Raw genomic sequence first — 55,725 nt, forward strand, 5'->3', positions numbered from 1 at the left:
TCGACGCCGGCGGGCTCGGCGAGCCGCTGGTCGTGCACTGCGCGCACCGCAACGCCGCCGTCCCGCCGCACTTCACCAGCGAGATGATGGTCAACGACTCGGTGGTGCACGAGGTCGACGTCGCCCGGTTCCTGCTCGACGAGGAGATCGCCGCGGTCACCGTGCTGCGGCCGAAGGCGACCCGCCGCGCCGTCGCCGGCCAGTCCGACCCGCTGCTGGTGCTGTTCGAGACGACCGGCGGCCGGATGGTCGACGTCGAGTGCTTCGTCAGCACCGGGGTCGGCTACGAGGTGCGCACCGAGGTGGTCGGGGAGGACGGCAGCGCCATGATCGGCCTCGACGCCGGCCTGGTGCGCACGTCCGGCGGGTCATCGGGCGCCGCCCGGTCGACCGGCATCGCACCGGACTTCCGGCAGCGGTTCGGCCGCGCCTACGACATCGAGCTGCAGCGGTGGGTCGACGCCGCCCGCCGCGGCCAGATCGACGGGCCCGGCGCGTGGGACGGCTACGCCGCCCAGGCGGTGTGCGCGGCCGGCGTCGAGGCGCTGCGCAGCGGTCAGCGCACCGAGGTCCGGCTCCAGTTGCGCGAGGGCACGCCGTCATGAGGATCGCCCTGGACCCGCAGATGCTGCGGACCACGCCGCTGCTGGAGCTGCCCGACGTGGTGGCCGGCATGGGCTACGAGTGGATCGAGCTCTCACCCCGGGAGGACTTCATCCCGTTCTTCAAGCACCCGCGGGTCGATACCGCCACGGTGCGCGCCTTCCGGTCGAAACTGGCCGACGCCGGCGTGGGCGTCACCTCGCTGCTGCCGGTGATGCGCTGGTCAGGCCCGGGTGAGGTGGAGCGGCAGGCCGCCGTCCGCTACTGGAAGCGGGCCATCGAGATGTGCGTCGAGCTCGGCGTGGACACGATGAACTCGGAGTTCAACGGCCGCCCCGAGGCGCCGGAGCTCGCCGAGGCGATGTTCTGGCGGTCGATGGAGGAGCTGCTGCCGGTCTTCGAGCGGGAGGGCGTCAAGCTGGCCCTCGAGCCGCACCCGGACGACTTCATCGAGCTCGGCCTCCCGGCGCTCGACATGATCCGCGGCATAGACAGCCCGTGCGTGTCCTTCCTGTACTGCCTGCCGCACACGTTCCACCAGGGCGACGACGCGCCGGGGATCATCGCGAACGCCGGTGAGCTGCTCACCCACGTGCACGTGGCCGACTCGATGGACCACCGGGCCTCCGACGGGCTGCGCTACATCACCAACCCGCCGGGCAACACCACCCGCGTCCACCAGCACATGGAGATCGGCCGCGGCGACGTCGACTTCGACGAGGCCTTCGCCGCCCTGGCGGGGATCGGCTTCGACGGCGTCCTCACCACCTGCGTCTTCGGCTGGGACGACCAGGCCCGCGAGTCCGGGATCCGCATGCTCGACGGGATCCGCCGGCTGGTCGGCAAGCACTTCGGCGGCGCGGAGCCGGCCTCCGTCGGCGCCCGACCCGACGCCGGCACCTCCCGGCCGAACTTCCCGCAGACCCCGCTCCCCGACGACACCGCTCCCTGACGTCGGACCGACCCCCGAGAGAGGCACCATGCCCACCCACATCCCGCACTGGATCGACGGCGCCCGCCGCGAGGGCGCCAGCGGCCGCACCGGAGAGGTGACCGACTCGGCGACCGGCGAGGTCACCGGCGAGGTCGCGCTGGCCAGCGTCGAGGAGGTCGACGCCGCGGTCGCCGCCGCCTCGGCGGCCTTCCCGGGGTGGCGCGACACCTCGCTGGCCAAGCGCACGGCGGTGCTGTTCCGCTTCCGCGAGCTGCTCAACGCCCGCAAGCCCGAGCTGGCCGCGATCATCACCGCCGAGCACGGCAAGGTCCTCGACGACGCCCTGGGCGAGGTCTCCCGCGGCCAGGAGGTCGTGGAGTACGCCTGCGGCGTGCCCTCGCTGGTCCGCGGCGGCTTCACCGAGAACGCCTCGACCAACGTCGACGTGCACTCGGTGCGCCAGCCGCTCGGACCGGTGGCGATCATCAGCCCGTTCAACTTCCCGGCGATGGTGCCGATGTGGTTCTTCCCCGTCGCGATCGCCACCGGCAACACCGTCGTCCTCAAGCCCAGCGAGCAGGACCCGTCGGCGGCGCTGTGGATGGCCGAGCTGTGGAAGGAGGCCGGGCTGCCCGACGGCGTGTTCAACGTCGTGCAGGGCGACAAGGTCGCCGTCGACCGGCTGCTGGAGCACCCCGAGATCCAGTCGGTGTCCTTCGTCGGGTCCACCGCGATCGCCCAGTACGTCTACGAGACCGGCACGAAGGCCGGCAAGCGGGTGCAGGCCCTGGGCGGGGCGAAGAACCACATGGTCGTGCTGCCCGACGCCGATCTGGACCTCGCGGCCGACGCGGCGGTGAACTCCGGGTTCGGGTCGGCCGGCGAGCGGTGCATGGCGATCAGCGCCGTGGTCGCCGTCGGCGGGGTGGGCGACGACCTGGTCGCCCGCATCGCCGAGCGCACCCACACCCTGCGCACCGGTGACGGCCGCAAGGGCTGTGACATGGGTCCGCTGATCAGCAAGCGGCACCGCGACCGGGTCGAGTCCTACGTCGAGGCCGGCGAGAAGGAGGGCGCCAAGCTCGTCGTCGACGGCCGCCAGGTGACCCCCGACGGTGGTGAGAACGGGTTCTGGCTCGGCCCGACCCTGGTCGACCACGTCGAGCCGGGCATGAGTGTCTACACCGACGAGATCTTCGGCCCGGTGCTGTCGGTGCTGCGGGTGGACACCTACGAGCACGCCGTCGAGCTGATCAACCGCAACGAGTACGGCAACGGCACCGCCATCTTCACCAACGACGGCGGCGCCGCCCGGCGGTTCCAGCACGAGGTGCAGGTCGGGATGATCGGTATCAACGTGCCGATCCCGGTGCCGATGGCCTACTACTCCTTCGGCGGGTGGAAGAACAGCCTCTTCGGCGACACGCACGCCCACGGCGCCGAGGGCGTGCACTTCTTCACCCGCGGCAAGGTCATCACCAGCCGCTGGCTGGACCCCAGCCATGGCGGCCTGAACCTGGGCTTCCCGCAGAACGCCTGAATGAGGACCCCGTCCTCCCCACCCTTCGCAAGCTCAGGGCGGGGCCCGGGACGGGGCCGGGCCGAGGCCCCCACCTGACCGGCCGGCGCCGGCGAGACCAGTCGCTGCCGGCGCCGGCCCCGAACGGTCGGCTCCTCGACGATCACGGACCCGCGGTGGCGACACGCCCGTCCGCGACAGCGTGTCGCCACGCCGGCTCCATGATCGTCAGCCGAACAGTGCTGCTGGGCACGGATCCTCCGAGACACCGTGGCGGACGAGTTCTCCACCCGCGCCCGGCCCCGACTCGTCCCGCGAGCCTCACCGTCCACCGCACGTCGCTGTCCAGAGGGGGATCGTCCGATGCCGGGAGCCTCTCCTCGTCGCGCCTCCACCGCGGTCCACGGGCAGCCGGTGGCCCTCGTCGTCCCTCCCGTCGCAGCGTCAGGGCACGGGCGCCCTCGCGAGCGGTCCGTGACCGGGAACGGGACCCACGGCCGCTGCCAGCTGTCGGCCGATCCCGCCGCTCTCGGGGACCTGGGCGGTCAACCTCCTGAGCTCGTCAGGCACCTGGCGGTCGCACTGTCCCTCCACGTCCGCAACCTGCGGCACACGGGTGCCGCCGTGCCCGCCGAGGTCGAGGAACTGGCGGGCCTCCTGACCCGGTGCGTCAGAACGCGCCCGAAGGCGACACCGGTGGACGGCGGCAGTGGCGCCGCGCACTCTCGCCGCGTGGCGGATCGCCTGCTGGTGACCAAGGGGGAAGCCGCTGAGCGCCTCAGCGTCTCGGTCAGGACCATCGAGCGCCTCGTGGCGGCCGGCCGACTGCCCCTGGTCCACGTCGAACGCGCGGCACGCTTCCGCGTGAGCGACCTGGAGACGTACGTGCACGACCTGTCCGAGGCACAGGTGCCGCAGTCCGGAGCCGGCGACCCGTCATGACCCCGTGGACGACGGGACCGCACCCGGCGTCGCGGTGATGGCGCCGCGGGCTCGCTCGCCGGGCCAGTGCCTATGTCGAAGCGCCCAACGTTGATGGAGAAGGCCATGGACACCCACAAGCCCGGCAGCGTGACGCTGCCACCCCTGACGGCAGGTCCGCACCAACGGCGGCTCGACCTCGTGACGGTCGTCGCGACGTTCGGCGGCCTGCTCTTCGGCTACGACACCGGCGTCATCAACGGCGCCCTGGAGCCGATGAAGGAGGACCTGGGGCTGACCGCGGCCGGTGAGGGCGCGGTCACCAGCACTCTGCTGGTCGGGGCCGCGATCGGAGCGCTCGTCTGCGGCCGCATCAACGACACCCTGGGCCGGAAGAAGACGCTGACGATCCTGGCCGTCATCTTCTTCGTCGGCACCTTGGGCGGTGTATTCGCCCCGAGCCTCGAGATGATGATCCCGTCGCGGGTGATCCTCGGTTTCGCGGTCGGCGGCGCCTCGGTCACCGTGCCGGTGTACCTGGCCGAACTGGCTCCCACCGAGCGCCGGGGCGGGCTCGCCGGTCGCAACGAGCTCGCGATCGTCGTCGGCCAGATGCTGGCCTTCATCATCAACGCCATCATCGGCAACGTCTGGGGCGAGCACGAGGGCGTGTGGCGCTACATGCTCGCGGTCGCCGCCGTTCCCGCCGTCGCGCTGTTCGTCGGGATGATGCGGATGCCGGAGTCACCGCGCTGGCTCATCTCGAAGGGCCGCCACGACGATGCTCTCGCCGTCCTCCTGCAGGTCCGGGACGAGAACCGGGCCCGCGCCGAGATGGCCGAGGTCGAGTTCCTGGCCGAGGAGGAGGAAGAGGCCCACATGGGGGGCTGGCAGGACCTCAAGATCGGGTGGGTCCGCCACCTCTTCATCGTCGGTATCGGGCTCGCCATCGCCCAGCAGGCAACCGGCATCAACTCGATCATGTACTACGGGACCCAGGTGCTGACCGTGGCCGGTTTCTCGGCCAGCGCGGCGCTGATCGCGAACGTCGCCAACGGCGTGCTGGCCGTCGTCGGCTCGGCCATCTGCCTGTTCTTCCTGATGGACCGGGTGCCGCGCCGCACGCTGATCATCGGCGGCTTCGTCGCGACCACGACGTGCCACGCGCTCATCGTGGCCTCCTCGTACCTGCTGCCCGAGGGCCTCACCAAGGCGTTCGTGATCCTCACCTTCATGGTGCTCTTCGTCTTCTGCATGCAGCTCGCCCTCAACGTCCCGGTGTGGGTCGTCCTGTCCGAGCTGTTCCCGCTGCGGCTGCGCGGCCTGGGGATGGGCGTGTGCGTGCTGATGCTCTGGGTGGCCAACGCGGTCATCGCGTTCGTCTTCCCGATCCTCGTCGACGCCATCAAGATCCAGGGAGCCTTCCTGGTCTTCGTCGTCCTCGGACTGATCGCGATCGTCTTCCTCAAGACGATGCTCCCCGAGACCGGCAAGCGCTCCCTGGAGGAGCTGGAGGAGTCGTTCTCGGCGGGCAACTTCCGCTAGTCGCTCCTCGCCCGTCCCTGAGCGGAGCAGGAGGGCCGGGACGGCCGGCGCGCCCACGGGGTGTGCCGGCCGTCCGTGTCCTGGTCCGCACGGACATCGACCCGACGTCGGGATCCACGACGCTGCGGCGACATCGGCATCCGCATGGCCGGCCCCGACCGCGACGTCCACGTGGTGATTGGGGACGACTCCTGCCTGATGCCGGCCGAGCCGACCAGGGGCTCGCGGCCCGGTCCCGGGATGGAGGATGACGAGGTGACCCGTCACAGCGCGGGTACCGGGTTGCGCCTTCCGCGTCCCGCGGCCGAGTTCCTGCTCCGCGTGCGCACGCGGGGCCGGTCCGCAGCCTTCCGCGCGGGCCGGATGACCGGCGCCACGGTGGCCGCCTTCCTCATCGCCCAGCTCGTGGGGCTGCACGACCCGCCGCCGATCATCGCCGCCCTCACCGCACTCCTGGTCGTGCAGGCCACGCTCACCAGCACCCTGCTCAACGGGGTCCAGCGCGTGGCGAGCGTCGTGGCCGGCGTCGCCCTGGCGGTGCTCGTCGTCGCCGCGGTGGGGTTGACCTGGTGGAGCCTCGCAGGTCTCGTCGCGGCGTCCATCGTCGTGGGCCAGCTGTTGAGACTCGGTCCGCACCTGGTGGAGGTGCCGATCAGCGCGATGCTGGTGCTCGGTGTCGGCACTGCGGGGGTGGAGTCCGTCGGGGGCGGGCGGGTCGTCGAGACGCTGATCGGCGCCGCGGTCGGCATGCTCGTCAACCTGGCCTTCCCGCCCGCGGTGCAGACGCGGTACGCCGGACGGGCCGTGTACGGGTTCGCCGGGGAGATCGCCGGCCTCCTGGACGACGCGGCGGCCGCCCTGTCCGCCGGGCCGGTGAGCGCGGAGCAGTCGGCGCGCTGGCTGGAGGACGCCCGGCGCCTCAACCGGCACGCACCCCGGGTGGACCGGGCGCTGGCCCATGCCGAGGAGAGTCGTCGTCTCAACGTGCGTGCGCTGCGGACCCCGCCGATCGGGCCGGGGATGCGGCAGGGACTGGACGCGCTGGAGCACACCTCGGTGTCGCTGCGGACCCTGTTCCGCGCCATCGACGACGCCACCCGGGGACGGACGGGGAACGACGGGCACCCGGCCTACGCCGACGCGGTGCGGCGGATCACCTCCAGCCTGCTGGCACGCATGGGCACCACGGTGCGGGAGTTCGGGAGCCTGCTCCTCACCGAGGTGGGGACCGGTGCGGGATGGGAGCGGCAGCGTCTCGCCGGGGCGCTCGACGCGCTGCGCAGCGGCCGCTCGCTTGCGCAGGACCTGCTGATCGACGACCCGCGCAATGGCGCCGGCCTCCGGGAGCTCACCTCCACCCTGCTGACGACGGTCGACCGGATGTCCGCCGAGCTCGACCCGGCCCACCGGGAGCGGCCGCCGGAGGCCCGTGCCGATGCCGTCCGCGCCCGGCGGGCCGCCGTGCAGGCGGCCGAGCGGTTGGGCATCCCCCGCCGGTCACCGACCCGGCGGGCCCCGGTGCCACCGCCCGCGGTGGACGGCGACCCGCGCTGAGGACGCCGGCGTCAGCGCGCCGGCTCGAACGAGGTGCGGAAGCGGTCGAGGGCCTGCTCCGGGTCCCCGGAGGCCCAGCCCTCGAGCGCGACGACGCCGGTGTAACCGAGCCGGTCGAGCGCGGCGGCGATCGCCGGGTGGTGGATCTCCCCCGTGCCCGGCTCGCACCGGCCGGGCACGTCGGCCACCTGGATCTCGCCCACCAGCGGCAGCGCCCGCTCCACCAGCGCGACGAGGTTCCCCTCGCCGATCTGGGCGTGGTAGAGGTCCAGGTTGAGCCGCAGGTGCGGGCTACCCACGGCCTCGACCAGCGCGATCGTGTCCGCGGCGCGGGCGAACGGCGTGCCCGGGTGGTCCACGGCGGTGTTGAGGTTCTCCAGGGTGAAGACCCGCCCGGCCCGCTCCCCCAGCGCGGCCAGCCGCTCGAGCGTGCGCGCGGCGGTCAGCCACATCGCCGGGGACACGACCTCGGTGGGGACGACCGGCAGCCCGCGGCCGTCCAGCCCGGTCCCGTGCACGTTCAGCCGCGGGCAGTCCAGCCGCTCGGCGACGGCGAGGGACCGCTCGGCGGTGCGCAGCAGCTCCTCCGCACCGTCGGCGTCGGCCAGGGTGCCCCTGACGTAGCCGGTCATCGAGGAGAAGGTCGCGCCGGTCCCGACGAGCTCGTCGACGTCCTTCGCCGTCCAGTCCCAGATCTCGACCTCGAACCCGAGGCCGTCGATGCGCCGCACCCGCTCGGCGAACGGCAGGTCGAGGAAGAGCATCTCGGCCGAGGCGGCCAGGCGAAGGCCCCCGTCCTCCCCACCCGTCGCAGGCTCGGGGCGGTGCCCGGGACGGGGCCGCGTCACTTCTCGACCTCGTCGATCCGCACCGCGCGGCCGGCGCGCACGGACTCCGCCGCGGCCAGCGCGATCGCCAGGGCCGCGCGGGCGTCCTCGCCGGTCACCGGCGCGGCGGTCCCCTCGTGGACGGCCGCCACGAACGCGGCGAGCTCGGCGGTGTAGGCGTCGGGGAAGAGCTCCTGGTCGCCGCGGACGGTCTCGACGAGTCGCCCGGCCGGCCCGGAGAACGCCATCCCGTTGCGGCGGCCGTCGCCCATCGTCACCATGCCGCCGGAGCCGAGCACCTCACCGCGGACGTCGTAGCCGTAGGCGGCCTCGAAGCAGGCCTCGGCCACGGCGACGGCCCCGTTGTCGAACCGGACGGTGACCACGGCGGTGTCCAGCAGCCCACGGTCCCGCCACGCGGACTCGACGAGGGCGTCGGCGACGGCGTGCACCTCGACGGCCTCGGCGCCGGGGTTGAGGTAGCGCAGCGTGTCGAAGTCGTGGATGAGCGTCTCGAGGAAGATCGTGTCCGGGAGGACGCGGGCGGGGTCGAAACCGCCCGGGTCACGCGTGAGGGAGCGCAGCAGCCGGGGGGTGCCAAGCGTCCCGGCGTCCAGCAACGCCCGGGCGGCCCGCCAGTCCGCGGCGAACCGGCGGTTGAAGCCGACCTGGAGGACGACGCCCGCGGCGCGGGCCGCGTCGATCGCCCGGTCGGCGTCCGCCAGCGTGACCGCCATCGGCTTCTCGCAGAACACGTGCTTCCCGGCGGCCGCGGCGGCCACGACCAGGTTCGCGTGCGACCGGGCCGGCGCCGCGATCACGACGGCCTCGACGGCTGGGTCGTCGAGGGCCTGCGCGACGTCGGTGTACGCCCGATCGACCCCGAGCGGCCCGGCCAGCCGCTCGGCCGCACCGGGCGCGGGGTCGACGACGGCGGCCAGCCGCGCGTGGGGCAGGCGCAGGGCCAGCGTCTCCGCGTGGAAGGCCCCCATCCGCCCCGACCCGATCAGGGCCACGCCCACCGTCTCGCTCGCCATCCCGACTCCTCCACTAGAACGTTCTAGACCGACGTCAGCGTGGCCCGCGCTCCCCTCCTCCGTCAAGGGGATCGGGCTAGAACGTTCTAGTTCTGCGGGCTACGCTCCCCTGGTGACCTCGACGAGTCCCGACCGGCGGCCGACACTGGCCGACGTCGCGGCCCGGGCCGGAGTCTCCACGGCGCTCGTCTCGATCGTCATGCGCGACGTCCCCGGCGCCAGCGCCGCGACCCGCGAGCGGGTGCGGCGCGCCGCCGAGGAGATCGGCTACCGCCCCGACACCCGCGCCCGCCTGCTGCGCAGCTCCCGCAGCCGGCTGATCGGCGTGGTGTTCGGGGTCCAGCACGCCTTCCACGGCGACCTGCTGGCCGGGCTCTACGCCGCCGCCGAGAAGGCCGGGTACGAGCTGGCACTGAGCGCGGTCACGCCGGGGCGCGGCGAGCAGCGGGCGGTGGACAGCCTGCTGCGGGACCGCTGCGAGGCGCTGGTGCTGCTCGGCCCCTCGTCCCCCGCCGCGCACCTCACCGACCTCGCGACCCGCCTGCCGGTCGTGGTCGTCGCCCGGTCCGTGCGGTCCACCGCGGTCGACGTCGTCCGGACCGCTGACGACGAGGGCATGCACCTGGCGCTGGACCACCTGGTCGCGCTCGGCCACCGCGACGTGGTGCACGTCGACGGCGGGCGGGCAGCGGGCGCCGCCGAGCGGCGGCGGGGCTACCGCGAGGCGGTGCGCCGGCACGGCCTCCCCCCACGGGTCCTCCCTGGCGGGCTCACCGAGGACGACGGCGCTGCCGCGGCGCGCACCCTCCTGGCCGGCTCCCTGCCCGGTGCGGTCACGGTCTTCAACGACCGGTGCGCCCTGGGCCTGCTCGACGTCCTCCGCCGGGCGGGGCGCACGGTGCCCGGGGACGTCAGCGTGGTCGGGTACGACGACAGCCGGATCGCCCGGCTGTCCTCCGTCGACCTCACCTCCGTCGCCCAGGACGTCGAGCAGCTGACCGCGCTCGCCGTGCGGCGGGCCCTCGACCGGCTCGACGGGGTCCCCGTCGAGCAGCGCGAGCTCGTGGTCCCGCCCCGGCTCGTCGTCCGGAGCACCACCGCCCCGCCCCGCTGAGGTCCCGCTCTCGGCCGCGTCCCTGGGCCCGCTCGCGCCCCTCGGTGTTGATCATGGAGTTGTTGCCGGCGACACGCGCAGCCACGCCGACCGGGCCGGCCACAACCCCATGATCAGCTGCTGGGAGGGCAGGCACCCCCGTTCAGAGGTCGAGCACGAGTCGGTCCGTGCGGGCGCGGGACACGCAGATCATCATGCAGTCGTTCGCCTCCCTCTCCTCCTCGCTCAGGACCGAGTCCCGGTGGTCCGGCACACCTGCGAGGACGGCGGTCTCGCAGGTGCCGCAGGTGCCCTCCGCGCACGAGGACAGGAGGCCGACCCCGGCCTCCTCGACGACCGACAGGATCGAGCGGTCCGGCGGGACGCTCAGGGTGAGCTCGCTCTGCGCCAGCTCGACCTCGAACGCCTCGGCCCGCGCCGGCTCGGCCTGGGGCCGGGGCGCGAACCGCTCCACGTGCAGCGCTCCGCGCGGCCAGCCGGCACAGCGTTGCTCGACCGCCGCCAGCAGCGGCTCGGGGCCGCAGCAGTAGACGAGGGTGTCCGCGCGGGGCGTGCCCAGCAGTCCGTCGAGGTCCAGCAACCCGGTCTCGTCCTGGGGGCGGACCGAGACCCGGTCGCCGTACTGCGCGAGCTCGTCGAGGAAGGCCATCGAGGCCCGGCGCCGGCCGCCGTAGACCAGCTCCCAGCCGGCGCCGGCGGCCTCCGCGGCCCGGATCATGGCCAGGATCGGGGTGATGCCGATGCCGCCGGCGATGAACAGGTACCGCGGCGAGGCGACCAGCGGGAAGTTGTTGCGCGGGCCGCGGATGCGGACGGTGTCGCCCTCCCGGAGCCGGTCGTGGACGAAGAGGGAGCCGCCGCGGCCGTCCGGGTCGCGCAGGACGCCCAGCCGGTAGGCGGAGTGGTCGGTGGGGTCGCCGCACAGCGAGTACTGCCGGGTGGGCGCCCCGCCGAGGACGAGGTCGACGTGCGCGCCCGGCTGCCAGGCAGGCAGGGGACGGCCCCCGGCCTCGCGCAGGGTCAGGGCGACGACGCCGTCGGCCACCTCCTGCTTGGCGGCCACCGTCGCCTCGGCCTCGAACTCCGCGGTGGCGAGGGTGACGGTCGTCGTCCGGTGCGCGACGGCCTCGACGTGCGGCCGGCGGCTCGACCGGCCGAAGGTGATCGGCAGGTTCCTCCAGACGTACATGTTCGGGGAACTCGGGTAGAAGGTCGGCGGGCCGGCCGGCTCGTAGTCGCCCAGCACGGGGAGGGCCTCCTCCAGAGCGATCCGCGCCTCGAGCCGGGCCAGCGGAGCGCCCAGGCACCCGTGCACGCCCTCGCCGAAGCCGAGGTGCCGGCCCCGCGGGCGGGTGACGTCGAAGCGGTCGGGGTCGGGGAACTGGCGCTCGTCCCGGTTGGCCGCACCGGGGATCAGGACGACGCGGCTGCCGGCCGGCATCGTGACCCCGTGCAGGGTGACCTCGCGCGAGGTCGTGCGAGCGGTGAGCTGCAGCGGCGTGATGAGACGCAGGGCCTCCTCGACGGCGGCCGGGATCAGCGACGGATCGGCCTGCAGCAGCGCCCGCTGGTCGGGGTTCTCGGCCAGCAGCTCGAACAGCGTGCCGGTCAGCCCGGCGGTGGACTCCACCCCCCCGAGGAACAGGATCATCATCAGTCCGCTGACCTCGGAGTCCGGGGTGACCTGCGCGTCGACGAACGGCACCCCGTCGATGTCGGCCTCGACGAACGCCGTGACCAGGTCGTCCCGTGCGGCCCGACGGCGGTCCTCGAGCAGGTCGATGAAGTACTGCTGGACGCCGGCCGTCGCCGCCCGCGCCACCGGCGTCAGGTGCGGCGTGCCGGGCACCCGGTCCTTGAGCTCGTGCGTCCAGTGCTCCAGCTGCTCGCGCCGCGCCCGCGCCAGGGGGTCGTGGTCGTGGCGGCTCGGCAGGCCCATCAGGTGGAAGAACACGTCGAAGGGCATGGGCCAGGCCAGCTCCTGGGCCAGGTCCACCGTTGCCCGGCCCCCCGCGCCGCGGTCCCGCCACGAGGCGACCAGCTCGCGCACCACGGCGCGGATGCCGTCCTCGAGCTGGGCGATCCGGCGCGGCAGGAAGTACGGCTGCACCACCGAGCGGACCTCGTCGTGCCGGGGGTTGTCCATGCTCCCGATCGACCCCGGGGGCACCTGCTCGAGGCGGCTGTCGTCGATGTCCATGCCCTCGAAGCTGCGGAAGGTGTCCGCGTCGAGCGCCGCCGCTCGCACGTCGTCGAAGCGGGTCAGGGCGTACCAGCCCCACCGCTCGCTCCAGTACACCGGCGCCTCGTCGCGCATCCGCCGATAGGTGCCGAACGGATCGGACGTGTAGAAGTCCGGCCGGAACGGGTCGTAGTCGAGGGTGGCGGCGGGGGCGGTGGCGGTCTCGGCCATGTGGGTCTCCGCGGTCGGGAGCGACTCGGTTGAAGCGCTTCAAGACTCGCTGGTGACCCGCGCCACTGTCAACGGTCCGTCAGGTCAGGGTCCCGCAGGCGGCGGGCCGGTCGTCCCCCGGACCACCAGCCGCGGTGGGACGACGACCTCGCGGCGCTCGGTGCGGCCGCCGTCGAGCCGCTCGACCACCGCCGCCACCGCCAGCCGGGTCAGCTGCGGGGAGTTCTGGCTGATGCTGGTCAGGTCGATGTGGGCGAGCCGGGAGAGCGGGCTGTCGTCGTAGCCGACGACGGAGACCTCCCCCGGCACGTCGACCCCGCTGCGCAGCAGGGCGTCGAGCAGGCCCACCGCGGAGGCGTCGTTGTACGTGACCACCGCGGTGGGGCGGACGTCGGATCCGAGCAGGGTGCGCGCCGCACGGGCGCCGGACTCCTCCCCCGCGTCCCCACCCACCACCTGCACGCGCTCCCCCAGTCCCCGGCGGCGCATCGCTCCCTCGTAGCCGCGCCGCCGGGCGGTGGCGATCGGTCCGCGACCACCGTCGACGTGGGCGATGCGCCGGTGCCCCAGGCCGGCCAGGTGCTCCACGGCCTGCGCGACGCCCTCGTCGTCGGCGGCCCGGACGACGTCGACGCCGTCGGCCGACACCGGGCGTCCGACGGCGACCACCGGCAGCTGCCGGGCCAGTGCGCTCAGCCGGGCGGCGGGCGCGTCCGGCCCCAGCAGGACCAGAGCCTCGCAGCGGGAGTCGAGCAGCGTCTCGACCGCCCGTCCCTCGTCCCGGGTGCGGGTCACGGTGCTGAGCACCAGGTCGTACCCGTGCTCCTCGGCCGCCTCGTGGACGTCCTCGACGAGCTGGGCGTGGAAGGTGCTGCGGACGTCCATCAGGACGCCGATCAGCCTGCTGCGGCGGCGGGCCAGCAGGCTCGCGGCGCGGTCCGGGCGGTAGCCCAGCCGGGCGGCGGCGTCGAGCACGCGCTCGCGGGTGCCGCTGCTCGGCCCGGGGGAGCCGCGCAGCACGAGCGACACCGTCGCCGGCGAGACACCCGCCTCGGCCGCGACGTCCTGCAGCCGGGGACGACGCACCGACTCCTCTGCGCTCAGGACCACCACCTCTTCCCTTGACACGACCGCGACACCCTGATGTGATCGGCGCCATCCTTGAAGCGCTTCAAACGTGTCGTCACGTCGAGCGCTGCCACCTCGGAGCGTGCCACGTGGGCAGCGCGGAACCCGCACCGCCAGGCCCGTCCACCCGATGAGAGGGGAACAGCCATGTCGCAGCGACCACTGTCCGTGGCGGTGATCGGGGCCGGGATGGCCGGCCGCAGCCACGCCGCCGGGTACCGCCAGGTGGACACCGTCTTCGGGGAAGGGCTCCCGCCCGTCCGGCTGGCCGCCGTCGCCGACGCCAACGACCAGCTGGCCCGCGACGCGGCCCGCCGCTACGGCTTCGAGAAGGCGGTGTCCAGCTGGGAGGAGGTCGTCGAGGACCCCTCGATCGACGCCATCAGCATCGTCGTCGGAAACTCCCTGCACCGGCCGATCGCCGAGGCGGCCATCGCCGCCGGCAAGCACGTGCTGTGCGAGAAGCCGTTGGCCGGCTCGCTGGAGGACGCGCGGGCCATGGTGGCGGCGGAGGAGCGAGCCGACGTGGTGACCGCCGTCGGCTACACGTACCGCCGCTCCCCCGCCATCGCCGCGATCCGCGACCACGTGCGGAACCGCGAGCTGGGCGAGCTGACCCTGTTCGACGGCCGCTACTGGTGCGACTACGCCTGCGACCCGCGCGGCCCGCTCACCTGGCGGTACAGGGGCGGACCCGGCAGCGGTGCCCTCGGCGACATCGGCGCCCACGTCATCGACGTCGGCCAGTTCCTCTGCGGACCGGTCGTGTCGGTGTCCGGGGCGGTGCTGACGACGCACATCGCCAAGCGGCCGCTCCCCCTCGGCGCCGTGGTGGGCCACAACGCCGCTCCGGTGAGCGAGGAGATGGGCGAGGTCGAGAACGAGGACACCGCCGTGTTCTCGGCCCGCTTCGAGTCCGGCCTGTCGGCGTCCTTCTCGGTGTCGCGCACCGCCTTCGGCATGCCCAACGGGCTGGCCTTCGACGTCCACGGGCTGGACGGACGGGCCTCCTTCGACTGGCACCGGCCCTCGGAGTACCTCGTCGACGACCGCCAGCCCGAGGCCCGCACCCGCGGCGCGCGGCAGGTCATCGTCGGCCCGCAGATGCCCTACTTCGCCGGCGGGTACCCGATGGAGGCCCCGGGCGTCGGCGGCGGCAACGCCGAGATGTTCGTCTACCAGTGCCGCGCGTTCCTCGACCAGATCGTCGGCACCCCCGACCCGCTGCCGCCGAACGCCACCTTCGCCGACGGGCTGCACACGATGCAGATCGTCCAGGCCGTCGTGCAGTCCGCGCAGTCCGACGGCGCCGCCGTCGCCGTCCCCACCCACTGACCCCCTCGACCGGGAGGCCGATCCCCGATGTCCCTCAAGCTCGGTGCCTACACCGCCTGCCTGCACGACCGCCCCCTGGCCGAGGCCCTCGACGTGCTGCAGGCCGACGGCCTGACCTCCGTCGAGGTCAACACCGGCGGCTTCATCCCCTCACCGCACTGCCACGTCGACCTGCTGCTCTCCTCCGAGCAGGCCCGGCGCGACTACCTGGAGACGTTCGCCTCCCGCGGGATGGAGCTCACCGGCCTCAACTGCAACGGCAACCCGCTCAACCCGCTGCCCGGCGTCGGCCCGAAGCACGCCGACGACCTGCGCCGCACCATCGAGCTGGCCGGGCTGCTGGGCGTCAGGAACATCGTGACCATGTCGGGCACGCCCGGCTCGGACCCCGACGCGAGGTACCCGTCCTGGGTGGTCAACCCGTGGGACGGCGTCTACATGGACGTCCTGGACTACCAGTGGGACGTCGCCGCCGGGTTCTGGACCGAGATCGACGCGCTCGCCCGCGCCAACGACGTCCGGGTGGCCATCGAGATGCACCCGCACAACCTGGTGTTCTCGCCGGTGACCCTGCGCAAGCTGGTCGAGCTGACCGGCGCGACCAACGTCGGCGCCGAGATGGACCCCTCGCACCTGATGTGGCAGGGCATGGACGTCGTCGCCTGCATCCGCGACCTCGGCCCGCTGGTGTTCCACGCCGCGGCCAAGGACGCCATGATCACGCCGGGCGTCGACATCCGCGGCGTGCTCGACACCTCGTTCGAGCGGGTCCCCGCCGACGCACCGGACAAGGTCCCCACCGGCTACGGGTACTGGTGCAACGCCTGGCCCGCGAACCCGGCGTGGCGGTTCGTCGCCGTGGGCGTGGGCCACGACGTGGACTGGTGGACGGAGTTCCTCCGGGCGCTGGCCGAGGTCGACCCGGACATGGCGGTCAACATCGAGCACGAGGACGCCGCGTACGACCGCCTGGAGGGCCTGGCCCTCGCCGCCGGGAACCTGCGCGCCGCGGCCGAGAAGCTGTAGCGGCGCGTCCCCTCCTCCACCCCGCCTCGTCGGGTGGTCCCCGTCACTGCTTGGCGCGGTGCGGCTCCACCGCCGCCCGCGGCCGGGGCGGCAGCCCGGCGAGCCGGTAGCACCGGTCGATCAGGGTCATGGTCGCGACCGCGTCGTCCGGGTCGGTGGGGACCGGGGACCCGTGCCGCAGCGCCTGGATCAACGCCTCCAGCTGGTAGGTGTACGACGACCGGGTGCCGAGGTGCTCGGCGCGCTCTCCGGCCGGGGTGCGCACGAGCACGCGGTCGTCCCGGTTCGGCTCGACGAACGCCGGCGCGGTCGCCTTCCCGCGGGTGCCGACGATCCGCAGGGAGAAGTCCCGGTCCGGGTGCACCATGCTGCAGCGCACCGTCGCGGTCGCGCCGGACGGGAAGTGCAGGTCGGCGTCGAGCCACTCGTCGACGCCCGGGGCCCCGGCGCGCTCGCCGGCCCGCGCGGCGTCCGGCTCGGGTTCCCCGCCGGCCCACGGCGCCAGGCTGCGCAGCGCGTGCAGGCCGTAGCAGCCGAGGTCCATGAGGGCGCCGCCGGCGAGCTCGAGCGACCAGCGCGGGTCGCCGGCGTCCGGGGGGAGCATGGCGATCGTCGCCTCGACGTGGACGACGTCGCCCAGCTCACCGGTGTCCACCAGCTCCAGCATGCGGCGCATGACCGGGTGGTAGAGGTGGTGGAAGCCCTCCATGACCGTGACGCCCGCGCGCCGCGCGGCGTCGCGGACGTCGGCGGCCTCGGCGGCGTTCGAGGCGAACGGCTTCTCGGACAGCACGTGCTTGCCGGCCGCGACGGCGGCCAGGTTCCACGGGCCGTGCAGGGCGTTGGGCAGCGGGTCGTAGACGACCTCCACCTCAGTGTCGGCGAGGACGTCCGCGTACGAGGGCAGCACGCGCTCGACGCCGTGCGTGCCGGCGAAGTCCTCGGCCCGGGCCCGGTCCCGGGCGGCGATCGCGACCAGCCGGCTGCCGGTGGCCCGCGCGGGCACGGCGATGGCCCGCTCGGCGATGCGGGCGGCGCCCAACACGCCGATCCGCAGGGGCTCGACCTGGTCCGTCGTCACCGGTACAGCCCCGGCCGCTCGAGGAGCTCGACCGCCACCCGGCCCCCGGACCGGAGCGAGAGCAGCGCCGCGTCGGACACGACCTGCGCGACGTGGCCGTCCCAGGCGCTGGGGCCCTGCGGCGGCCGCCCCGAGGCGACGGCGTCGACCCACTCGCGCAGCTCGACGTCGTAGGAGAGGGCGAAGCGCTCCCGCCAGTCGGCGGGGACCAGACCGGCGACGGTGCCCTCGCGGCGGATGGTCACCGGCGCGGGGTCGGCCAGCTCGACGGTGCCGGTCTCCCCCGACACCTCGCAGCGGATCTCGTAGCCGTAGTGGACGTTGACCGACACCTCGAGGTCGACGAGGACGCCGTCGGCCATCTCGAACAGCACCAGCAGCGGGTCCTGCAGCTCTCCCCCGCGACTGCTCTTCCGCGGGGTCAGGACCTGCACGGCGGCGATCTCGGTCCCGAGCAGCCAGCGCAGCTCGTCGATCTCGTGGATCGCGGTGTCGGCGATGGACATGTCGCGGGTGTAGTGCGGCGGCACCGAGGCGTTGCGGTGCGCGCAGTGCACGAGCAGCGGCGCGCCGATCGCGCCGTCGTCCACGGCCCGCTTGAGGGCCCGGTGCGCGGGGTCGTAGCGGCGGTTGAAGCCGACCTGGACCAGCCGCCGGCCGGCGGCGACCTCCGCCTCGACGATCCGCCGGCAGGCCTCCTGCGTGGTGGCCAGCGGCTTCTCGCAGAACACCGGCTTGCCGGCGGCGACGCACGCCAGCACGTACGGCTCGTGCGTCGGCCCCCAGGAGGTGACGACGACGGCGTCGACCGCGTCCGAGGCGATCAGCTCCTCGCCGCTGGGCAGCGCCTTGGCGGCCGGCAGCTGCGCGGCCACGGTCGCGGCGCGCTCGGCGTCCGCGTCGGCCACCGCCACCACCCGGCTGCCCCCGGGGCCACCGTCGAGCCGGCGGACGTGCTCCTGGCCGATCATGCCGACCCCGATGACCCCGACGTCCAGCCCCACGACGCCCTCCTCGTCTCCGCTGCGGCCCGCCCGGTCCGCGCCGGTCCAGGTTCAGGGCTCGGCGATGCGCAGGTCAACGACGGTGGACCCTCAAGAAGCCCTCAGGGCCTCGACGGGGACGTTGTACGGCGTGACCACCTGGACCCCGGAGTGCCAGGACCGCGGGGTGCCCGGCAGCGCGCCGTGGGCCTGCATGACCACGTGGCAGGCCCGGCGCAGGTCCAGGGCGAGGTCGTGGTGCAGCACCGCGGACACCCGCCCCTCACGCAGCAGCGCGAGGTTCTCGGCGTCCAGGTCGTGGGCGACGAACGCGCGGCAGGCGCGCCCGGCGTCGGCGAAGGCCGCGACCGTCGCGGCGTTGCCGCCGGCGGCGTACATCGAGTAGACGCCGGCGATGCCCGGGTCGGCGGCGAGGGCGTCCCGGACCAGCCCGCGCAGCACGTCGTCCTCCCCGGTCGCGTCCACCAGGTCGACCTGCCGCCGGCCGGGGCGCAGCGACCGGGTGGTCGCCCGGAAGCCCATCTCCCGGTCGTCCTCGCCGCGGAAGGTCCCGGTCCCCCGGGTGACGAGGACGGCGGCGTCGTCGGGCAGCCACTGGTCGAGCAGGTAGGCCGCGGTGGCACCCGCCGCCCGGTTGTCCAGGCCGACGTAGGCGACCCGGCGGCTGGTCGGCAGGTCGGTGACCAGTGTGACCACGGGGATCCCCGCCTCGGCCAGCCGCTCGACCGCACCGACGACCAGCGGGTGGTCGGGGGCCTTCAGGACGACGCCCTGCGACCCCCGCCGAGCGATCCCGTCGAGCGTGGCCGCCAGCTCGGGAACGGGAGGGGCGTCGGCCAGGTGGAACCGCGCCCGGAACGTCGCCGGCCGGACCAGCGGCAGCTGCGACTCCAGGGCCGCCCGGACCGCGGCGGAGAACCGGTCGGGCGCGTCGACCACCAGGTCGAGGAAGAACGTCCGCCCGGTCAGCCGCACCTGCGAGCGCTGCCGGTCCAGGTCCGCGATGGCGCGGTGCACCTCCTGCACGGTGCTCTGCCGCACCCCGCCGCGCCGGTTGAGGACGCGGTCGACGGTCGCCTCGGACAGGCCGGCCTGGCGGGCGATCTCGCGGATCGGGTAGGGGTGCGGCACGCCGACCAGTCTGAGGGGTCCCTGAGGGATCGCCCAGGTTGACCTGCGCTCGGTCGGCTGGCGAGGGTGACGGCATGACGACTGTCCCGGACATCCCCCTCAACAACGGCGTCGCGATCCCCCAGCTCGGCCTCGGCACCGCCCGGCTCCCCGACGAGGAGACCCGGCGGATCGTGCGGGAGGCCCTCGAGGTCGGCTACCGGTTCGTCGACACCGCCGCCAGCTACGAGAACGAGCGCGGTGTCGGTCAGGGCATCGCCGACTCGGGCCTGCACCGGGAGGAGGTTTTCGTCTCCACCAAGCTGCGCGGCCGCGACCAGGGGTCCGCCTCGGCGAAGGAGGCGCTGCGGTCGAGCCTGGACCGGCTCGGGCTGGACTTCGTCGACCTCTACCTCATCCACTGGCCGCTCCCCCGGCTGGACCGTTACGTCGAGTCCTGGCTGGCCATGGAGGAGCTGCTCGCCGAGGGCCTCACCCGCGCCATCGGCGTCTCCAACTTCCTGCCCGAGCACCTCGACCGCCTCGCCGCCGCGAGCTCGACCGTGCCGGCGGTGAACCAGATCGAGTGCCACCCGCGGGACCCGCAGCCCGAGCAGCGCGCCGACGACGCGCGCCGCGGCATCGTCACCGAGTCGTGGTCGCCGCTGGCCAACGGTGGCGAGCTGCTGCGGCAGCCGGTGCTCGCCGCGATCGGCGAGCGACACGGCCGGAGCCCGGCGCAGGTGGTCCTGCGCTGGCACGTGCAGCAGGGCCTGGTCACCTTCCCCAAGGCGTCGTCCCGCGGCCGCCTGGTCGAGAACCTGGACGTCTTCGACTTCGCGCTCACCGACGAGGACCTGGCCGGCATCGCCACGCTCGCCGACGGCACCCGGGTCAACGGGCAGTACCCGGACGTCTGGGAGGAGTTCTGAGGCCCGTCGGCCGACGCCCGGGGAGCACAGCCCGGGCGCGGACGCCGACCGACGGCACCGCCGGCTGACGGGTTCTTGAGGGATCCGCGGCCTTGTGGACCCCGCACCTGCCGGTCAGGCTCGACGGCACCCCACCCCGCACAGGAAGGACGGCGCCATGACCACCCTGGCCGCCACCGGACGCACCTCCGGCTGGTTCACCGCGGAGGACTGCCGCCTCGAGGACTTCCGCGCCGTCGTCGAGACGACCACCGACCTGGCCGACCACCCCCACGCCGACGAGGTGCGGGAGAACGTCCTGGTCTACGGCTCCCGGCTGCGCGAGCACATCACCACTCCCGAGGGACGCCGCGACGTGCAGGCCGAGCTGGCCCGCGCGCTCGCCGACGGGCCGGGGATCGTCGTCTTCGCCGGCGCCTTCCCCGACACGGGCGTCGTCGACCGGGCCACCGCCGTCTTCCAGGCGATGATCGACGAGCAGAAGGCGGCCGGCGTCGTCGGCGGCGACCACTTCGCCACGCCCGGCGCGAACGACCGGGTGTGGGGCGCGCTGGACAAGTTCGCCGTCCGCGACCCGGAGGCCTTCGCCGCCTACTACGCCAACGACGTGATCGCGCTGGTCTCCGAGGCGTGGCTGGGTCGCGGCTACCAGCTCACCAGCCAGGTCAACGTGGTGAACCCCGGCGGCAGGGCCCAGGTCGCCCACCGCGACTACCACCTCGGCTTCATGTCCGAGGAGCAGGCCCTGGCCTACCCGGCCCACGTGCACCGGCTCTCCCCGGTGATGACCCTGCAGGGGGCGGTCGCCCACTGCGACATGCCGGTGGAGACCGGCCCGACGATGTACCTGCCGCACTCGCACAAGTACGCCCCCGGGTACGTCGCCTTCCACAGGGCCGAGTTCACCGCCTACTTCGACGAGCACTTCGTCCAGCTGCCGCTGCGCAAGGGCGACGCGGCCTTCTTCAACCCGGCGCTGTTCCACGGGGCGGGCACCAACCGGTCGGCCGACGTGCGCCGCATGGCCAACCTGCTGCAGGTCTCCTCGGCGTTCGGCCGGTCGATGGAGTCCGTCGACCGGACGGCGATGTGCCGCGCGCTCCACCCGGTGCTGCGCGCCCGGAAGGCGGCCGGCAGCGACGAGCGCACGCTGCGCAACGTCGTCGCCGCCTCGGCCGAGGGCTACGCCTTCCCGACCAACCTCGACCGCGACCAGCCGATCGGCGGACTGGCGCCGGAGACGCAGGCCGAGCTGGTCTGGCGGGCGCTGCAGGAGGACTGGTCGCCCGAGGTGCTGGACGCCGCGCTGACCGCCCAGGCCGAACGGCACGCCAGCGCCCTGTGAGGGATGACCGGCCCCTCAGGGGCCCACGCCTCGCAGGCTCGGCGTGGGCCCCTGAGGGGCGGCCGTTCGGTGTCGGGGGACCCGGGGCGCCGGTCCGGCGGTCCGGGCAGGATGACCCGGTGCCCTCCGCCCATCGCGACGCCACGACCGACGTGCTGCTCGTCCGGCACGGCGAGGTGGTCCCGGCTGCCCCCGACCGGCCCCACCCGATGCTGGACGGGCAGGGCGACCCGCCGCTGTCGCCGCTCGGCCGCCTGCAGGCGGAGGCGGTCGGACGGCGACTCCACGACGCCGATGTCGACGCCGTCCACGTGACGACGCTGCGCCGCACGCTGGAGACGGCGCAGCCGCTGCTCGACGCCACCGGCCTCCTGCCACGGGTCGAGCCCGACCTCCGCGAGCTGCACCTCGGCGAGTGGGAGGACGGGCTGGTCCTCCAGCGCCTGGCCCAGGGGGACCCGGTGGCCGCACGGGTCGTGGCCGAGCAGCGATGGGACCTCATCCCCGGCGCGGAGCCGGCTGCGGCCCTCGCCGCCCGGGTCCGCGCCGCGCTGCAGCGCATCGCGGTCGCGCACCCGGGCGAGCGGGTCGCGGTCTTCACGCACGGCGGGGTCGTCGCCCAGGCCCTCGCCCTGGCCACGGGGGCGCCGCCGTTCGCGTTCCTGACCGGTCGCAACGCCTCGCTGTCGCAGGTGGTCCTCGCCGGGGAGCGCTGGACCGTCCGCCGGTTCAACGACACCGCGCACCTCGCCGACGACCTCTCCCGGGTCGGCGTCCCCCTGACGTGAGCGCACACGGCGGCGCCTGCCGTGCAGACCGGTGTGGTCCGGACGGCAGGCGCCGTGGCCCCGTCCAGAGGCTCGCCGCGCGGCCCCGTCCCGGGTCCCGCCTGAGCTCGCGAAGGGTGGGGAGGACGGGGTCCTTCCACGGTGAAGGGGACGGGGTCCTTCTACTAGCGCTTCAGCTCGTGGGAGAGCTCGGCGAGCTCCTGACCGCCGGCCATCTCGGTGGTGAGCTCCTCGAGCGAGACCTCGGAGCGCTTCTTGTCGAGCACCCGGCGGCCGAGCTTGAGGATGATGAAGTGGTCGCCCACCAGGTAGGCGTGGTGCGGGTTGTGGGTGATGAAGACGACCCCCAGGCCCGCGTCCCGGGCCGCGGCGGTGTACTTCAGCACCACGCCGGACTGCTTCACACCCAGCGCTGCCGTCGGCTCGTCGAGGATCAGCACCCGCGCGCCGAAGTAGACCGCCCGGGCGATGGCGACGCACTGCCGCTGCCCGCCGGAGAGCGTGCCGATCGGCTGGTTGATGTCCTTGACGACGATGCCCATCTTCTGCAGCTCGGCGTCGGCGATCTCCCGCATCGCCTTGATGTCCAGCGGCGCCATCGGGTACTTCCCCTTGCGGATCTCCGACCCGAGGAAGAAGTTGCGCCAGACCTCCATGAGGCCCACCACCGCGAGGTCCTGGTACACGGTGGCGATACCGGCATCGAGCGACTCCCGCGGGGAGGAGAACTTGCGCTCCTGGCCGTCGACCCGCAGCGTGCCCTCGGTGTGCCCGTGCAGACCCGAGATGATCTTGATGAGGGTGGACTTGCCGGCGCCGTTGTCCCCCAGGACGCAGGCGACCTCCCCGGCGTTCACCGTGAGGTTGATGCCCTCCAGCGCCCGGATGGCGCCGTAGGCCTTGCCGACGCCCTCCATCTCCACGAGGGGCGTGCCGGCCTTCAGGTCCGGTGCGGCGTGCTCCGCGAGCGTGTCGGTCACGTCATCTCCTCTGGGCTGCGTAGTTCTTGATGTACAGGTTGACCAGCACGGCGAGCAGAAGCATCACGCCCAGGAAGGCGCGGAACCAGTTCGGGTCCCAGCCGGCGTACACGATGCCCTGGGTGGTCATGCCGAAGATGAACGCGCCGAGCGCGGAGCCGACCGCCGAGCCGTAGCCGCCGGTCAGCAGCGCCCCGCCGACGACCGCGGCGATGATGTAGATGAACTCGTTGCCGACGCCGAGGCCGGCCTGCACGGTGCTGAAGTTGAACAGCAGGTGCATCCCGAGGAACCAGGCCAGGAACGAGACGCCCATGAACAGGCCGATCTTGGTCGCGCGGACCGGGACACCGACCGCGCGGGCGCTGGCCTGGTTGCCGCCGACCGCGGTGATCCAGTTGCCCGTGCGGGTGCGCAGCAGCAGCCAGCTGCCGATGGCCACGAACAGCAGCCACCACAGCACGGTGACCTTCAGCGTCATGAACCCGAGGTTGACGTCGCTGGCGAAGACCGCCTTGGCGGACGCGAACCCGTCGAGGGCGCTCGTGTTGGGCGTGGCGACCGTCCCGGTGATCAGCTTGGTCACGCCCAGGTTGATGCCCTGGAGGATGAAGAAGGTGGACAGCGTGATGAGGAAGCTCGGGATCCCCGTCCTCATCACCAGGTAGCCGTTGACGAACCCGACCGCCAGCGCGATGAGCAGGCTCACGACGACGCCGACCCACATGTTCAGGCTGAACTGGTAGCAGATCATCGCCGACGCGAGCGCCGTCGTGGTCACCGTGACACCGGCGGACAGGTCGAACTCGCCGCCGATCATCAGCAGCGCGACGCCGACCGCGACGATGCCGATGGTCGAGGAGGCGTAGAGGACGGTCGCCAGCGCCGGCAGGGTCCGGAACGTCGGGGCGACGGCCCAGAAGAAGGCGAAGATGACGATCGCCGCGGCCAGTGCACCGATCTCGGGACGGCCGAGGACGCGGGAGATCAGCGATCGTTCGGCCCGACCCGCAGGTGCGGGCGGGGGTGCGGTGGACGGCTTCGCCGCCACGGATGAGCTCATGACTGCTCCAGGGCTGGGCGGGAGGGTGGGGGGAGCCGGGTTCCCCCGGCTCCCCCCAGCGGTCAGCGGGTGTTGTTCTGGGCGTATTCGACGATCGGACCGATGTTGCTCTGGTCGACGACGGACGGACCGGTCAGCACCGGGCCACCGCCGCCGATGTCGTTGCCGTTGGTGAGGCCCAGCCACAGCGAGGTCACGGCCATGTAGCCCTGGACGTAGGGCTGCTGGTCGACCGAGAAGAGGATGCCGCCGTCCTGGATCTGCTGGGCCACGTCGGCGTTGAGGTCGAAGGTCGCGATGTTGGCCTGGCTGCCCGCGTCGGTCTTGGCCTGCTGGGCGGCCAGGGCGATGTCGGCACCGAGCGCGACCACGTTGGTGACGGAAGCGTCCTGCTGCAGCTTCGCCCCGATGGTCTGCTGCACCGCCGGCAGGTCGCGGCCGTTGACGTAGAGGACCTCGGTGTCGGGCTGGGTCTTCGCCACACCGGCGCAGCGGGCCTCGAGCTGGACCTGGCCCTGCTCCTGGATGACGCAGACGGTGTGGCCGGGGCTCTCCGCGGCGAGCTTCGTGCCGACGGTCTGGCCGGCGAGGTCCTCGTCCGAGCCGAAGTACATGCCGACGCCGTAGTTGGTGTAGTCGTTGATCCCGGCGTTGAACGCGACCGTCGGGATCCCGGCGTCGACCGCCTTCTGCACGTTGGGCCCGACGGCGTCGGGGGTCGGCAGCGTGGTCGCCAGCCCGTCGACGCCCTGGTCGATGGCGTTCTGAATGAGTGTCGACTGCTCGCCGGCGTCCTGGTTGTTCGAGTAGTTCAGCGTGATGTTGTGGTTCGCGGCCGCCGCCTCGGCACCAGCGCGGATCTTGTCCCAGAACGTGTCACCGGGGGCCTCGTGCGTGACCATCGCGATGGTGTAACTCTCGCCCTCCGCAGCAGCGCCGCCGCCCGCGTCCTGTGCCCCGCCCTGACTGCTGCACGCCGCCAGCGCCACGGTCGCCGCGCTGACCGCCACCGCCGCCTGCAGCGACCTCCGGGTGTTCTTCATGCACGTCTCCTCGTCGGGATGGCCACCCTCCTGGTGGCTGCGGGCCTGCCCAGTCCCCGGACGCCGCCCCCCGCGACGAGGTCCTTATGTCTGGACATAGTGACAAGGGGAATGTGACATGGCCCACCGGCAGCGTCAAGCCTCCTCCCTGTGCGCGGCCGCGCCCAGCCCCCTCCCGGTGGGTGGACCTCAGGGGACCGGGACCTCGACCCGGGTGCCGCTCGCCGAGGAGGAGACGAGCGCGTCGAGGACGACCGCGGCACGGACGGCGTCGGTCAGGTCGACGCCGACGGGCCGGCCGGCTCCGACCGAGGCGAGCAGGTCGCGCAGCTCGACGACCTTGAGGTCGTCGTAGCCCATCGCGATCCCGGCGCCGGGCTGGAAGGCGGCGTACTCCCCGGCTCCCGGCCCGACCAGGACCGTGGCGACCGACTGGTCCTGCGCGGCCGGTCCGCGGCTGAGCTGGAGCTCGCCCATCCGGCGGAAGTCCCAGGCCAGGCGCCCCGCCGTCCCGTGGACCTCGAAGCCGTAGGCGTTCTGCTCCCCCACGGCCACCCGGCTGGCCTCGAGCACCACCCGGGCACCGGTCGACAGGCGCAGCAGCGCGGCCACGTGGTCGTCGTTCTCCACCGGCCCGGGGACGCCTCCGGTCGCGACGGCGTGCCCGGACGTCGCGCCGGTCGGGCGGAGTCGTTCGGGGATGAAGACGGCGGTGTCGGCGAGCACCGAGGTGATCTCGTCGTGCAGGACGTGCCGGACGAGGTCGACGGCGTGCGAGGCGAGGTCCCCCAGGACGCCGCTGCCGCCCCGCGCCTGCTCGTACCGCCAGGTCAGCGCGCCCTCGGGGGCGGCGGCGTAGTCGCTGAGGAAGGCGAACCGGGCGTGCGTGACCCGGCCGATCGCGCCCTCGTCGACCAGCCGGCGGGCCAGGGCCACCGCGGGCGCGTGCCGGTAGTTGAAGCCCACGGTGCCCTGCACACCGGCCGCGGCGGCGGCACCGGCCACCGCGCGGGCGTCGTCCGCGGTGAGCCCCACGGGCTTCTCGATCCACAGGTGCCGGCCGGCCTCCGCGACGGCCACGCCGATCTCCCGGTGCAGCCAGTTCGGGGCGGTCACCGAGACGAGCTCGACCCGCGGGTCGGCCAGCAGCTCGCGCCAGTCCGCCGTCGCGGAGGCGAACCCGAACTGCGCGGCGGCCGCCTCGGCGCGGCCGGGGACGTCGTCGGCGACCGCGACGAGCTCCGGGACCAGGCCCAGGTCCGGGAAGTGGTGCCGCAGCCGCGCGTGGGCCTGGGCGTGCACCCGGCCCATCCACCCGAACCCGATGACCCCCACGCCGATCGTCCCCATGGACGCCCCCTCTGCAGCCGGCCGAGGAGCGCGAGCCTAGGGCCGCAGGGGACCTGGCCGGATGGGGACGGACGCCCCGGCCACCGCACGGCCCACGCGCTCGGGGCCGGGTCAGGTCTGGGGGCGCACGGTCAGGAGCTGCTCGGCCCGGCCCACCGCTCCGGTGCGGTCGTGGAGCACGGTCGTGGTGAGGCCGCACCCGTCCGGCCCGAAGACGACGGTGGTGTCCAGGCCCACCCAGGGACCCGCGGGCTGCCGGTGCAGGTGGATGGTCAGGTCGACGTTGGGGAACATCCACGCCTCCGGCGACTCCCGCACCGCGATGCCGTTGGCGGTGTCGACCAGGCCGACGAACCGGGCGAGCTCGCTCACGGGCTCCCCCGCGACGAGGGCGACCGGGGTGGCGAGCCACACGGTGGCCCGCCCCGGCTCGGGCGCGCGCAGCGGGCGGACGTCGAGCGAGGCGATGTAGCCGCCGGGCCACACACCGGACAGCTCCGCCGACGCGAGACCGTCCGGCGGGGGCAGCGGGTCGGGGTGGCCGCCGGCCACCGCCGCGGTGTCGTGCCGCGCCAGGCGCCACGCTCGGGCGCGCAGGACGGGACGCCCGCCGGAGACGGCGACGGCCTCGAGCAGCTCGATGGTGCGCCCGGGGCGCACCACCTCCACGCGGACGTCGACCTCGGCGATCGGGACGACCCCGAGGATGTCGAACGCGATGCGGGCGGTGGACAGCCCGTCGGTCCCGCGCTCGGCCACGAACCGGTCGACCGCGTGCACGAGCAGCCCGTTGAGCGGGCTGATGTGCTGCGCGGTCACCGACCACGCGCCGCCGGTGTGCTCGGTGGCCCGGTACCGGCCGGGGGCGAGGCGCTCGAAGTACGCCGGCGGCGCGGCGGTCGGGACGGGGGCGGGCACGGTCGACTCCCCGGGAGCAGGGTGGCAGGGCCACGCGGACGGCGGTGTCCCGAGGATGCCAACCGGGGACGCGGGCCCTGCGTGGTGGGGCACTCACCGGTTGATCGACGCAACGATCTGGGACCCTGGAGGCCATGACGGTCGCCCGGTCCCCCCGCGCCCTCGTCCCGGTGCTGGTCTTCGTCGGCACGGTCGTCGCCGTCATCAGCAGCCTCGGTGCGCCGCTGGTGCCGGCGATCGCCGAGACCATGCGGACGACGCTGCCGAGCGCCCAGTGGTCGCTGACCGCCACGCTGCTCGTGGGCGCGGTGGCCACACCGGTCGTCGGGCGGCTCGGCGACGGTCCGCACCGGCGCGGTGTCGTGCTCGCCGTCCTCGCGGTCGTGACGCTCGGCGGCGTGCTGGCCGCCCTGCCGCTGGGGCTGGGGTGGCTGATCGCCGGCCGCGCGCTGCAGGGCGTCGGGCTCGGGCTCACCCCGCTGGCCATGGCCACCGCCCGTGAGGCGCTCGAGGGCGAGCGATCGCGGTCGACCATCGCCGTGCTGTCGGTGACGGTGGTCTCCGGTGTCGGGCTCGGCTACCCCCTGGCGGGCCTGGTGGCCGAGCTCGGCGGGGTGCACGCCGCGTTCTGGGCCGGCGCCGCCGTGAGCCTCGCTGCGCTGCTGGCCTGCGCGGCGGTCCTGCCGCCGTCGACGGCGGTCCCGCGGGGGCGGCTGGACGTCGTCGGCGCGGTCCTCCTCGGGGCCGGGGTGGCCGGGCTGCTGTTCGCCCTCGGCCAGGTCGAGGTGTGGGGCTGGGCGTCGCCGCTGCTGTGGGCGCTGGCCGCCGCCTCGGCGGTCGCGCTGCTGGCCTGGGTGCCCTGGGAGCGCCGGACGACCTGGCCCCTGGTCGACCTGCGCCTCGCCCGGGGGCGCCCGGCGCTCACCGCCCACGCGGCGGCCCTGCTGGTCGGGCTGTCCAACTACCTGCTGCTCACGGCCGTGCCCGTGCTCGCCCAGGCCCCGGTGTCGGACGGCGCGGGCTTCGGCACCTCGATCGTCGTCGCCGGGCTGGCGCTGCTGCCGTTCTCCGCGGCGAGCGTGCTGGGCGGGCGGCTGGCCCGGCTGCTGGCCGACCGCGCGGGCCGGCACGTCGTCCTCCCGGTCGCGGCGGCCGTGCAGGGCACCGCGTTCGTCCTGTTCGCCCTGGTCCGCTCGGACCTCTGGCAGCTCTTCCTCGTCATGGCCGTCGCCGGCCTGGGGGTCGGTGCCTCGTTCGCGGCGTTCCCCGCGCTGGTCGTCTCCGCCGTCCCGCCCTCGGAGACCGGGAGCGCGATGAGCCTCAACCAGGTCCTGCGGTACGTGGGTTTCGCGCTCGGCAGCGCCCTCACCGCCACCGTGCTGGCCGCGGCCACGCCCCCCGGCGCGGCGGCACCGGCCGCCGGCGGCTACACGACCCTCGGGGTCATCGGCGTCGCGGTGTGCGCGACGACGGCGGTCGTCGCCTGGCTGGGGCTCGGGCCGGGGCGCCGCTCCTCCCCCGACCGGCCGGCGGACGCCGCGGCCCGGAGCGGCCAGTTCTCGGCGCGGTAGCCGGCCGGCCGGCCGGGCCCAACCGGGCGCCGAGGTCGGGCGGCGGGGTCGGGCGCCGTCGTCGCCTACCTCGCGGGTAATCGACCGGCCCCTGCACCAGCGGCAACGTGTCGGCCATGACCACGACCACCGTTCGTCCCGTCCCCTCGCTGCTGCGGCTCGCGCTGCGCCTGGACGCCGTCGTCACCGCGGCCAACGCCGCCGCCTACCTGCTCGCCGCGCCGCTGCTCGGCGACCTGCTCGGCCTGCCCGCCGGCTGGCTGCGCGGCGTCGGGGTCTTCCTGCTGCTCTTCGGCGCCGTCGTCTGGGCGGTCGCCGCCCGGCCCGCGCCGCCCGCCGTCGGCACCGTCGTGGCGGCCAACGTGCTGTGGGCCGTCGGCAGCGTCGTCGTCGCGGCGACCGGCGTGGGCGGCCCCACCGCCGTCGGTGCGGCGTGGACCGTGCTGCAGGCCGTCGTCGTGGCCGGCTTCGCCGTCCTGCAGGTCGCCGGCCTGCGCCGGTCCTGAGCCCGACCCGGCGGGCCGACGCCGACCCGCCGTCCTCCGCGACGCGCAGCGTGGCGGAGGACGGGCCGGTGCCCGGGCACACTCGCCGGCGGGGTGCGGCCGCACTGCTGCACGGACGAGGATCGCGCACATGGCCAGCAGGAACGAGGAGACCGTCGAGCGGTACCTGGACGGCTTCCGGCGCACCGACCACGCGCAGATCCTCGGCTGCCTGACCGACGACGTCGTCTGGACGGTCTTCGGCGCCTTCCGGCTCGAGGGGAAAGCCGCCTACGACGCGGCCGTCGAGGGCCCGGGGTTCGCCGGCAACCCGGACCTGGAGGTCGTCCGCATGGTCGAGGAGGGCGACACGGTCATGCCCGAGGTGACCGGGCGGGTGCCCCAGCAGGACGGCTCCGTGCAGCACCTGTCGATGGCCGAGGTCCTCCTCCTGCGCGACGGCCTCATCCGCGAGCGGCGCACCTGGGTGGTCCCGCTGCCCGGCCCGGTGTGACCGCGACCCGGGCACGGGCGTCCCGGGGGGTCGCCACCGGTCGGGGGACGACAGCTGCGGGTGGCACCGGTCACGAGCGACGTTCAGCCGGGCACGTCGCACCCCCCGTCTGCGACGGCGCCGGCCTCGTCGGTGCTCGTGTCGGGGAAGGAGTGGTGCTCGTGGGCGACCACCCAGCGGCCGTCCTCCTTGCGGAGACCCAGCGTCAGGCGCAGGCGCAGCTCCGGGTCGCGCGCGAGGTCCTCCGGCTTGCCGCAGCGGAGCAGGGCGTGGGCGAAGGCGACGTCGGTGCCGGCGGTCACCTCCAGTGAGGTGAGCTGGAAGCAGGCGCCCTGCCGCTGCCAGGCGAAGAAGTCCGGCCAGGTGTCGCGGTAGGCCGCGATGCCCCGCACGCCCTCCCGCGGCGGCGGGACGTCGAACATGACGACGTCCTCGGCGTGGGCGTCGAGCACGGCGTCGAGGTCGCCGGCGTGCACCGCCTGCGCCCACCGCTCCACCAGCGTCCTGATCTGCTGCTCGTCCGTGGTCACGACGTCCTCCTCGGGTCGGTCCGGCGAGCTCCGTCGAGCTCCTGCCGCCCCTACAACCCCGGCCGGGGCACGGACTCATCGCACGAGTCCGCCGGACTCAGGCGAGCAGCCGCGGCGGCAGGTCGAAGGCGGCGAAGTCGGCCTCCAGGAACGACACCACCTCGCCGACCCGCAGACCGGCCTCCGACCGGCGCAGGGCGAGCACGTCCAGCCCCAGGGGCAGGTACGCGCCTCGGGCGGCGTCCCAGGCGTAGGTGCCGAAGGCCAGCTGGCCGTTGGCCCGGGCGGGCAGGAACCGCCACCGCTCCCGCGTCGTGACCTCGCGCAGGAAACCGCGGATCTCGTCCGGACCGCGGTACCAGGTCGGCAGCGGCGGCATCGAGTAGGTGGCGTCCTCGGTGAGCATGGCCACGAGGGCGTCGACGTCGCCGGCCTCCCAGGCGGTGGCGTAGCGCCGCGCCAGCTCCCGCACCGCGTCCGCGCCGGCGGTCGCCAGCACGGCCCGCTGGGAGACGTCGGGCGTGCGGGCGTCGACCGCCGCACGTGCGCGCTGCAGCGCGCTGTTCACCGCCGGCACCGAGGTCCGCAACTGGGCGGCGACCTCGGCGGCGGAGAAGCCGAGCAGCTCACGCAGCAGCAGCACCGCCCGCTGCCGGCCCGGGACGTGCTGCAGGGCGGCGATGAACGCCAGCTCCATCTGCTCGCGGGCGACGACGCGCGCCGCCGGGTCCCCGTGCTGCACCGCACCGTCGGGACGGGGCTCCAGCCACGCCACCTCCTCGGCCGACGGGCCGCCCGGACGCAGGTCGGTGGGCAGCTCCCGGCGGCCGCGCCGCTCGATCGTGGTCAGGCACCGGTTGGTGGCGATCCGGTACAGCCAGGCACGCAGCGTCCCGCGGTCGTCGAAGCGGTCCAGAGCCCGCCAGGCACGGGTCAGGGTCTCCTGGACGGCGTCCTCGGCGTCGTGGGTCGAGCCCAGCATGCGGTAGCAGTGCGCCCGCAGCTCCCCCAGCACCGGCTCGACCACCAGCCCGAACGCCACCGGGTCCCCCGCCCGAGCGGCGGCCAGGTGCCGCTCCGCAGCAACTCCGGTCACCTCCACCGCCGGGCCTCCCTCCTGGCCGCGCCGCAGCGGGTCCTACCCCCTGTAGACCCCGCGAGCGGGCCGGACTCACCGCTCCCCGCACCGGCACCTGGGACACCACACCCGGACCACCGTTCCTCTGACTGCGGTCAGAGGATGGACGACGAGGCGGTAGCCCAGGTCCGCCGGTTCAACCGGACGTCGAGCGGCATCCCCTCGTAGAACGCCGTGGCCGTTGGGGATAACGGGAGCCGGAGCGGCGCGTCCCGACTTCGTCGTGCGATCGTGTCCTGCCACGTCCCGACGTCGGGCCAGGAGGACGCCATGACCGCACCGAGCCGCGAGGAGCTGCTCCGCTCGCTGTACCGGCCTTCAACGCCCGCGACGTCGACACGGTGCTGGCCGCCATGACCGCGGACGTCGACTGGCCCAACGGCTGGGAGGGCGGCCGGGTGGTCGGACACGACGCCGTCCGCCGGTACTGGGAACGCCAGTGGGCCCAGATCCGCCCGCACGTCGAGCCGACCTCGATCGCGGGGCGCCCCGACGGCACGGTCGACGTCGGCGTCCACCAGGTGGTCCGCGACCGGACCGGTGCCCTGCTCGCGGTCGCCGAGGTCCGGCACGTGTACACGTTCACCGGCGACCTCGTGCAGCGCATGGACGTCGAGGAGTAGGCCTCAGCCGCGAGGCATGCCGGTGTCCGACTCCCCGCCCGGCGCGGTCGGGGGCGTGCCCTGGCACGTCACTCCAGGAGGTCGAGGACCTCCTGCAGGATGGGCGGGCCGAGCGGCACCACCTCCGGAACCGGCTGCAGCGCCCACGGCGGCGGCTCGATCCCGTTCGCCTGTGCGTCGGTCCGGGCGAAGTGACGCTCGAAGCCGGCGGGCGTGCACACGAGCAGGTACCGCACCGGGGCGTCGCGGCGGTTGGCGAGTGCGTGCGCGACGCCGCGCGGAGCGAAGGCCAGCTGTCCGGCGGTCCGGGCGAGCAGGGCGTCGCCGACGCGGACGACGAGCTCACCCTCCAGGACGTAGAAGGTCTCGTCGAAGCCATGACTGTGCAGCGGCGGTCCCGCGCTGCGCGCCGGGACGGTGTTCTCGACGACGGACACGTGGCCGCCGCTGTCCTCACTGCGCACGAGCACGGTGCTGCGGAGGTCGGGGGGCATCGGTTCCCCTCTTGGTGTCGACGGTGGACGGCCGGTCAGGCGCCGGCGGGCTCGAAGATCTCCACGGGGTTGCCGGAGGGGTCCTCGACCAGGACCTGCCGACCTCCGGGGCCGCTGACGACGTCGTTGCGAAAGACGACGCCGGCGGCGCGCAGCCGGCTCACCTCGGCGTCGAGGTCGTCGACGACGAGGTGGATGCGGTTCCAGCCGCCTGCCGCCGGCCTGCGGCCGTCGGGCACGGGCCGCCCTGCCGTGCTGGCCGGGCCGCTGAGGATCAACCGGAGCGAGCCACGCACCAGCTCGGCGAGAGCGGGCCTGGCGTCGGCTCCCAGGACGAAGCCGAGCCGGCCCGCGTAGAAGGCGACGGCGGCGTCGACGTCATCGACCAGGTAGCGGACGCTGCCGAGCTCCTCCGGCGCGGCCACCTCTCCCACTGCGCCACGCTCACGACCCACCGGGCCGGCATCGCGCCGGGTGAGCGCCTGACGGTCCTGCCTGCGAGCCTGCACGGCGGTCCTCCTCTGCTGGCTGTCACATCGCCGCGGTCGGCGACGTCACACCACTGACGGACCGCGACCGGAGGATGTGACACGTGAGCGAGGACGCGGTACGAGCGGAGCTGCTGCTGGCCGAGCAGTTCGAGACGCACCGCGCGCACCTGCGGGCGGTCGCGCAACGGGTGCTCGGCTCCAGGGACGAGGCGGACGACGCCGTCCAGGAGGCATGGCTGCGCCTGCAGCGCACCGGATCCACCGGCGTGGACAACCTCGGCGGCTGGCTGACCACGGTCGTCGGCCGCGTCTGCCTCGACGTGCTGCGGCGCCGGGCCGCGCGCCGCGAGGAGCCGCTGGAGCTGCGCCCGTCGGATCCCGGGGGCGGACCCGAGCCAGAACACGAGGCGGTGCTGGCCGACTCCGTCGGCCTCGCCCTCCTCGTCGTGCTCGACACGCTGACGCCGCCCGAGCGGCTCGCCTTCGTGCTGCACGACTTGTTCGCCGTCCCGTTCGACGACGTCGCGGCAGTCCTCGACCGCAGTCCGGCTGCGGCGCGCCAGCTGGCCAGCCGCGCCCGGCGCCGGGTGCAGAGCGCGGCTCCGGGCGCCGCCGGCCCCACGGACGCCGGGCGCCGTCAGGAGGTGGTGCAGGCGTTCCTCGCCGCTGCGCGCAACGGCGACTTCGCGGAGCTGCTGGTCGTGCTCGACCCGCACGTCGTGCTCAGCGCCGACGCCGCCGTCCCCGCCCTCGGCGGGCTCGAGCGGCTCAGCGGTCACGAGGCGGTCGCCCGCGCCTTCCTCGGCAAGGCCCGGGCCGCACGCGCCGCGCTGCTCGACGGCGCCCCCGGCGCTGTGTTCACGCTGGACGGCCGACTGCACGGAGCGCTGGAGTTCGTCGTCTCGGGTGGCCGGATCACCGCCGTCGAGGCCATCTCCGACCCCGCCGTCCTCACCACCCTCGACGTCGTTCTGATCGAGACCTGAGCCCCGCCGGCTGACGACGGGTCGGGGTGGATGTGGCTCTCCCTCGATCTCAACCGCACGTGAGCTCCTACGGTCGCCCGCATGACCGTGATGAAGATCGACGAGTTCGCCGTGCCGGGTCCTTCGCTGGACGAGTTCCTCGCCGAGGCCGGACGGACGCAGTCAGTGCTCGCCGGCAGCCCGGCAGCACGTCGCGCGGTCGAGACCGATCACCGGGCCCGCGGCTTCGACCGCACCGTCTTCCGGGACCGCCTGGGCGTCTCCAGCGACGAGGGCCTCCACGAGCCCGCGGAGGGGCCGGCCCTCTCGTGACCCGCACGGCGACCGCGACCACCGCCCCACGGACGGCCACGCTGCGTCAGCGCGCCTCGGGGTCGGAGCCGATCACCACCGGCGGGGACCGAGCTGCCCTGCGACGATCCGTCCATGACGGCTCCGCGAGGCGCTCCCCGGGCCGGAACCGGCGACCGCACGATGCGGGCCGTGCGGCTGGTCCGGGCCGGCGGGTCGGTCGTCCCGCGGGTCGTCGAGGTGCCCGCCCCCGCGGCACCGACCGGCACCCAGGTGCTCGTGCGGGTGGCCGCGTCGAGCGTCAACGGCAGCGACCTCGGGCTGCTGCGCGGGGGGCGGCTGTTCCGCGCGCTGGGCGGGAGCCGTGTCGCCCCCGGCTTCGACGTCGCGGGCGAGGTCGTCGCACGCGGACCGGCCGTGACGGGCTTCGACATCGGTGACCGGGTCATGGCCCTCATCGGTCACACCGGCGGCGGCATGGCCGAGCTGGTCCTCCTCCCCCAGCACCGCGTCGCCCGCGCCCCTCGCACGATCGACCTCGTGCCGGCGGCCGGCATCCCGCTCGCCGGGCTGACCGCGCTGCAGGCCCTGCACGGCCGGGCCGCCCTGCAGGCGCGCACCGACCCGCGGGTCCTGGTCGTCGGGGCGGCCGGGGGGATCGGCGCGTACGCCGTGCAGCTCGCGCGGCTCGCCGGCGCCTCGGTCACCGCGGTCGCCGACCCCGCCCGTGCGGACTTCCTCCGCGACCTCGGCGCCGACGTCGTCCTCGACCGGCACCGGGACGACGTCCTGGCCGGCAGCCGGCAGTGGGACGTCGTGCTCGACGCGCCCGGCGCGCTGCGGTTCGCCGCGGTGCGACCCGCGCTGACCCACGACGGCGTCCTGGTGTCGACCCGGCCGCTGTCCCCTGACACGGTGCGGGGCCTGCGCCCGGGCCACGGGCCCCGGGTGACCGCCGTGGCGACCAGGCGGTCACCGATCGACCTCGCCCACCTGGCCCACCTCGTCGACACGTCCCGGCTGCGCGTCCCGCTCGACCGCGTCGTGGCGCTGCAGGACGTGGCGACGGCCTTCGAGCACGCGGGCTCCGGGCGGCTCTGCGGCAAGGTGGTGGTCTCGCTGGCCGCACCGGCCTGACCGCCGGCCGGGTCCGGGCTCGACTCCCGGTCAGGCGGGCGTGGCCGGCACCGTCGCGGCGACGGCGCTCCGGTCGCGGCCGCCGCGCTTGGCCGCGTAGAGGGCCGCGTCCGCTGCCGCGCGTGGCCGGGGGACCGAGGACCGCAACCGCCGTCAACGGCACCCCCGGCGTCGGCCTCGACCGGTACGTGGCCGGGCCGTGGAGACGGCGGAGGCGGCGCCCCCTAGTCGGGGACGCCGCCTCTCGTGGCGTGGGGTCCTGCCCCGGGTCAGTGCCCCCTGTCGTTGGTCAGCCGGCCGCCATGGCCTGCGGAGCGGCGGAGGCGACGAGGGCCCGCAGCTCCTCCAGGTCGAACGCGGCGCCCATGGCGAGGAACCCGGCCCGGTTGGGGTGCAGGTGGTCGCCGGGGCCGCCCACCGACGTGTTGGTGTCGTAGGCGGGCAGCAGCCGGCTGGGGTCGGCCGGGTCCTCGGTGGCCGCCGCGAAGTCGACCACGGCGTCGAAGGCCCCGCTGGTGCGGATGAAGTCGTTCACGGCCCGGCGCTGCTCGTCGGTCTCGGCCGTGCCGTAGTTGGCCAGGCCGTCCGCGGCGCCGCCCGAGGGCGTCAGCGTCGCCCCGACGATCGGGATCCCGGCGGCGTGCACCCGGTCGGCGATCTCCTCCATCCCGGCGATGACCTCGGCCGCGGTCGCACCGCCGCCACCGATGTCGTTGATGCCCTCCAGCAGGACGACGGCACGCAGGCCGGGCTGGCTGAGCACGTCCTCGTCGAGCCGGTCGACGGCCGGGGGCCCGTCGCACGGGGTGCAGCCTCCCTCGAGGCGGCCCACCCGGGTGACCATGTTGCCGGCGATGCCCTGGTTGACGACCGAGACGACCTCCTCGTCGTCCTCGGCCAGCAGGCGGCGCTGCAGCACGTCCGGCCAGCGGTCGTTGCCGTTGATGGTGGAGAAGAAGCCGTCGGTGATGGAGTCCCCGAGGGCGACCACCGTCCCGGCGTCCTCCCGCTGGACCTCCAGCCCGGTCAGGAAGAACCAGCTCGTCGTGGAGTGCGGGAACGCCTCGTCGGTGAGGTCCCTGGTGTGGTCGCCGGCCCCCGGGTCCGTGACGTACGAGGAGGTGAAGGACGCCGCGTGCCAGGTCATCGGGCCGCTAGCGCCTTGGACGTGCAGGCTCACCGCCACGTTCGACCGCTGCGCCTCGGCGTCGGAGAGCTCCAGAGGGACGGCGTCGCTGCGCACCTCCTCCCCCGGCTGCAGGGTCACCGACTGCTGGCCGTCGAAGGTGAGCTGCTGCTCGGTGCCCGGGACGACGGTGGCGCCGCTCTGCTGCAGGGCGGCGGTCGCGCCGCCGAAGGTCACCGGCTGCGTGCCGAACCGGTTGCTGAGCCGCACCCGCCACTCGTCGCCGCCGATGCCCGGGTGCACGACCATGCGCATGGTCTGGTCCTGCGCCTGCTCGTCGGGGAAGGCGTACTCGAGGAGGGGCTGCTCGACGCCCGGTACCACCTCGCCCAGCGGTCCGGGTTGCGCCACTGCGTAGCCGAGCGGGTAGACGCCCTGCGGCGCGGTGGTCCACGCCGCCACCCACGGCTCCGCGCCGGGGTCCTGGTGCGCCGTCACCGGCGGCGCCTGCTGCGGGACGACCGCCAGCGCCGGTGCGGCCAGGACCACGCACCCGGCCGCCGTGAGGACGGCTGTCGTCAGGCATCGCACTCTCATGCTGTTTCCTCCTCGAACCAGCGACCCCGGTGGGGTCTGGAGCGTGGCGGGAGGCTAGGGACGCCCTCGGGAGCCGTGGCAACGGCGCTCGTCCGACGATGTCGAACGACGCTGGTCGCACTGCGCGTCGCCGTCGGACCGGCCCGCGACTCAGCCGGCGTCGGCCCAGGACGCGACGACCGACACGTCGAGCGGGAAGTCGACTGGGAAGGCACCGAAGAGCAGCCGGCCGGCCGTCGCGGCGGCGCGGCGCACCTCCTCGGCGACCGCGTCGGCGAGGTGCTTGGGCGCGTGGACGACCACCTCGTCGTGCAGGAAGAAGACCAGGTGCGGCCGCTGCTGCAGCGGGCCGGTGGCGCCCAGGCGCCACAGCCGGTTGCGCAGGTCGGCCAGCCAGCACAGGGCCCACTCGGCGCCGGTGCCCTGGACGACGAAGTTGCGGGTGAACCGCCCCCAGGCCCGGCGGTGCCGGTCGCACTCCTCCCGGGAGCCGGCGACCTCGGCCGGCTCGCCCAGCGCGACGGCGCGCTCGGCCCACGCGCCGGTGGGGCGGGGCGAGCCTCGGCCGAGCAGGGTGTGCACGATCTCCCCACGCTCGCCGGCCCGGGCGGCCTCCTCGACCAGCCCGATGGCCCGCGGGTAGCGGCGGGTCAGGCGGGGCATGATGCGGCCGCTCTCGCCCCGGGTGGCGCCGTACATCGCGCCGAGGATCGCGACCTTGGCCTGCGCCCGCGTCTCGACCGCGCCGCCGGCCACCATGCCCTCGTACAGGTCGGCGGCCCGGGCGGCCTCGGCCATCGCGTCGTCCCCGCTCATGCCGGCGAGCACCCGCGGCTCGAGCTGGGCGACGTCGGCGACGACGAGCCGCCAGCCGTCGTCGGCGACCGCGGCCGGGCGGACCTGGACCGGGACCGAGAGCGCTCCCCCGCCGTTGGAGGCCCAGCGCCCGGTCACCACCCCGGCGGGCACGAACCACGACCGGAACCGGCCCTCGCGGACCCAGGCCTCCAGCCAGGCCCAGCCGTTGGCGGTCATCAACCGGGAGAGCCGCTTGTACTCCAGCAGCGGCGGGACGACGGGGTGGTCGAGCTGCTCGAGCGTCCAGGAGCGGGTGTCCTCCACCGCCAGCCCCGCCGACTGCAGCGCCCGCAGCAGGGCGCCGGCCGAGTCCGGGTTCAGCTCCGGTGCCCCCAGCGCCGCGCGGACCTCCCGGGCCAGCGCCTCCAGCACCGCGGGGCGGGAGCCGTGCGGCGGGCGCGGACCCAGCAGCTCGGCGAGCAGGCGCTCGTGCACGTCGGCCCGCCACGGCAGCCCGGCGTGCGTCATCTCGGCCGCCACCAGCGCCCCGGAGGACTCGGCCGCCAGCAGCAGCGCCAGGCGGGCGGGGTGCGTCGACGCGGCCAACGCGGCCTGCTGGCGCTCGTGCTCGGCGACCGGGTCCAGGCCGTCGGCCGGGTCCTCGAGCGGGAACAGCGCCGGATCGGCGGGGGTCACCGGTTGCAGCGCGTCCCAGGCCGCGGTGTCGCCGGCGGCGAGCAGGGCCTGGTCGACGAAGGGCGAGCGCCGCAGCACCGCGTGGGTGAGCCGCAGGTCGGTGCAGCGCTCGACCCGGACGCCGGCGTCGAGCAGCGCCGGGTACCAGCGGGTGGTGTCGTCCCACACCCAGCGGACCGGCGTGCGTTCCCGCGCCCGGACGAACGCCGCGAGCTCGCCGGCGGGCAGCCGCGTCTCCCCGACCGTCGTCCCGTCGTCGGCGAGCTCCCGAGCCGCCACGACGTCCCCACCCCGACGCAGGAGGACGACGCGGTTCACCACCGCAGTGTCGCCACCGGGGCCGACAGGTCCTGCGCACCCCCGGTGGGGCGTCGGTCACCCGTCGGCGGAGAACCGGTAGACCACGTCGTCGATCGCGTCGGTCGCGAAGGCGTACACGAAGCGGAGGGTGCCCTCTCCGGTGTTGCGGATGTCGTGCTCGGCGTCGCCGGGGATGAACACCGCCGACCCCGCCGCCACCGGGTGCTCGACGCCGTCCAGGACGACGACCCCGCTGCCCTCGACGAGGTGGTAGACCTCGGCCTGGGTGTGCCGGTGCAGACCCAGCCAGCCGCCGGGCGCCAGCTCGGTCAGCCCCGTGTAGAGCCCGTTGGTCGGCGTGCGGTCGGCGCTGAACAGCACCCGGAAGGAGACGTCCCCGCGCACCGGGTCGTCCCACACCTCGGGCTCGACCTGGCTGCTGTCGCGGACCTGCGGTTGCACTGCCCCAGCCTGGTCGGGCGTTCACCGCTCCGCACACCGAGCGTGGCCACGGGAGCTCCGTCAGGGGACCGAGCCGGCCGGCACGACCCACTCGGTGCGCTGGCCGGTCACCCCGGCGACGAGGTCGAAGTCCCCGTCGTAGTGCAGCACGGTCACCCGGTGCCGCTCGGCCACGGCACCGATGACCAGGTCGGCCATCCCCACGCCCCTCCAGCGGCCGACCTCGGCCAGGGCCGCCTGCACCTCGAGCGCCCGCTGCCAGTCCTCGTCCTCGGTGGGGACGTGCTCGTAGGCCAGCCGTCGGTCGGCCCGGAGGCCGCGGTACTCCCCCGGTGACCGCGCGCTGTAGAGGGCCTCCAGGTCCAGGGCGGCGCAGGTCGCCAGCAGGCCGGCGGACAGCAGGGGGACGACGCGGTCGGCCACCACGCGGTGGGGCACCCGCGCGGCCGCGCTGGTGTCGAGGAGGTACCGGGCGACTACCGCCATGCCCGGGCGCGGTCCGCGTCGGCCGCGAGGAGGCTCGAGGAGCCGTCCAGCAGCCGTTCCACCTCACGGCGACGGGCGGCGGAGGCGGCCGCCTCGCGCAGCGCCCGGCCCACCGTCTCCTTGATCGTCGAGGTCGACAGCGCTTCCCGAGCAGCGTCGAGGTCGGCGTCGTCGATGTCCACCAGCCGCTTCGTCACGCCGCCAGTATATGTCTCGACGCCGTGCGCGTATATACGACCACGAGCGCAGCCGACCACGTCCACGGGTGCCCGATGACACGTCGGTCCCTGCGACGATGGGGCCCCGCGCGGAGGGAGGCGGTTCTCGTGCCCCTGTCCGGTCCCCTCGCCCGCGGCGTCCGCCGGTTCACGCTCGGCTCGGGCCCGCTCAAGCGGACGAGCCACACGGTGGAGTTCGTGTCGCGGGTCGTCGTCCTGCTCGTGGTGCTGCTGTCGGTGCCGGTCGCCCTCGCCGTGGGGACCGCCGTCCGCTCCGACCTGGCGGCCGTGGCCCGGCAGCAGGCCGACGAGCGCACGCAGGTCCCCGCCGTCGTGACCGCCGACGCCGTGATCCCTGCCGACGTGTCCCCGCGGACCCGGCTCCCCGTCCCGGCGCGGTGGACCGCCCCCGACGGGACCCCGGTGGACGGGCAGGTGCTCGCGCGTCCGACCACCCGCGCCGGCGACACCCTGACGCTGTGGACGACGTCCGACGGGCGGCCGACCGGCGCGCCGATGACCCCGGCGCAGGTGCAGCGGAGCACGCTCGTGCTGGTCGGGCTGGGCTGGGCCGGCAGCGTGGGGGCCGCCGGCCTGCTGCACGCCGCGCTGTGCGGGCTGCTCGCCCGCCGGGCCGCCCGGCGGTGGGGGCGCGAGTGGGCCCGCGTCGAGCCGACGTGGAGCCGCCGCGTGTCCTGACCGGAGGCCGCCGCCGCTCACCGACACGACCCCCGAGAGGACGCCCATGCCCGCCGCCGGCACCGACGAGGTCTCCCTGAGGATCCTGCGCGCCCGCACCCGCGCGCTGTGCGCGGACTTCCCCGACGCCTACTGGCGCGAGACCGACCGGGACCGCCGCTATCCGCAGGAGTTCGTCGACACCCTCACCGCGGCCGGCCTGCTCGCGGTCCTCATCCCGACCGAGTACGGCGGCGCGGGTCTGGGCGTGACCGAGGCGTCGGTGGTCATGGAGGAGATCAACCGCTCCGGCGGGCACTCGGCCGCCTGCCACGCGCAGATGTACACGATGGGCGCCCTGCTGCGGCACGGCAGCGACGCGCTCAAGCAGACCCACCTCCCGCTGATCGCCGCAGGCGAGCTGCGGCTGCAGGCCTTCTCGATCACCGAGTCCGCGGCCGGGTCGGACACCACCGCCATCGCCACCACGGCCACCCGCGACGGCGAGGACTTCGTGATCACCGGGCACAAGAACTGGACCAGCCGCATCCAGGAGTCCGACCTCGCCCTCGTGCTGGCCCGCACCAGCGAGCGGGGGGCCGACAGGACGCGCGGGCTGACCCTCTTCCTCGTCGACCTGCGCCGGGTGCGCGCCGAGCAGCCGGAGACCCTCGAGGTCGTACCGGTGAGCACGATGTTCAACTACGCGACCAACCAGGTCTCCTACCGGGGCGTGCGGGTGCCCACCGACCACGTCATCGGCGAGGTCGACGCCGGCTTCCGGTACGTCATCGACGGCTGGAACGCCGAGCGCATCCTGCTCGCCGCCGAGGCGATCGGCGACGGCTACTGGTTCGTCGACCGGGCCGTCGCCTACGCCAACGAGCGCGAGGTGTTCGGCCGCCCGATCGGCGCCAACCAGGGGGTGCAGTTCCCGCTGGCCGACGCCTACATGGAGGTCCGCGCCGCCGACCTGATGCGCTACGAGGCCGCCCGGCTCTTCGACGCCGGCGAGCCGTGCGGGCCCGAGGCGAACATGGCCAAGCACCTGGCGTCGGAGGCCAGCTGGGCCGCGGCCAACGTCGCCCTCGACACCCACGGCGGCAACGGGTTCGTCGACGAGTACGACGTCGAGCGCAAGTTCCGCGAGACCCGCATGTACCAGGTCGCCCCCGTCCACAACAACATGGTCAAGGCCTTCGTCGCGACCAAGGTGCTGGGGCTGCCGCGGTCGTACTGACCGGGCGCTCGATCGCGCCCCGACGGCGCCGGACCCCTCCGTCCCGGACGCTCGCCTCCTAATGCCCTGGGGTGCCCGCGCTCCGGCCCCGCACGGCACCGTTCCTCCCCGCACCCGGACGCTGCCCACCATGCGGGGCACGGGGTGGGCGTCCGGGAGCACACCCGGTGGCGGGGTCCTGGGAGGGTGGCGCGATGGGCACTCCCCCGACGGACGACGCCTTCACCGAGCCCCACCTGGCGACCTCCGCGCTCCTGGTGGTCGACACCCAGGCCGACTTCCTCGACGACGGGGCCGCGGCGGTCGCGGGCACGTCGGCCGTCCTGCCCGAGCTGGCCCGGCTGGTCGCGGCCTACCGGGCGGCCGGGCGCCCCATCGTGCACGTCGTCCGGCTCTACGCCGGGGACGACGTCGACCTCGTCCGCCGGGCCGCCGTCCGGGCGGGCGCGCCGCTCGTGCGGCCGGGGTCGGCAGGCGCCCGGGTGGCTCCCGGCCTGCTGCCCGCGCCCGCCGTCGAGCTCGACAGCGAGGCGCTGCTGGCGGGCCGTCGGCAGCGGGTCGGCCCGGACGAGGTCGTGCTCTGGAAGCCGCGGTGGAGCGCGTTCCACCGCACCCCGCTCGACGAGCACCTGCGGGAGCTCGGCGTCGACACCGTGGTCGTGGCCGGCTGCAACTTCCCCAACTGCCCCCGCGCCACGGTCTTCGACGCCAGCGAGCGGGACTACCGCGTGGTCGTCGTCCCGGACGCGACCTCGCAGGTCACCCCCGAGCGGCTCGCCGACGCCCGGGCGCTCGGGGTCCGCGCCGTGTCCGCTGCCGAGGTCGCGCGCCGGGTGGCGCGGGCAGCAGCGGCCGGCCGGGGTTGACAGCCGTCCCGGCCTGTCGGTGCCGACGGCGAGGATGGCGGCCATGGCTGCCTTCTTCCTGCCCCGGGCGAGCGACGACGAGCAGGCCGAACGGCTCTACGAGGCCCTCGCGGAGTTCGCCGGCTGCGAGCCCGCTCCCCCGGGACGGCGGGTGCGGGCGATCGCCTTCCAGCAGGACGGCGCCCGGTGGGTCGCCGAGGTCGGGGCGGAACTGCACGGCGAGCGGACGACGCAGCACCTCCGGCGCGGCGAGCTGGTCGAGCGCAGCGAGACGCTGACCTCGACCACCCGGGTGCTGGCCGTCTACCCGGGCACCCCCTTCGTGGTGGTGACCGACGCCCAGCCGATCACCGGAACGCCGTCGGAGTGGGCCAACCCGTTCACCGCCCGGCCGGACGAGGTCACGCTGTTCGACGCGCCGTGAGCCGCGGGCCGTGCGGTACGGGCAGCCGGCACGACGGCGGCCCCGCGGGGAGTCCTCGCGAGGCCGCCGTCCGGTCGGTCAGTGCGCGGCCGGCGCCGGCTCGACCGTCTGCACCGGCCGGAGGGAGCGCACGCCGGCGGCCGCGGCGACCGCCACGGCGCCCACGACGACCAGCGCGGGACCCAGCCCGTCGACGGCACCGCTGAGCGCCAGGACGACGAGCGGGCAGACGAACTGACCGGTGAAGAGGGCCGACGTCCACACGCCGGTCCCGCGGCCGCGCTGCTCGAAGCCCAGCGAGCCGAGCGCCCAGGTCAGCAGGGAGGGCAGCAGCAGGCCGTTGCCGAGGCCGGTGACGACGGCGGAGGCGACGACCAGCGGGACGGTGGCGGACAGGCCCATGCCGACGATCCCCACACCCGACAGCCCGAAGGCCAGGGGCACCGTGACCGCGGGGCCCAGCGCGGCCAGCCGGCCGAAGGAGAACGCCCCGATCGCGGTGCCGAGCGAGGCGATCGCGCTGGCGGCACCGATCGTCGCCGTGGACCCGACACCGATGCCGTCCAGCACGAACGAGAGCTGGACGATGAGGACGTAGAAGACCAGGCCACCGAGCAGCGTCACGCCCACGGGCGCGGCCAGCTGCCGCCACGGCAGCGGAGGCAGCTCCGTCGTGCGGGCCCGGGCCTGCGGCGCGGGCTGCCACACGTACCGCGCGGCGAGGAGGGCCAACGGCAGGCCCACGGCGTAGAGCCAGAACGGCGTCCGCCAGTCCTGGGCCCCGAGTGCGCCACCGAGGCCGAAGAAGAGCGTGGCGGCGACGGTCGTGCAGACGACCTGCAGACCGAGGTAGCGCTCCCGCTGCGAGCCGTGGAAGTAGTCGGCGAGCAGCGTGGTGCAGCAGGTCATGATCGCCGCCTCGGTGAGGCCGAGGAGCACGCGGCTGGCCACGACCAGCTGCAGGGACGGCAGCCACAGCGGCGCGGTGCCCACGAACGCGTAGACGACGAGCGCCCCGACGAGCAGGCGCTTGCGCCCGACCCGGTCGACGATGCGCCCGGCCACCATCGCGGTCAGCCCGATCACCAGGGCGGGTGCGGTCAGCACGACCGGGGTCAGGGTCTCGACGCCGGGGGTGCCCGCGAAGGCGTCCTGGATGCGCGGGAGCACCGGTGCGAGCAGCACCGCCCCCAGCACCGCCAGACAGCTGGACAGCAGGAGGACGAGGGCCTGCGCCCGGCCGGCCGGACGGCCCGTCGCGGGGTCGAGGGCCACCTCCCCGGCGAGGGGCTCGCGGGCGACCCCGGCGGGGTCGAGGACGTGCTCGGACACGGGCTGCTCCGGGAGGGACGAGCGCCGGTTCCGGTGACCGGCGTCACTGGCGAGGCAGTGTGCTCAGGACCCGGCTCATCAGGGAAGCATCGATTCCTGATGCCGATCATCAGCCGCGTCGATGACCGGAGGGCGTCACAGCACCGGGTCGGTGGCCTGGTGGGCGGCGCGCCGCACGAGGTCCCGGAAGAACTCGTGCTCGGGGTCGCGGTCGTAGACCGGGTGCCACCACATGGCCTCGACCAGCGGACCGGCGTCGAAGGGCGGGGGCAGCGCCCGTACGCCGGCGCTCAGGGGCAGCAGCTGCACCAGCCGCTCCTGCAGCAGCGCGATCCGGTCGCTGCCGGCCACCAGCCCCGGCACGGTCAGGAAGCTCTCGGTCACCACCTGGACCCGCGGCTCGATCCCGAGCATCCGCATCTGCCGCGCGGCCGGGGTGGACGCCGTGGGCCCGTGGTAGGTCGCCACCCACGGCATCGTCCGCAGCTGTTCGACCGTGAGCGCCTCCCCCACCTCGGCGTTGTCCGCGGAGACCACCAGCACCCACCGGTCCCGGTGCAGGTCGGCGTGCGGGAGATCGGTGACGAAGCCGTGCGGCAGCACCAGCAGGTCGGTGCTCAGCAGGGTCTGCTGCGCCTGGTCGACCGCACCGGGGGTGTTGTGCGCCAGCCGCAGCCGGGCCGACGGCGCCTCCTCCGACAGCAGCAGGGCCAGCGTGTCCCCCAGGACGGCGCACCCGTAGTCGCTCACCAGTACGGAGAACTCGCGGGTGGACTCGGCCGGGTCGAAGTCCGGCTGAGCGCTGAACACCCGCTCCACGCCGTCGAGGGCCAGCCGGACCCTCGGCTTGAGCTGCCCGGCCAGCGGGGTGAGCCGGTAGGCGTTGCCGACCCGGGACAGCAGCTCGTCACCGAAGTGCCGGCGCAGCCGGGCCAGCGACGCCGACAACGCCGGCTGGCTCAGTCCCAGCTGCTGGGCGGCGCGCGTGACGCTGCGCTGCTCGAGCAGCGCGTCCAGGGACACCAGCAGGTTGAGGTCCAGGTTGGCCAGGTTCACAGCGCCGGACCATAAACCACGTCGATGGAGGGCATCACCGATCTGGTCTTCCCTGATGACTCGGCTCACCCGACCGTGGGAGCCGTGACCGACGCCACCACACCTGCGGAGCTCGACCGCACCGACCCGGAGGGCGCCATCGCCGCCGCCGCGAAGCGCTGCTCCAACTGGGGCCGCTGGGGCGCCGACGACGTCCTGGGCACGCTGAACTTCCTCGACGAGGCCAAGCGGCTCGAGGGCGCCCGCCTCGTGCGCCGCGGCGCGAGCTTCTCCCTCGCCCAGTCGTTCGACATGGACGGCCCGCAGAGGGGCTGGCGACGTCGCACCAACCCGGTGCACACGATGCTCGACACCGGCACCGACGCCGAGCGCGGCGTCCAGGGCTTCCCGCACGGCCTCGGCGGCGCCGACGACGTCATCGCGATGCCGCTGCAGGCCTCCACCCAGTGGGACGGCCTCGGCCACATCTTCGACCACGGCATGGCCTGGAACGGCCGCCGCGCCGGTGACGTCGTCACCAGCGACGGCGACCGGGCCACCGGGATCGAGACCACCGCCGCCCTCTTCGCCGGCCGCGGCGTGCTGCTCGACGTCGGCCGGGCGATCGGCACGGACGGCGAACTGCCCGACGGCTTCGCGATCACCCCGGCGCACCTGCGGGCGACCATCGCCGCGCAGGGCGGGAGCGCCCGGGTCGGCCGCGGTGACCTGCTGCTGGTCCGCACCGGCCGGCTGACCCGCGCGCGCCGTGACATCGCCGAGGGGCGCGGCTGGGGCGACTACGCCGGAGGTGCCTCCCCCGGCCTGTCGTTCACCACCGCCGACTGGCTGCACGGCACCGAGATCGCCGGCGTCGCCACCGACACCTGGGGCTTCGAGGTGCGGCCCAACGAGTTCGACGTCGCCTTCCAGCCGCTGCACCAGGTGGCCATCCCCAGCATCGGCCTGTTCATCGGCGAGATGTGGGACCTCGACGCCCTCGCCGCCGACTGCGCCACCGACGGCGTCTGGGACTTCTTCCTCACCGCCGCCCCCCTGCCCGTGACCGGCGCCGTCGGCGCCCCGGTCAACCCGATCGCCGTCAAGTAGGAGGCCGCCGTGCCCGCCGTGAACAGCGTCCTGGTCGTCGGCAGCGGCCTCGCCGGGACGGCGACCGCCATCCACCTGGCCGCCCGTGGCGTGGCGGTGGACCTGGTCGAGGTCAAGCCCGACGTCGCGGCGATCGGCTCCGGCATCACCCTGCAGGGCAACGCGCTGCGGGAGCTGCGCTCGCTCGGCGTCTGGGAGGAGGTGCAGGCGGCCGGCTACGCCTTCGACGTCACCGGCATCCGTGCGCCCGACCCGGCCGGCAGCGTCGTCGCCGAGATCCCCGACGCGAGGACCGGCGGGCCCGACCTGCCGGCCGCCATGGGCATGCCCCGGCCGGAGCTGGCCCGCATCCTGATCGACAGCGCCACCGAGGTCGGCGTCAAGGTCCGCTTCGGCACCACCCTCACCGAGCTGGCCCAGGACGACGCCGGCGTCGACGTTTGCTTCTCCGACGGCTCGGCCGGGCGGTACGACCTCGTCGTCGGCGCCGACGGCATCCGGTCGTGGACCCGCCGCGCGCTCGGCATCGACCTGGAGACGAGGTCGGTCGGCATGGGCATCTGGCGCGCCTTCGGGCCACGGCCGGCGAGCGTCACCCGCACCGACCTCTACTACGGCGGGCCGTCCTACATCGCCGGCTACTGCCCGACCGGCGCGGACTCGCTCTACGCGTACATCGTCGAGGACGCGCAGGACCGCAGCGCGCTCTCGCCCCAGGAGCAGCTGGCCACGATGAAGCAGCTGTCGCAGGCCTACCACGGCCCGTGGGACGAGATCCGCGAGTCGCTGACCGACCCGTCCCGCGTCAACTACACCTGGTTCGAGACCCACGTCCTCGACGAACCGTGGAACCGCGGCCGGGTCGTGCTCATCGGCGACGCGGCGCACACCTGCCCGCCCACCATCGCGCAGGGCGGCGCGCAGGCGCTCGAGGACGCCGTCGTCCTCACCGAGCTGCTCCTCGACCGCGACGCGCTCGACCAGGACCTGTGGGACGCCTTCCACGCCCGCCGGGTCGACCGCGCGAGGACCGTCGTCGACGCCTCCAACCAGCTCGCGCAGTGGCAGATCGACCACGTCCAGGGCGACATCCCGGGCCTCATGCGCGCCATCGCCCAGCTGACCAGCCAGCCCGCCTAGCCCACGAGCCCGCGAAGGGAACGAGATGACCCAGCGACTGATCACCCACCTGCGGCACGTCGACCTCGCCGTGCCCGACCTGCGCACCCAGCAGGACTTCTTCACCTCCACCTGGGGCCTCACGGCCGAGCACACCGACTCGGGGCTGACGTTCCTCGCCGCCGAGGGCTCGCCGGAGCAGTACGTCGTCCGGCTGCGCGAGGCCACCGACAAGCGGATCGACCTGATCTCCTTCGGCGCGGAGGACGCCGCCGACGTCGACACCCTGGCCGGGCGGCTGGCGGCCGACGGCGTGCAGCTGGTGCACGAACCGCGCGACCTGCAGACCCCCGGCGGCGGCTACGGCTTCCGCTTCTTCGACAACGAGGGCCGCACGATCGAGGTCAGTTCCGACGTCGCGGTGCGCCAGCACCGGCCGATCGAGGAGGGCGAGTCGATCCCGGTGCGCCTCTCGCACGTGGTGGTGAACTCCGCCGACCCGGAGGGCACGGTCGCCTTCTACGAGAAGCACCTGTCCTTCGCCCTCTCCGACACGCTGATGCACCCGCGGATGGGCAACATGATGTGGTTCATGCGGACCAACGCCTGGCACCACAGCATGGCGATCGCCCGCGGCCCGCACGCGTCGCTGCACCACGCCAGTTTCGAGCTGCGCGGCATCGACGAGTACATGCGTGGCACCGGCCGGCTGCTGCGCGCCGGCGTCGAGAAGATCTGGGGCCCGGGCCGCCACATGGCCGGGAACAACACCTTCAGCTACTTCCTCGACCCGCACGGCAACACCGTCGAGTACACGACCGAGCTCGAGACGCTCGACGAGGACACCTGGCACCCGCACGTCTACGACTTCACCCGGCCCGAGGTCTCCGACCAGTGGGGCACGGCGAACGCGATGAACGAGTTCGTGGCCAAGCGGTCGTTCAACGACCCGGACAAGGGCCTGTTCGTGGCCCCGCCGGTCTGATGCGGTTCGCCACCTGGGAGGCGGGCGGTCGGGTCCGCGCCGGCGTCGTCAGCACCCGCCCCGACGGCACGGCCGGGCTGCACGAGCTCCCCGCGCGGACGACGGTGCTCGACCTCGTCCGCGCGGGGCTGCTCGCCGCGCTGGAGACGGGTGCCGAGGCACTGCGCGGCCCGGCGGTGCCGCTGGAGTCGGTCCGGCTGCTGCCGCCGCTGCAGGCGCCGACGGTGCGCGACTTCGTCGCCTTCGAGGAGCACGTCGAGGGGGTGCGCAAGGCGATCGACGGCCAGGCCGGGGTCGTGCCGGAGTGGTACGAGGCGCCGACCTTCTACTTCACCAACCCGTACGCGCTCGTCGGGGCGCACGACGACGTCCCGGTCCCGCCGGGGTCGCAGCGGTTCGACTTCGAGCTCGAGGTCGCCGTCGTCGTCGGCCGGGACGGCGCGTCCCTGACGCCCGAGCAGGCGCGCGAGCACGTGTTCGGCTACACGGTGCTCAACGACTGGTCGGCCCGCGACCTGCAGGCCCGCGAGATGCGGGTCAACCTCGGCCCGGCCAAGGGGAAGGACTCGGCCACCACGCTGGGCCCCTGGCTGGTCACCGCCGACGAGCTCGAGCCGTACCGGGACGACGAGGGGTTCCTGCAGATGGACATGCGGGTGTCGGTCAACGACGTCGAGATCGGCCAGGACCTGCTGTCGAACATGGGGTGGCCGTTCGAGGAGCTCATCAGCTACGCCTCCCGGGGCACCCGGGTCCTGCCCGGCGACGTGCTCGGCTCGGGCACCTGCGGCAACGGCGGCTGCCTCGCCGAGCTGTGGGGCCGCCGCGGCGGGCAGGCTCCTCCCCCGCTGCAGCCCGGCGACGTCGTGGAGATGACCGTCGAGGGCATCGGCACCATCCGCAACCGCGTCGTCGCGGGCGTCGAGCTGCCGCCGGTCCGGCCCGCCCGGCCACGGCCGCGCACCCGCACGCGGACCACCTGAGAGGAACGACCCGTGTTCGAGTACTTCCCCACCGGCCCCTACACCTGGAACCTCAGCGTGGTCGCCACGCTGAACTCCGGCGGGCTGATCGACGAGGTCGACCGCGCCTGCCGGCCGATCAAGGACGCCGCGAACGCCGGTGAGGACGCCGGGACGCCGGACTTCCTGCGCGCCTGGACCGCGCTGACCGACCAGCTCGTCGGGCAGGCCGAGGAGGCGGAGAAGGCCGGGCACACCCGCACCGCCGGGCAGCTGTGGTTCCGCGCCAGCAACTACCTGGCCCAGGCCGAGCGGATGCTCGCGCACTCCGACCCCAACCGCGTGCCCACCTACCGGCGGATGCTGGAGATCGCGCAGAAGGCGTTCGAGACGCACAGCCCGCGGGTGTCGCGGGTGGAGGTCCCCTACGAGGGGACGACGCTGCCCGGCTACTTCAGCCAGGCGCCGGCCGCCGACCACGGCCCGGTGCCGGTCGTCGTGCTGGTCAACGGGCTGGACTCCACCAAGGAGCACATGTACGCCTCGAACCACTGGGAGGAGCTGGCCGCCCGCGGCATCTCCTGCCTGATGCTCGACCAGCCCGGCACCGGTGAGGCGCTACGGCTGCAGGGGCTCACCGCCCGCATCGACACCGAGGCCTGGGCCGGCGCCGCCGTCGACTGGCTGGAGACCCGCGCCGACGTCGACGCCTCCCGCATCGGCATCGTCGGCTGGTCGCTGGGCGGGTACTACGCCCCGCGCGCGGCCGCCTTCGAGAAGCGGTTCGCGCTGTGCGTGGCGTGGGGCGCCAACCACGACTGGGGTGCGGTGCAGCGCCGGCGGCGGCAGCGCGAGGGCGAGCGCCCGGTGCCGCACTACTGGGAGCACGTGCTGTGGGTGTGGGGCCACACCGACCTCGACGAGTTCGTCGAGTTCGCCGACGCGGTGACCCTCGAGGGCGTCGTCGAGCGGATCACCGTGCCCTTCCTGGTCGCGCACGGTGCCGACGACCGGCAGATCCCGCTGGCGATGGCGCACCGCTCGTACGACCAGGCGGTCAACTCCCCCAAGCGGGAGCTGCGGGTGTTCACGCCCGAGGAGGGCGCCACCGAGCACATCGGCCTGGACCACCTGCCGCACGTGAGCACCTTCATCGCCGACTGGGTGGCCGACACCTTCGCCGAGATCGGGCGCCCGGGCGCCTGACCAGGCGTACGCCGGTACTCACGACCGTGCCGGGGCCCTCCACCGGGACCTGCAATCCCGTGACGACCGCGGCGGCGTCGCCCTCCTCGACCGACGCCCTGCGGCCGGACCCCGGCGCGGTCACGATCGGGGTCCCACTGCAGATCCGACGGCGATCTCCGCGGGGAGCGCCAGGAGGACGGGACGGGGAGGAGCGGCATGGCCGGCCGGATCGAGGACTACGGGCTGATCGGCGACCTGCAGACCGCGGCGCTGGTCGACCGCACCGGCTCGATCGACTGGCTGTGCCTGCCCCGGTTCGACTCGCCGGCCTGCTTCGCCGCCCTGCTCGGCGACGAGCGGGCCGGGCGCTGGCTGCTCGCGCCGCGGGGTGCCGGCGCCTGCACCCGCCGCCGCTACCGCGGCGAGTCGCTGGTGCTGGAGACGGAGTGGGAGACCCCCGAGGGCGCCGTGCGCGTCGTGGACCTGATGCCTCCGCGCGGCGAGGCGCCTGACGTGGTGCGGGTCGTCGAGGGCGTCTCGGGCCGGGTGCCCCTGCACACCGAGCTGGTGCTGCGCTTCGACTACGGCCACGTGCCGCCCTGGACCCGCACGGTCGACGGCGACCTGGCGGGCGTGGCCGGACCCGACGCGGTGTGGCTGCGCAGCGACGTCCCGCTCGACCGCCCGACGGCGTGGTGCGCGCGGAGTTCGAGGTCGCCGCCGGCGCGTCGGTGGCCTTCGTGCTCACCCACGCGGCCTCGCACCTGCCCCGGCCGCGGCCGGCGGACCCGCGCCGGGCGCTCGCGGACACCCTCGCGTCCTGGGCGCACTGGATCGGCGACTGCCACTACACCGGCGGCTGGGCCGACGCCGTCCGCCGCTCGCTGCTCACCCTCGAGGCGCTGACCTACGCCCCCACCGGTGGCATCCTCGCCGCCGCCACGACCTCGCTGCCCGAGCAGCTCGGGGGCTCGCGGAACTGGGACTACCGGTACTGCTGGCTGCGCGACGCCACCTTCACCCTCCAGGCGCTGCTCGGGACCGGGTACCTCGCGGAGGCGCACGCCTGGCGCGACTGGCTGCTGCGCGCCGCCGCCGGCGACCCGGCCGAGCTGCGGATCATGTACGCCCTCGACGGCTCCCGGCGGATCCCGGAGTCCGAGATCCCCTGGCTGCCCGGGTACGAGGGCGCGGCACCCGTGCGGGTCGGCAACGCCGCCGCCGACCAGTTCCAGCTCGACGTCTGGGGCGAGGTGCTCGACGGGCTGCACCTGGCCCGGACCGCCGGCCTGGCCGGCACCGAGGACGGCTGGGACCTGCAGCGGGCCCTGCTGGACTTCCTCGAGGGGGCCTGGGACCAGCCGGACAACAGCCTGTGGGAGGTCCGCGGCCCGCGCCGGCACTTCGTGCACTCCAAGGTCATGGCCTGGGCGGGGGTCGACCGCGCCGTCCACGCGGTGGAGGACTTCGGGCTGGACGGCCCGGTCGACCGGTGGCGCCGACTGCGCGCGGAGATCCACGAGGACGTGTGCCGCCGCGGCTACGACGCCGACCGCGAGACCTTCACCCAGTTCTACAGTTCCCGCGGCCTGGACGCAGCGCTACTGCTCATCCCCCGGGTCGGCTTCCTCCCGTGGCACGACCCGCGGGTCGTGGGCACCGTGACCGCCGTCCAGCGCGAGCTGGACCACGACGGCTTCCTGATGCGCTACCGGTCCGACGCCGACGGCGGTGTCGACGGCCTCCCGGGCGGCGAGGGCGCGTTCCTCGCCTGCAGCTTCTGGCTCGCCGACGCCCTGACCGGGATCGGCCGCCGGGACGAGGCCGAGGCCCTCTTCACCCGGCTGCTCGACCTGCGCGACGACCTCGGCCTGCTCAGCGAGGAGTACGACGCCGTCGCCGGCCGGCAGCTCGGCAACACGCCCCAGGCCTTCAGCCACGTCGGCCTGGTCAACGCCGCCCGCCACCTCTCCGGCACGCGGGCCGCCTCCGGCACCGGGGCACCGGCCGGCGGCGGCGACCCGCAGGCACCCGCCGGCCCCGACCCCGCGGGGCAGAGCGCACGCTGAGGGACCCGGCGGAGAGGACCAGCCCGACGAGGGACCACGGTGGCTGGAGCGGCCGGTCGAGGGCAGCTCCTCCTGGCACGCGTCGAGCTCCCCCGCACGGCGACGCTTGGACGCGGCGCGGTGGGGCACCATGCCGGGGTCGGCCGATCATCCCGGGCAGGAGGAGGTGCGGGCGCTGGACGTGGACCTGGTGGACGCCGCCCCGCCGCCCCGCGCGGGCGGGGTGGAGGTGGCCGGGCCGACCGTCGCCGACGTGATGATCGGCCGGCCGAAGACGCTGCCCGCCGGCGCCTCGGTCGCCGCCGTCCGGGCGGTCCTCGCCGACGACCACGTCGTGGTGGTCCTGCTCACCGACGACGGCGTGCTCCGCGGCACGCTGCTGCGCGAGGACCTGCCGGACACCGCGCCCGGCCCGGCGCCGGCGCTCCCGCTGTCGCGGCTGACCGGCCGGACCGTCGCGCCGGCTGCCCCGCTCGCCGACGTGCACGAGCTGCTCGTGCGCACCGGCCGGCGCCGGCTCGCCGTGGTGGACGACGAGGGCCGGCTGCTCGGGCTGGTGTGCCTCAAGCGCCGGCGGACCGGCTACTGCACCGACGCGGGCGTCGCCGAGCGGGCCCGCTCGCGTCGGTGCGCGCCGGAGACCCCGGCGCCGACACGCTGAGGCGCCGGCTCCGCGCGCCGTCGTCCCTCTCCCGGGAGAGGGTGGCGGCGTGAGGCTGCTGACCAGACTGGGCGGACTGCTCGCGGACGCGGCGCTGGGCCTGCCGCTGCGGGCGACGCCCTACACCGTCGAGCGTGACGTCGCCGTGCCCGCCCCCGGCGGGGTGACGCTCCTGGGCGATCTCCACCGCCCCGCCGCGGCGACCGGCCCGCTGCCCGTGGTGCTCGTCCGGCTGCCCTACGGTCGCACCGCGGCGTTCGAGCAGGTCTTCGTCAGCCCGTTGGCCCGGCGGGGCTTCCAGGTCTTCGTCCAGTCCACGCGCGGCACGTTCGGCTCCGGCGGCCACTTCCGGCCGTTCACCACCGAGCACGACGACGGCGTGGCCACCGTGGCCTGGCTGCGCGCGCAGCCGTGGTGCGACGGGCGGGTGGCGATGACCGGCGGCAGCTACTTCGGGCACACCCAGTGGGCGGTCGCCCCGTACGCCGACCCGCCGCTGGTCTGCGTCTCGCCGCACATCACCGCCGCGCGGATCACCACGGCGTTCTACGACCACGGCGCCCCCCTGCTGCACACGGCCCTGACCTGGACGGCCCAGATCGGCCGCCAGGAGGCCGGCGGCCTGCCGGCCGGGGTGCCGACCCCGCGGCGCCGGGCGCGGCTCGAGCGGGGCCTGCGCCGGCTGCCGCTGCAGGCCGCCGACACCACCGTGGCCGGTGCCCCCGTGCCGTTCTGGCGCGACTTCACCACCCACGCCGGGCCCGGCGACGACTTCTGGGACGTCGCCGACCACGACGACGCCGACCTGGGCCGGATGCCGCCGGTGAACATGGTCACCGGCTGGTGGGACCTCTTCGCGGCCGGCCAGCTCACCGACTTCGCGCGCCTGCGCGCCGCCGGCGTGCCCGCGCGGCTCACCGTCGGGCCGTGGCTGCACGCCGAGGCCGGGGAGATCAGGACGATCCTGCGCACCGACGTGCGGTGGCTGGACCACCACCTCCGCGGCGGACCGGCCCCCTCGGGGGCGCCGGTCCGGCTGTACCTGCAGCAGGCCGGCACGTGGCTGGAGTCGGAGTCGTGGCCGCCACCGGGCAGCCGCCCGGTCCGGCACCACCTGCGTGCCGGCGGTGGGCTCACCGAGGAGCCCGACCCCGGCGACGCCGGGCCCAGCGTCTTCACCCACGACCCGGCCGACCCGACCCCGACGGTCGGCGGCCCGCTGCTGCAGCCACCGGGCAAGCAGGCCGACAACGCGCCGGTCGAGTCGCGGGACGACGTCCTGGTCTTCACCGGCCCGGTGCTGACCGGCGACGTCGACGTGGTCGGGCACGTCCGCGCCCGCGTGCACGTGCGCCCGGAGCTGGAGCACGCCGACGTGTTCGTGCGGCTGTGCGACGTCGACCCCGAGGGCTTGTCCCGCAACGTCGTCGACGGCATCCGCCGGCTCGACCCGCGCACCGTCCCCGCCGACGACGTCACCGTGGGCGACGACGGCGTCCTCGCCGTCGACGTCGAGCTGTTCCCCACCGCCTACCGCGTGCGG

General features: G+C 74.6%; 55 protein-coding genes (2 of these 55 running past the window's edge). 32 read left to right on the forward strand and 23 right to left on the reverse strand.

Annotated features, from left to right (window positions below):
- The 6 genes from ACWIX7_RS26500 to ACWIX7_RS26525 all read left to right on the forward strand — a co-directional run.
- Positions 1-605, forward strand: the 3' portion of a protein-coding gene (locus ACWIX7_RS26500) for a Gfo/Idh/MocA family protein (RefSeq protein ID WP_448619377.1). 484 nt of this gene lie to the left of the window's left edge; 605 of the gene's 1,089 nt are visible here — the last part of the coding sequence; its start codon lies off the left edge, out of view; the stop codon is at positions 603-605.
- On the forward strand, positions 602-1,555 hold the full coding sequence (locus tag ACWIX7_RS26505; protein ID WP_448619378.1) for a sugar phosphate isomerase/epimerase family protein: 954 nt from the start codon (positions 602-604) through the stop codon (positions 1,553-1,555). Before ACWIX7_RS26500 ends, ACWIX7_RS26505 begins: the two co-directional genes overlap by 4 nt.
- A gap of 28 nt (positions 1,556-1,583) precedes the next feature.
- Complete coding sequence (locus tag ACWIX7_RS26510) at positions 1,584-3,077, forward strand: CoA-acylating methylmalonate-semialdehyde dehydrogenase (protein ID WP_448619379.1); 1,494 nt, start codon at positions 1,584-1,586, stop codon at positions 3,075-3,077.
- A 603-nt stretch (positions 3,078-3,680) separates the two neighbouring features.
- Positions 3,681-3,998 carry a helix-turn-helix domain-containing protein gene (locus tag ACWIX7_RS26515; RefSeq protein ID WP_448619380.1) on the forward strand — a complete coding sequence of 106 codons (318 nt, stop codon included), beginning with the start codon at positions 3,681-3,683 and terminating at the stop codon, positions 3,996-3,998.
- Positions 3,999-4,103: 105 nt separating this feature from the next.
- Positions 4,104-5,522 (forward strand): sugar porter family MFS transporter, encoded by a 1,419-nt coding sequence (locus ACWIX7_RS26520; protein WP_448619381.1) that lies wholly within the window; start codon positions 4,104-4,106, stop codon positions 5,520-5,522.
- A 255-nt stretch (positions 5,523-5,777) separates the two neighbouring features.
- The gene (locus ACWIX7_RS26525) at positions 5,778-7,076 is read left to right on the forward strand and encodes an FUSC family protein (protein ID WP_448619382.1); all 1,299 of its coding nucleotides are present in this window, start codon (positions 5,778-5,780) and stop codon (positions 7,074-7,076) included.
- 11 nt (positions 7,077-7,087) lie between these two features.
- Here the strand turns inward: ACWIX7_RS26525 and ACWIX7_RS26530 are convergent, their stop codons facing one another.
- Positions 7,088-7,924 (reverse strand): TIM barrel protein, encoded by an 837-nt coding sequence (locus tag ACWIX7_RS26530; RefSeq protein WP_448619383.1) that lies wholly within the window; start codon positions 7,922-7,924, stop codon positions 7,088-7,090.
- Positions 7,921-8,940 carry a Gfo/Idh/MocA family oxidoreductase gene (locus ACWIX7_RS26535; RefSeq protein WP_448619384.1) on the reverse strand — a complete coding sequence of 340 codons (1,020 nt, stop codon included), beginning with the start codon at positions 8,938-8,940 and terminating at the stop codon, positions 7,921-7,923. The genes ACWIX7_RS26530 and ACWIX7_RS26535 overlap by 4 nt, the downstream gene beginning before the upstream one ends.
- A gap of 112 nt (positions 8,941-9,052) precedes the next feature.
- Here ACWIX7_RS26535 and ACWIX7_RS26540 point away from each other — a divergent pair, with 112 nt between their 5' ends.
- Entirely contained in the window at positions 9,053-10,054 is a 1,002-nt protein-coding gene (locus tag ACWIX7_RS26540) for a LacI family DNA-binding transcriptional regulator (RefSeq protein ID WP_448619385.1), read from the forward strand.
- Positions 10,055-10,196: 142 nt separating this feature from the next.
- Here the strand turns inward: ACWIX7_RS26540 and ACWIX7_RS26545 are convergent, their stop codons facing one another.
- A complete protein-coding gene (locus ACWIX7_RS26545; RefSeq protein WP_448619386.1) occupies positions 10,197-12,467 on the reverse strand; it encodes a cytochrome P450 in 2,271 nt (756 codons plus the stop codon).
- 84 nt (positions 12,468-12,551) lie between these two features.
- A complete protein-coding gene (locus ACWIX7_RS26550; protein ID WP_448619387.1) occupies positions 12,552-13,577 on the reverse strand; it encodes a LacI family DNA-binding transcriptional regulator in 1,026 nt (341 codons plus the stop codon).
- Positions 13,578-13,742: 165 nt separating this feature from the next.
- Between ACWIX7_RS26550 and ACWIX7_RS26555 the strand changes: the two genes are divergently transcribed.
- Together ACWIX7_RS26555 and ACWIX7_RS26560 are read left to right on the forward strand one after the other, a co-directional pair.
- Positions 13,743-14,930, forward strand: coding sequence for a Gfo/Idh/MocA family protein (locus tag ACWIX7_RS26555; protein WP_448619388.1), 1,188 nt, complete (start codon positions 13,743-13,745; stop codon positions 14,928-14,930).
- 27 nt (positions 14,931-14,957) lie between these two features.
- Positions 14,958-15,956, forward strand: a complete 999-nt coding sequence (locus tag ACWIX7_RS26560) for a sugar phosphate isomerase/epimerase family protein (protein ID WP_448619389.1) — start codon at positions 14,958-14,960, stop codon at positions 15,954-15,956.
- A 43-nt stretch (positions 15,957-15,999) separates the two neighbouring features.
- Here ACWIX7_RS26560 and ACWIX7_RS26565 read toward each other — a convergent pair whose 3' ends face one another.
- From ACWIX7_RS26565 to ACWIX7_RS26575, 3 genes are all read right to left on the reverse strand, one after another.
- Complete coding sequence (locus ACWIX7_RS26565) at positions 16,000-17,037, reverse strand: Gfo/Idh/MocA family protein (protein ID WP_448619390.1); 1,038 nt, start codon at positions 17,035-17,037, stop codon at positions 16,000-16,002.
- Complete coding sequence (locus ACWIX7_RS26570; RefSeq protein WP_448619391.1) at positions 17,034-18,041, reverse strand: Gfo/Idh/MocA family protein; 1,008 nt, start codon at positions 18,039-18,041, stop codon at positions 17,034-17,036. The genes ACWIX7_RS26565 and ACWIX7_RS26570 overlap by 4 nt, the downstream gene beginning before the upstream one ends.
- A gap of 90 nt (positions 18,042-18,131) precedes the next feature.
- Positions 18,132-19,172, reverse strand: a complete 1,041-nt coding sequence (locus ACWIX7_RS26575; RefSeq protein ID WP_448619392.1) for a LacI family DNA-binding transcriptional regulator — start codon at positions 19,170-19,172, stop codon at positions 18,132-18,134.
- Positions 19,173-19,246: 74 nt separating this feature from the next.
- Here ACWIX7_RS26575 and ACWIX7_RS26580 point away from each other — a divergent pair, with 74 nt between their 5' ends.
- The 3 genes from ACWIX7_RS26580 to ACWIX7_RS26590 all read left to right on the forward strand — a co-directional run bounded on the left by ACWIX7_RS26580 (position 19,247) and on the right by ACWIX7_RS26590 (position 22,216).
- Positions 19,247-20,083: an aldo/keto reductase gene (locus tag ACWIX7_RS26580; protein WP_448619393.1), complete on the forward strand. Its 837-nt coding sequence runs from the start codon at positions 19,247-19,249 to the stop codon at positions 20,081-20,083.
- A gap of 157 nt (positions 20,084-20,240) precedes the next feature.
- Positions 20,241-21,428, forward strand: a complete 1,188-nt coding sequence (locus ACWIX7_RS26585) for a phytanoyl-CoA dioxygenase family protein (protein ID WP_448619394.1) — start codon at positions 20,241-20,243, stop codon at positions 21,426-21,428.
- A 119-nt stretch (positions 21,429-21,547) separates the two neighbouring features.
- Positions 21,548-22,216 carry a histidine phosphatase family protein gene (locus ACWIX7_RS26590; RefSeq protein ID WP_448619395.1) on the forward strand — a complete coding sequence of 223 codons (669 nt, stop codon included), beginning with the start codon at positions 21,548-21,550 and terminating at the stop codon, positions 22,214-22,216.
- Between the two features lie 164 nt (positions 22,217-22,380).
- Here the strand turns inward: ACWIX7_RS26590 and ACWIX7_RS26595 are convergent, their stop codons facing one another.
- The 5 genes from ACWIX7_RS26595 to ACWIX7_RS26615 form a co-directional block, all read right to left on the reverse strand.
- Positions 22,381-23,196 (reverse strand): ATP-binding cassette domain-containing protein, encoded by an 816-nt coding sequence (locus ACWIX7_RS26595; protein ID WP_448619396.1) that lies wholly within the window; start codon positions 23,194-23,196, stop codon positions 22,381-22,383.
- A gap of 1 nt (position 23,197) precedes the next feature.
- Entirely contained in the window at positions 23,198-24,259 is a 1,062-nt protein-coding gene (locus ACWIX7_RS26600; protein ID WP_448619397.1) for an ABC transporter permease, read from the reverse strand.
- 62 nt (positions 24,260-24,321) lie between these two features.
- On the reverse strand, positions 24,322-25,302 hold the full coding sequence (locus ACWIX7_RS26605; protein ID WP_448619398.1) for a substrate-binding domain-containing protein: 981 nt from the start codon (positions 25,300-25,302) through the stop codon (positions 24,322-24,324).
- A 189-nt stretch (positions 25,303-25,491) separates the two neighbouring features.
- Entirely contained in the window at positions 25,492-26,652 is a 1,161-nt protein-coding gene (locus ACWIX7_RS26610) for a Gfo/Idh/MocA family protein (protein WP_448619399.1), read from the reverse strand.
- Between the two features lie 111 nt (positions 26,653-26,763).
- Positions 26,764-27,570 carry a thioesterase family protein gene (locus ACWIX7_RS26615; protein WP_448619400.1) on the reverse strand — a complete coding sequence of 269 codons (807 nt, stop codon included), beginning with the start codon at positions 27,568-27,570 and terminating at the stop codon, positions 26,764-26,766.
- A 134-nt stretch (positions 27,571-27,704) separates the two neighbouring features.
- On the opposite strand from ACWIX7_RS26615, the gene ACWIX7_RS26620 reads away from it, so the two are divergent.
- The 3 genes from ACWIX7_RS26620 (at position 27,705) to ACWIX7_RS26630 (ending at position 30,140) form a co-directional block, all read left to right on the forward strand.
- The gene (locus tag ACWIX7_RS26620) at positions 27,705-29,141 is read left to right on the forward strand and encodes an MFS transporter (protein WP_448619401.1); all 1,437 of its coding nucleotides are present in this window, start codon (positions 27,705-27,707) and stop codon (positions 29,139-29,141) included.
- A gap of 116 nt (positions 29,142-29,257) precedes the next feature.
- Entirely contained in the window at positions 29,258-29,647 is a 390-nt protein-coding gene (locus ACWIX7_RS26625) for a hypothetical protein (RefSeq protein WP_448619402.1), read from the forward strand.
- 130 nt (positions 29,648-29,777) lie between these two features.
- Positions 29,778-30,140, forward strand: coding sequence for a nuclear transport factor 2 family protein (locus ACWIX7_RS26630; protein ID WP_448619403.1), 363 nt, complete (start codon positions 29,778-29,780; stop codon positions 30,138-30,140).
- 83 nt (positions 30,141-30,223) lie between these two features.
- Here the strand turns inward: ACWIX7_RS26630 and ACWIX7_RS26635 are convergent, their stop codons facing one another.
- The gene (locus ACWIX7_RS26635; protein WP_448619404.1) at positions 30,224-30,670 is read right to left on the reverse strand and encodes a YybH family protein; all 447 of its coding nucleotides are present in this window, start codon (positions 30,668-30,670) and stop codon (positions 30,224-30,226) included.
- Between the two features lie 97 nt (positions 30,671-30,767).
- Positions 30,768-31,766, reverse strand: coding sequence for an RNA polymerase subunit sigma-70 (locus ACWIX7_RS26640; protein ID WP_448619405.1), 999 nt, complete (start codon positions 31,764-31,766; stop codon positions 30,768-30,770).
- A gap of 395 nt (positions 31,767-32,161) precedes the next feature.
- Here ACWIX7_RS26640 and ACWIX7_RS26645 point away from each other — a divergent pair, with 395 nt between their 5' ends.
- Positions 32,162-32,431 carry a nuclear transport factor 2 family protein gene (locus ACWIX7_RS26645; RefSeq protein ID WP_448619406.1) on the forward strand — a complete coding sequence of 90 codons (270 nt, stop codon included), beginning with the start codon at positions 32,162-32,164 and terminating at the stop codon, positions 32,429-32,431.
- A 68-nt stretch (positions 32,432-32,499) separates the two neighbouring features.
- Here the strand turns inward: ACWIX7_RS26645 and ACWIX7_RS26650 are convergent, their stop codons facing one another.
- Both ACWIX7_RS26650 and ACWIX7_RS26655 read right to left on the reverse strand, forming a co-directional pair.
- On the reverse strand, positions 32,500-32,925 hold the full coding sequence (locus tag ACWIX7_RS26650; RefSeq protein WP_448619407.1) for a cupin domain-containing protein: 426 nt from the start codon (positions 32,923-32,925) through the stop codon (positions 32,500-32,502).
- Positions 32,926-32,960: 35 nt separating this feature from the next.
- Entirely contained in the window at positions 32,961-33,434 is a 474-nt protein-coding gene (locus ACWIX7_RS26655) for a VOC family protein (protein WP_448619408.1), read from the reverse strand.
- An 83-nt stretch (positions 33,435-33,517) separates the two neighbouring features.
- Here ACWIX7_RS26655 and ACWIX7_RS26660 point away from each other — a divergent pair, with 83 nt between their 5' ends.
- The 3 genes from ACWIX7_RS26660 (at position 33,518) to ACWIX7_RS26670 (ending at position 35,830) form a co-directional block, all read left to right on the forward strand.
- Complete coding sequence (locus tag ACWIX7_RS26660; protein WP_448619409.1) at positions 33,518-34,402, forward strand: sigma-70 family RNA polymerase sigma factor; 885 nt, start codon at positions 33,518-33,520, stop codon at positions 34,400-34,402.
- An 81-nt stretch (positions 34,403-34,483) separates the two neighbouring features.
- Complete coding sequence (locus ACWIX7_RS26665) at positions 34,484-34,714, forward strand: hypothetical protein (protein WP_448619410.1); 231 nt, start codon at positions 34,484-34,486, stop codon at positions 34,712-34,714.
- Positions 34,715-34,828: 114 nt separating this feature from the next.
- Positions 34,829-35,830 carry an NADP-dependent oxidoreductase gene (locus tag ACWIX7_RS26670; RefSeq protein ID WP_448619411.1) on the forward strand — a complete coding sequence of 334 codons (1,002 nt, stop codon included), beginning with the start codon at positions 34,829-34,831 and terminating at the stop codon, positions 35,828-35,830.
- Between the two features lie 289 nt (positions 35,831-36,119).
- Here the strand turns inward: ACWIX7_RS26670 and ACWIX7_RS26675 are convergent, their stop codons facing one another.
- The 5 genes from ACWIX7_RS26675 to ACWIX7_RS26695 form a co-directional block, all read right to left on the reverse strand.
- Complete coding sequence (locus ACWIX7_RS26675; RefSeq protein WP_448619412.1) at positions 36,120-37,553, reverse strand: SGNH/GDSL hydrolase family protein; 1,434 nt, start codon at positions 37,551-37,553, stop codon at positions 36,120-36,122.
- 150 nt (positions 37,554-37,703) lie between these two features.
- On the reverse strand, positions 37,704-39,365 hold the full coding sequence (locus tag ACWIX7_RS26680) for a bifunctional 3'-5' exonuclease/DNA polymerase (RefSeq protein ID WP_448619413.1): 1,662 nt from the start codon (positions 39,363-39,365) through the stop codon (positions 37,704-37,706).
- Between the two features lie 57 nt (positions 39,366-39,422).
- The gene (locus ACWIX7_RS26685) at positions 39,423-39,809 is read right to left on the reverse strand and encodes a cupin domain-containing protein (protein WP_448619414.1); all 387 of its coding nucleotides are present in this window, start codon (positions 39,807-39,809) and stop codon (positions 39,423-39,425) included.
- 60 nt (positions 39,810-39,869) lie between these two features.
- Positions 39,870-40,295 carry a PIN domain-containing protein gene (locus ACWIX7_RS26690; protein WP_448619415.1) on the reverse strand — a complete coding sequence of 142 codons (426 nt, stop codon included), beginning with the start codon at positions 40,293-40,295 and terminating at the stop codon, positions 39,870-39,872.
- Positions 40,286-40,492 (reverse strand): DUF2191 domain-containing protein, encoded by a 207-nt coding sequence (locus ACWIX7_RS26695; protein WP_448619416.1) that lies wholly within the window; start codon positions 40,490-40,492, stop codon positions 40,286-40,288. Before ACWIX7_RS26695 ends, ACWIX7_RS26690 begins: the two co-directional genes overlap by 10 nt.
- Positions 40,493-40,621: 129 nt before the next feature.
- Here ACWIX7_RS26695 and ACWIX7_RS26700 point away from each other — a divergent pair, with 129 nt between their 5' ends.
- The 4 genes from ACWIX7_RS26700 to ACWIX7_RS26715 all read left to right on the forward strand — a co-directional run bounded on the left by ACWIX7_RS26700 (position 40,622) and on the right by ACWIX7_RS26715 (position 43,721).
- Entirely contained in the window at positions 40,622-41,212 is a 591-nt protein-coding gene (locus ACWIX7_RS26700; protein ID WP_448619417.1) for an Rv1733c family protein, read from the forward strand.
- A 46-nt stretch (positions 41,213-41,258) separates the two neighbouring features.
- Positions 41,259-42,431 (forward strand): acyl-CoA dehydrogenase family protein, encoded by a 1,173-nt coding sequence (locus ACWIX7_RS26705; protein WP_448619418.1) that lies wholly within the window; start codon positions 41,259-41,261, stop codon positions 42,429-42,431.
- A gap of 194 nt (positions 42,432-42,625) precedes the next feature.
- A complete protein-coding gene (locus ACWIX7_RS26710) occupies positions 42,626-43,297 on the forward strand; it encodes a cysteine hydrolase family protein (protein ID WP_448619419.1) in 672 nt (223 codons plus the stop codon).
- Between the two features lie 43 nt (positions 43,298-43,340).
- A complete protein-coding gene (locus ACWIX7_RS26715; RefSeq protein WP_448619420.1) occupies positions 43,341-43,721 on the forward strand; it encodes a hypothetical protein in 381 nt (126 codons plus the stop codon).
- 78 nt (positions 43,722-43,799) lie between these two features.
- On the opposite strand, the gene ACWIX7_RS26720 is transcribed toward ACWIX7_RS26715, so the two are convergent.
- Together ACWIX7_RS26720 and ACWIX7_RS26725 are read right to left on the reverse strand one after the other, a co-directional pair.
- Positions 43,800-45,053 (reverse strand): MFS transporter, encoded by a 1,254-nt coding sequence (locus ACWIX7_RS26720; protein WP_448619421.1) that lies wholly within the window; start codon positions 45,051-45,053, stop codon positions 43,800-43,802.
- A gap of 135 nt (positions 45,054-45,188) precedes the next feature.
- Positions 45,189-46,109, reverse strand: coding sequence for a LysR family transcriptional regulator (locus ACWIX7_RS26725; RefSeq protein WP_448619422.1), 921 nt, complete (start codon positions 46,107-46,109; stop codon positions 45,189-45,191).
- 84 nt (positions 46,110-46,193) lie between these two features.
- On the opposite strand from ACWIX7_RS26725, the gene ACWIX7_RS26730 reads away from it, so the two are divergent.
- The 9 genes from ACWIX7_RS26730 to ACWIX7_RS26770 all read left to right on the forward strand — a co-directional run.
- On the forward strand, positions 46,194-47,198 hold the full coding sequence (locus tag ACWIX7_RS26730; RefSeq protein WP_448619423.1) for a cyclase family protein: 1,005 nt from the start codon (positions 46,194-46,196) through the stop codon (positions 47,196-47,198).
- Between the two features lie 9 nt (positions 47,199-47,207).
- Positions 47,208-48,338, forward strand: a complete 1,131-nt coding sequence (locus tag ACWIX7_RS26735) for an FAD-dependent oxidoreductase (protein ID WP_448619424.1) — start codon at positions 47,208-47,210, stop codon at positions 48,336-48,338.
- Between the two features lie 25 nt (positions 48,339-48,363).
- Positions 48,364-49,302 carry a VOC family protein gene (locus ACWIX7_RS26740; protein WP_448619425.1) on the forward strand — a complete coding sequence of 313 codons (939 nt, stop codon included), beginning with the start codon at positions 48,364-48,366 and terminating at the stop codon, positions 49,300-49,302.
- Positions 49,302-50,285 (forward strand): fumarylacetoacetate hydrolase family protein, encoded by a 984-nt coding sequence (locus ACWIX7_RS26745; protein WP_448619426.1) that lies wholly within the window; start codon positions 49,302-49,304, stop codon positions 50,283-50,285. The genes ACWIX7_RS26740 and ACWIX7_RS26745 overlap by 1 nt, the downstream gene beginning before the upstream one ends.
- Positions 50,286-50,297: 12 nt before the next feature.
- The gene (locus ACWIX7_RS26750; RefSeq protein WP_448619427.1) at positions 50,298-51,470 is read left to right on the forward strand and encodes an alpha/beta hydrolase family protein; all 1,173 of its coding nucleotides are present in this window, start codon (positions 50,298-50,300) and stop codon (positions 51,468-51,470) included.
- A gap of 198 nt (positions 51,471-51,668) precedes the next feature.
- Complete coding sequence (locus ACWIX7_RS26755) at positions 51,669-52,358, forward strand: trehalase-like domain-containing protein (RefSeq protein ID WP_448619428.1); 690 nt, start codon at positions 51,669-51,671, stop codon at positions 52,356-52,358.
- A 20-nt stretch (positions 52,359-52,378) separates the two neighbouring features.
- A complete protein-coding gene (locus tag ACWIX7_RS26760; RefSeq protein WP_448622195.1) occupies positions 52,379-53,521 on the forward strand; it encodes a glycoside hydrolase family 15 protein in 1,143 nt (380 codons plus the stop codon).
- A 130-nt stretch (positions 53,522-53,651) separates the two neighbouring features.
- A complete protein-coding gene (locus ACWIX7_RS26765) occupies positions 53,652-54,182 on the forward strand; it encodes a CBS domain-containing protein (protein ID WP_448619429.1) in 531 nt (176 codons plus the stop codon).
- Between the two features lie 49 nt (positions 54,183-54,231).
- Positions 54,232-55,725, forward strand: the 5' portion of a protein-coding gene (locus ACWIX7_RS26770; protein WP_448619430.1) for a CocE/NonD family hydrolase. Its footprint extends 171 nt past the window's final position; the window shows 1,494 of its 1,665 coding nt (coding positions 1-1,494); its start codon is at positions 54,232-54,234; the stop codon falls past the right edge of the window.

The sequence above is a fragment of the Geodermatophilus sp. URMC 65 genome (assembly GCF_053502545.1).

Bases quoted from the DNA above. Each gene is read 5' to 3' on its own strand.
- ACWIX7_RS26505 (WP_448619378.1), top strand. From the start codon at position 602: ATGAGGATCGCCCTGGACCCGCAGATGCTGCGGACCACGCCGCTGCTG.
- ACWIX7_RS26510 (WP_448619379.1), top strand. From the start codon at position 1,584: ATGCCCACCCACATCCCGCACTGGATCGACGGCGCCCGCCGCGAGGGC.
- ACWIX7_RS26520 (WP_448619381.1), top strand. From the start codon at position 4,104: ATGGACACCCACAAGCCCGGCAGCGTGACGCTGCCACCCCTGACGGCA.
- ACWIX7_RS26535 (WP_448619384.1), bottom strand. From the start codon at position 8,940: ATGGCGAGCGAGACGGTGGGCGTGGCCCTGATCGGGTCGGGGCGGATG.
- ACWIX7_RS26545 (WP_448619386.1), bottom strand. From the start codon at position 12,467: ATGGCCGAGACCGCCACCGCCCCCGCCGCCACCCTCGACTACGACCCG.
- ACWIX7_RS26555 (WP_448619388.1), top strand. From the start codon at position 13,743: ATGTCGCAGCGACCACTGTCCGTGGCGGTGATCGGGGCCGGGATGGCC.
- ACWIX7_RS26560 (WP_448619389.1), top strand. From the start codon at position 14,958: ATGTCCCTCAAGCTCGGTGCCTACACCGCCTGCCTGCACGACCGCCCC.
- ACWIX7_RS26580 (WP_448619393.1), top strand. From the start codon at position 19,247: ATGACGACTGTCCCGGACATCCCCCTCAACAACGGCGTCGCGATCCCC.
- ACWIX7_RS26585 (WP_448619394.1), top strand. From the start codon at position 20,241: ATGACCACCCTGGCCGCCACCGGACGCACCTCCGGCTGGTTCACCGCG.
- ACWIX7_RS26600 (WP_448619397.1), bottom strand. From the start codon at position 24,259: ATGAGCTCATCCGTGGCGGCGAAGCCGTCCACCGCACCCCCGCCCGCA.
- ACWIX7_RS26605 (WP_448619398.1), bottom strand. From the start codon at position 25,302: ATGAAGAACACCCGGAGGTCGCTGCAGGCGGCGGTGGCGGTCAGCGCG.
- ACWIX7_RS26610 (WP_448619399.1), bottom strand. From the start codon at position 26,652: ATGGGGACGATCGGCGTGGGGGTCATCGGGTTCGGGTGGATGGGCCGG.
- ACWIX7_RS26620 (WP_448619401.1), top strand. From the start codon at position 27,705: ATGACGGTCGCCCGGTCCCCCCGCGCCCTCGTCCCGGTGCTGGTCTTC.
- ACWIX7_RS26625 (WP_448619402.1), top strand. From the start codon at position 29,258: ATGACCACGACCACCGTTCGTCCCGTCCCCTCGCTGCTGCGGCTCGCG.
- ACWIX7_RS26630 (WP_448619403.1), top strand. From the start codon at position 29,778: ATGGCCAGCAGGAACGAGGAGACCGTCGAGCGGTACCTGGACGGCTTC.
- ACWIX7_RS26645 (WP_448619406.1), top strand. From the start codon at position 32,162: ATGACCGCGGACGTCGACTGGCCCAACGGCTGGGAGGGCGGCCGGGTG.
- ACWIX7_RS26650 (WP_448619407.1), bottom strand. From the start codon at position 32,925: ATGCCCCCCGACCTCCGCAGCACCGTGCTCGTGCGCAGTGAGGACAGC.
- ACWIX7_RS26665 (WP_448619410.1), top strand. From the start codon at position 34,484: ATGACCGTGATGAAGATCGACGAGTTCGCCGTGCCGGGTCCTTCGCTG.
- ACWIX7_RS26670 (WP_448619411.1), top strand. From the start codon at position 34,829: ATGACGGCTCCGCGAGGCGCTCCCCGGGCCGGAACCGGCGACCGCACG.
- ACWIX7_RS26675 (WP_448619412.1), bottom strand. From the start codon at position 37,553: ATGAGAGTGCGATGCCTGACGACAGCCGTCCTCACGGCGGCCGGGTGC.
- ACWIX7_RS26690 (WP_448619415.1), bottom strand. From the start codon at position 40,295: ATGGCGGTAGTCGCCCGGTACCTCCTCGACACCAGCGCGGCCGCGCGG.
- ACWIX7_RS26705 (WP_448619418.1), top strand. From the start codon at position 41,259: ATGCCCGCCGCCGGCACCGACGAGGTCTCCCTGAGGATCCTGCGCGCC.
- ACWIX7_RS26710 (WP_448619419.1), top strand. From the start codon at position 42,626: ATGGGCACTCCCCCGACGGACGACGCCTTCACCGAGCCCCACCTGGCG.
- ACWIX7_RS26715 (WP_448619420.1), top strand. From the start codon at position 43,341: ATGGCTGCCTTCTTCCTGCCCCGGGCGAGCGACGACGAGCAGGCCGAA.
- ACWIX7_RS26740 (WP_448619425.1), top strand. From the start codon at position 48,364: ATGACCCAGCGACTGATCACCCACCTGCGGCACGTCGACCTCGCCGTG.
- ACWIX7_RS26745 (WP_448619426.1), top strand. From the start codon at position 49,302: ATGCGGTTCGCCACCTGGGAGGCGGGCGGTCGGGTCCGCGCCGGCGTC.
- ACWIX7_RS26755 (WP_448619428.1), top strand. From the start codon at position 51,669: ATGGCCGGCCGGATCGAGGACTACGGGCTGATCGGCGACCTGCAGACC.
- ACWIX7_RS26765 (WP_448619429.1), top strand. From the start codon at position 53,652: ATGCCGGGGTCGGCCGATCATCCCGGGCAGGAGGAGGTGCGGGCGCTG.